We start from the raw sequence: 57,527 nt of genomic DNA on the forward strand, positions 1-57,527 counted from the left end.
TTTTGTTCGTCTTCGCCTTCACCGGCCTGGCGTGGTCGTTTGAGTGGTTCAACAACGGCATCTTCGCCGTCACCAGCTCCGACCCCAAAGGCCCCGAAGCGCCGAAGTCGACGCTGGCCCTCAACGGCGCCAAGCTCGGCTACGACCAAGCCTACACCATTGCCCAACAGCAGGTGCCCGGCGCCCTCTCCTACGCCATTTCGCTGCCCAAGGACTCGGCCGAAGCCGTGCGGGTGAATACCACCTCGGCCAACGCCGCCTACGAAGGTGCCACCGACGAGCTGTACCTCGACCAGTACACCGGCCAGCCGCTGGGCAAGCTCCGCTTCGCCGACCGCAACCTCGGCCAACGCGTGCGCCGCACCTTCAAGCCCGTGCACACCGGCGCCATCTACGGCACGCCTTCCAAAATCGTGGCCCTGATTGTCTGCATGCTCGGCGTTACGTTCCCCGTCACCGGCACCATCATGTGGCTGAACCGGCAGAAAAAGGAACGCAAGAAGCAGCGGAAGCAGGCCGTGGCTAAAGCGGCGTAAGGTTTAGAACCATAAAGCAGTTAGCAAGTCATGCTGAGCTTGTCGAAGCATCTCTACCGCGTCGTCATTCGGTAGAGATGCTTCGACAAGCTCAGCATGACACACAAGCAAAACGCCCGCTGGAATTCCGGCGGGCGTTTTTGTTTACGACAGTACCAAAGTTTAAAACGGCGGGTCTTCGTTGGCGAAGTTGCTGCGGGGGAACGGTTGCGGCGGAGGCGGCGCGTCGTTCATGCGCGAGCCCAGCCGGATGGTGTTCGGCGCGAAGCCGGGGTCGGGCTCGTCGAAGTTGCTGGGCGGCAGCTGGCCGGTGTTGTAGCTCATGCCCGCGTCGTCGAAGCCCCCGCCGCCGTCCAGGTCGCCGAACTTGGTGAAGCGGCCGATGAACTTGAGCTGCACGTTTTCCAAGGAGCCGTTTCGGTGCTTGGCAATGATGACCTCGCCCATGCCCTGGGTGGGGTTGCCCATTTCGTCCTCGGTAATCTTGTAGTACTCGGGGCGGTACAAGAAGATTACCATGTCGGCGTCCTGCTCGATGGAGCCCGATTCGCGCAGGTCACTCAGCTGCGGACGTTTGTCGCCGCCGCGGGTTTCCACCGAGCGCGAGAGCTGCGACAGCGCCAGCACGGGCACGTTCAGTTCCTTGGCAATGCCTTTCAGGGCCCGCGAAATCGAGGCAATTTCTTGTTCGCGGTTGCCGGCGCCCTTGCCCCCGTCCGAGTTACCGGTCATCAACTGCAGGTAGTCGATGATGATCATCTGGATGTCGTGGTGGGCCTTCAGGCGGCGGCATTTGGTGCGCAACTCGCGGATGCTGAGCGCGGGCGTGTCGTCGATGAAAATAGGCGCGGCCGACAAGGAGGCAATCTTGTGGTTGAGCTGCGCCCACTCGTAGTCGGCCAGGTTGCCTTTCTTGATTTTCTCCGAGTCCAGCTCCGCCTCCGCCGAAATCAGGCGGTTGACGAGTTGAATCGAGGACATTTCCAGCGAGAAAATGGCGACCGGTTTCTTGAATTCCACGGCCGCATTGCGCATGGCCGATACCACGAAAGCGGTTTTGCCCATACCGGGACGAGCCGCAATAATGACCAAGTCAGAAGGCTGCCAGCCCGACGTAACGCGGTCCAGCGCCGTGAAGCCGGAGGGCACGCCGGTGAGGCCGTCTTTCTGGTTTTTCTTTTCTTCCAGTTCCTTGATGGCCTTGCCCATCAAGCTGCGCATGTCGTCGAAGTTCTTGCGAATGTTCGACTCCGACACTTCAAACAACGATTGCTCGGTCTGGTCAAGCAGGTTGAACACGTCGGTGGTGTCCTCAAACGCCTCGCGCTGAATGTCCGACGCAATGCGGATCAGCTCACGCTTGATGGCGTTTTCGGTGATGATGCGGGCGTGGTATTCCACGTTGGCCGCCGAGTTTACCTTGAAGGTCAGCTGGGCCACGTAGGGCGGGCCGCCGGCTGCTTCCAGCTCGCCCCGCTCGCGCAGCTCCTGGGTAACCGTCAGAATGTCAATCGGTTCCGACTTATCAAACAAACCCAAGATGGCCTGAAAGATGCGCTGGTGCCGGTCGTCGTAGAAGCTCTGGGGCTTCAGGATGTCGATAACGGTGGTGAGGGCGTCCTTTTCGAGCATGAGCGCGCCCAGCACGGCGGCTTCCAGCTCGCGGGCTTGCGGAGGCAGCTTGCCGGTCGGGCTCGTCGGGAAAACCGGCTTGGATTTCCAAGCGGTTTGGGCCCGCGCGGCCAGTTGTTTTACGCGGCTATTGCTCTCATCCATCATGCGTGCGGCAGGGTCTCTAAGTCCGAAGATACGGCGAAGGGGCTACAAAACTACGGGCCACGGCGCGAATAAGTGCCGTTGATTGCCGACAGAGTTTTCGCTACTTTGCCTCAATTGGCTGAGGGCAAGCAGCCCCGGCTTTGGGAGCGTTCGTTACCTTTGCCGCCCGGCCCCGCCTACATTTCGGGCCGAAATTATTCGCGTAGCGTCTCTTTCTGCCCGCATGGCCCAACCTTCGTACCGGCGCGTCCACCTTATTGCGGTGGGCGGCAGCATTATGCACAACCTGGCCCTGGCCCTGCACCGCCAAGGCGTGCACGTCACCGGCTCCGACGACGAGATATTTGACCCGGCCCGCACCCGCCTGGCGGCCGCCGGCCTGCTGCCTGACGAGGAAGGCTGGAATGCCGAGCGCATTACGTCCGACCTCGACGCGGTGATTGTGGGCATGCACGCCCACCCCGACAACCCCGAGCTGCACCGCGCCCAGGAGCTGGGCGTGCGCATCTTTTCCTTCCCCGAGTTCATTTACGAGGCCTCGAAAGACAAGCAGCGCATCGTCATCGGCGGCTCGCACGGCAAAACCAGCATCACCTCGCTCATTTTGCACGTGCTGCGCCACCACGGCCGCGAGTTCGACTTCGCCGTGGGCGCCCAGCTGGAAGGGTTCGATTTGATGGTGAAGCTGACCGATTCGGCGCCCATCATCATCATCGAAGGCGACGAGTACCTCTCCTCGCCGGTGGACCGGCGGCCCAAGTTTCACCTCTACCAGCACCACATCGGCGTTATTTCGGGCATCAGCTGGGACCACATCAACGTGTTTCCCACGGAGGAAAACTACCGCGAGCAGTTCGCCATTTTCGCCCGCATGACGCCCAAAGCCGGCGCCCTCATCTTCGACCAGGACGACGAGCAGGCCCAGCTGGTGAGCGTGCCCTCGAACCCCGACGTGAAGTACATCGGCTACCGCCCGCACGAGCACGTCATCAAAAACGGCATCACGTCGCTGGTCACGAAGAAGGACGAGCTGGTGCCGATTCAGGTGTTTGGCGAGCATAACCTGCGCAACATCTCGGCCGCCAAGGAGGTCTGCAAGCAGCTCGGCATCAAGGGCAAGGACTTCTACGAAGCCGTGGCCACGTTTAAGGGCGCCGCGCGCCGGCTGGAGCTGGTGAAGCAGAGCAACACGTCGGTGGTATACAAGGACTTTGCCCACGCGCCTTCCAAGCTCAAAGCCACCGCCAACGCCCTGAAGCAGCAGTTTCCGAAGCGCAAGCTGGTGGCCTGCTTGGAGCTACACACGTTCAGCTCGCTCAATCCCGCGTTTCTGCCCCAGTACGAAGGCACCTTTGACGCGCCCGACGTAGCCGTGGTATACTTCAACCCCCACGTGCTGGAGCACAAGCGCCTGCCGCCGCTCAGCCCGGCGCAGGTAGCCGAGGCCTTCCAGCGGCCCGACGTGCAGGTATTTACCGACAGCAAGCAGCTGGCCACGTTTCTGCAGCAGCAGGACTGGCACGACGCGAACCTGCTGATGATGTCGTCGGGCACGTTTGACGGGCTGGATTTGGCGCAGCTGGCCGCACAGGTGACCAACGGCTAGCCCAACCTCAGCAACGACAGCGGGCCGGCAAGCTCTGCTTGCCGGCCCGCTTCGGTTAGTGCCGTTTCGTAAGTGAAGCTTTCAACGACTGTGGTACTTCGACTACGAATTGTAGTACCACTGCTGCCTGTGCTGCCGTGGCTTCTTCTTTTGTGGAGAGAGGCTAAGGCAGGTTTTGCTCATGTGCTACTTTTAGCGCCATGAAACCGAACTTGCTACTTCTCCACGGCGCCTTGGGCTCGGCGCAGCAATTGCAGCCGCTGGCGCAGCTTTTGGCCGCACAGTTCACCGTCCACACGCTCGATTTTGCCGGGCATGGCGGACGGGCATTGGAGCCTGCGGCGTTTACCATGCCCCATTTCGCGCAGGAAATCAGCCGGTTCATAGCAGAAAAAGGCCTGACGGCGGTGCATGTGTTTGGCTACAGCATGGGCGGCTACGCGGCGCTGGTAGCGGCAACCAAGCAACCCCAAATCTTCCGCTCCATCACCACGCTGGGCACCAAGTTCGATTGGTCGCCGGAGGGCGCAGCCGCGGAAACGCAGCTGCTCAACCCCGAGAAAATTGAAGTCAAGGTGCCGCAGTTTGCCGAGCACCTACAGCGCCTGCACGCGCCCACTCCCTGGGCCGAGGTAGTCACGGCCACCGCCGCCATGATGCGGGCCTTGGGCGAAACGCCCGCCCTGCACGAACTGAATATGTCACAGCTCACGGTGCCGGTGCAGGTGCTCGTCGGGGAGCTAGACAAAACGGCGGGCGTGGAGGATTCCCGGCAGTTTGCCACCTACCTCACCAACGGCACGCTCGAAGTACTGCCCGCCACTCCGCACCCGCTCGACCGGGCCGATACGGCGGCGCTGGCGCAGCGGATCGAGCAATTTGCTACGGCCCACGCCTAGTTTGGCACCCACGAAAAAAGCCCGCCGGATTGGCGGGCTTTTTTCATTCAGTCTTTCTGGCTGGGCAAGGGCGGTGCGGGCCGCTTGCGGTCGGATACAACCAGCACGGCTACGGCCGTGAGGGCCAGGCGCCAGAGCCATTTGCGGGAGTTCATCGGCGGGCGGCGGTGGCCGCGAAAAAGGTGTTTTTGCGCTCTACGGTCAGGTCGCAGCTGGCGCCGCCGCCGTTTTCCTCGCAGCTGGTGCCCATAATCTGGTTGTTCTCGAAGTTGAAGAAGCAAAACTGGCAGCCGGAGCTTTCGATGATGTACCGCTCGGCGGCTGAACTTAGATACAGGCTGTTGTCGGTAGACTGCTGCAGCGGCAGGGCCATAGCCCGAAACTGCCCGTTACGGAGGCCCAGCCCCACCAGGAAATACGCGGGCTTGTCCTTCGGCGTCGACTGGACCTTGCGAATCATGGCCTTGTCGATAACGGTGCCGTCGTTGAACTGCCGGATGAAATTCTGCGCCAGTTGTTCTTTGGGAATGGTGTACTGCACCTTGCCTTCGGTAATTTCGGCCACCAGCTTGCTGGGCGAGTCGAGGGTGCCGATGCCAGCGTCGGCGTCTTTGGTGGGGGCGCCCACTTCGGGGAAACCGCGCTTACTGGTTTCGCAGGCGCCCAGGGCAATCAGGAGCAGGAAGAAGGCCAGGCGCCCCAGCAGCGGCGAACCGCGGCGAAACCTGGAGAAGGAATGGTGCATGCGTTAGCGGGCGGTGTAGTATTTGCGCGCCTCGGGCAGCTCGCGCTGGATGTCGGCAATGCGCGTGTCGTTGGAGGGGTGCGTGGAGAGGAATTCGGGCGGCGTACCGGCCGATTCGCGGGCCGCCATGCGCTGCCAGAACGAGACGGCGCCGTCGGGGTTGTAGCCGGCCATGGCCATGAAAATCAGCCCCAGGTGGTCGGCTTCCGATTCTTGGCTGCGGCCGTATTTCAGAATGCCCAGCTGGGAACCCACGCCCACCACCTGCAGAAACACGTTGGACGTAGCCGACGGATTTTGCCCCGCGGCGGCCGAAACGGCCGTGCCCAGGCCCTGCGCAGCCAGCTGCTGGCTCATGCGCTCGGAGCTGTGCTTGGCCACGGCGTGGGCAATTTCGTGGCCCATAACCACGGCAAGGCCCGTTTCGTCCTGCGTGATGGGCAGAATGCCGGTGTACACGGCCACTTTGCCGCCGGGCATGCACCAGGCGTTTTCCTGCTTGTCGTTGATCAGGTTAAACTCCCATTGGTAGCCGGCCAACTGGTCCTGCTGGTTTTGCTGGCGGAAATACTGCTCCACGGCCTGCTGAATGCGCTGGCCCACGCGCTGGACCATGGCGCCCTGGCTGGTGTTGGTGGCCAGACTACTGGAAGCCAGCACCTTTTGGTATTCGGAGGCAGCCATGGTGTTCATTTCCTGGTCGGAAACAACGTTGAACTGGCGCCGGCCGGTTATCGGGACGGTGGAGCAGCTGACGGCCGTGAACAGGGCCGCGGCGAGCATGCATTTCTTGAACATGGACGTAGAGGGCTTCTTGGGAAAACGAACGGCGAAGGGGCCGCGGGCAGCAGCGAAAAACGAGGCCGAAACCGCCCGGCGGCGCTGCCTGCTATACGACGGCGGCCGGGGAAAATGTTATATCTGCTATTAACGGGCTGAGGGCTTTTGCGTAAGCTGCCGCAACCCCGCGCCGGGTTTTTCGCCTATGGTGAATCCTGTACTTTTGTTTAGGCCGCCTCCCGGCTCTTTTTTCGCCTCTCTCCTTCCGATATGAAAATCATCTGCATCGGTCGCAACTACGCCGAGCACATTGCCGAGCTGCACAACGAAACGCCCGACGAGCCCGTCATCTTTCTGAAGCCCGATACGGCCTTGCTGCAACGCAACCAGCCGTTTTTTCACCCCGAGTTTACCCAGGACATTCACCACGAAGTGGAGCTGGTGCTGCGCGTGAGCAAAAACGGCCGCCACATCGAGGAGCCCTTTGCCCACACCTACTTCGACGCCATCGGCCTGGGCCTCGACCTGACGGCCCGCGACCTGCAAAGCAAGCTCAAAAGCAAAGGCCTGCCCTGGGAGCTGGCCAAAGGCTTCGACGGCTCGGCACCGCTGTCGGAAACTTTCAAGCCCGTAGCCGATTTCGCCGACCTGAAAAACATCAGCTTCCACCTCGATGTGAACGGCGAGACGCGCCAAAAAGGCAATTCCTCGCTGATGCTCCACGATTTCAGCCGCATCATCAGCTACGTGTCGCGCTTCATTACCCTGAAAATGGGCGACCTGATTTTCACCGGCACGCCCAGCGGCGTGGGGCCAATCAAAGTCGGCGACCGGCTGGAAGGCTACCTCGAAGACGAGAAGCTGCTCGACCTGAACGTGAAGTAATATTCTGGCAGGCCCCGCGGCGCTACGCTCACCCAGCCGTAGCGCCGCGCGGGCGTGTCGTTCCATTCCACCCCGTTGTTGTCTCTGTGTTGTTGAAACGTCCCCTGAACTCCTGGCTGCTGGCCCCGCCCGCTCTGCTGCTGCTCATATCGGCCTCGCTGCCGCCCGCCTGCTCCACCGACACCGGCAAAACCGACAAGCCCGCGGCCGCCAAGGCCAAACCCGCCCAAACTCCGGCAGACAGCTCCTTGCGCGGCTATTTCCAGTTTCCCATCAAGCCCGGCCAGCCCAACCTGCTGGCCGCCAGCATGGGCGAGTTGCGCCCGAACCACTTCCACGGCGGCCTCGACATCAAGACCGACGGCGGCGTGGACCGGCCCGTGTACGCGGCCGCCGAGGGCTACATCTCGCGACTCAAGCAGTCGTCGTTTGGCTACGGCAACGTGCTTTATATCACTCACCCCAACGGGCTGACGACGGTGTACGGGCACCTGAACCACTTCCGCGGGCCGGTGGCTGCCGAGCTGCTCAAGCGCCAGTACGAAAAGCAAACCTACGAGCTGGAACTGCATTTCCAGCCCGGCCAGTTTCCGGTGCAGAAGGGTGAAGTCGTGGCTTTGTCGGGCAATACCGGGGGCTCGGCGGGCCCGCACCTGCACTGGGAAGTGCGCGACGCCAAAGACAACCAGCTGAACCCCTTGCAGTGGGGCGGGTTCGCCGAAATTCAGGACCACGTGCCGCCCACAGCCCTCATGACGGCGGTGGAGCCGCTGAGCATCGACGCCCGCGTGCAGGGCCGCTTCGAGAAGCGCCTCTTCGCGCCCACCGGCACGCCCGCCACCGGTTTTGTAGTGCCCGACACCATCCCGGCCTACGGCACGGTGGGGCTGCTGCTGCAGGCTTTCGACCGGTTCGACAACGCCTGGAACAAGAACGGGCTGCAGCGCGTGGAGGTGCTGGTGAACGGCAAGCCCTGGCACGAGCACTTTATCAACGGCATCGGCTTTCCCGATGACACCCGGCAGGTGAACCACTTCACCGACTACGATTACACGATGTCGGCGGGCCGCACGCTGCAAAAGCTCTGGATTGACGACGGCAACACCCTGCCCATTTATCGCACCGGCCCCTTGCGCGGCAAGCTGCGCGTGGAGCCCGGCCAGGTATACACCGTCGAGATTCGCATGGCCGACTCCTACGGCAACACCACGCCGCTGCGCATGGTGCTGCGCGGCGAACAGCCGGCCTACTGGCAAACCCGCTCGGCCACGGTGCGCAAGCCCACCTTGCGCTACGACGTGCTGCGCAACATTCTGCGCGTGACCGTGGACGACACCGCCCGCCAAGCGCCCAACCTCACGCTGCTGCGCACCGGCCGCCAACTGCAACTCAAGGCCAGCTACACCGATCAGTCGCGCACCGTGTACCTCTACGACCTGCGCGCCGGCCTGCCCGACTCCCTCCGCTTCCCCGGCATCCGCACTGCCCAGCGCTTCGACCGACAAGCCATGATTCCGGCCGGTACCGAGCAGTTGTTTGCCAATCAGTACCTGAGCTTAGCCTTTGCCCCGCGCAGCATCTACGACACCCTGTATCTGCAAACCAGCTACAAAGACGGCCTCTGGACCATCCAGAACGCCCGCACGCCCGTTCAGGAGGCCTTGCGCGTCACGCTCAAACCGCCCGTGCCGGTGGTCGATAAGGCCCGCTCGGCGGTGTACATGGTGCGCGGCAACGCCAAGATCTGGCAGGGCAATAGATGGGACGGCGAAAACATCACCTTCGCCACCCGCATCTTCGGCCAGTTCCGCATCCTCACCGACACCATTCCGCCCTCGGCCCGCCTCGTCAGCAAAAGCGCGGCTGGGCTGGTGTTCAAAGTCGGCGACGACCTGTCGGGCCTGGCTAGTTACGCCCTTACTGTGGGGGGCCAGTGGCGCCGCCTGCGCTTCGAGCACAAAAACTCCACGCTGTTCACCGAAAACCAGGATACCCTCGGCCCGCGCCTGCGCGGCCCGGCTTCGCTGCGCATCACCGACCAGGCCGGCAACGAGAAGGTCATCAACTTCAATTTGTAGCCGGTTACCGGTATGGTCTTGAAAAGGCGGACTTCGGTTCGCCTTTTTTGCGTTTCGGTTGTCGTAGTAACGCCTGGGTGCGGCTTGCGTAGAACCTTCCGCACACCCACACCTTCGCTCTTTCGATGCCAACGCCGCCCAAAACCCGCCGCCCCGCCCTGCTCGGCGCGGCCCTTGCCGCCGTAGCCACTGGCGCTGCCGTCTACGCCTACGCCCGCCGGCGGCCGCCGCTGGCCACCGTTTCGCACGTGGATTTGCACCGCTACGCTGGCCTCTGGTACGAAATAGCCCGCCTGCCGCAGCGCTTCGAGCGCAGCTGCGCCCACGTTACGGCCGAGTACCGCCCCCTGGCCGACGGCCGTATTGAGGTGCGCAACACCTGCCACAAAGGCGCCGTGGAGGGCCCGACCGAAGTAGCCCGCGGTGTGGCCCGCGTGGTTGATACGGCCACCAACGCCAAGCTCAAAGTGCAGTTTCAGTGGCCTTTCGAGGGCGACTACTGGATTCTGTTTCTCGACGCCGACTACAAATATGCCCTCGTCGGTTCGCCCGACCGCAAAGGCCTCTGGATTTTGAGCCGTGAGCCGCACATGCCGCTGCCCACCCGCCAGAACCTGGTGAAACTGGCCCGCGAGAAAGGCTTCGACGTCGAAAAGCTCATCTACACCTTGCAGCCCGTCACCGACCAACCCTAGCAGCGGCCCGGGCCGTTTCGGCCGCACCCCGTAACTTGCGGCCCATGATTACGCTGCAACCCGGCGACGCCGCCCCCGCCTTCGAAGCCCTCGACCAACACGGTAATGCCATTCGCCTGGCCGATTTGCGCGGCCAGCGCGTGGCCCTGTATTTCTACCCAAAAGACGACACGCCCGGCTGCACCGCCCAGGCCTGCTCCCTGCGCGACAACGAAGCCCAGCTGAAAGCCGCCGGCGTAACGGTGCTCGGCGTGAGCACCGACGACGTGGCCTCGCACCAGCGCTTCGCCCAGAAATACGAACTGCCCTTCTCGCTGCTAGCCGACCCCGACCGCAAACTGGTAGAAGCCTACGACGTGTGGCAGGAAAAGAAAAACTACGGCAAAACCTATTGGGGCACTGTCCGAACTACCTTTCTCATCGACGCCGAAGGGAAAATAGAGCGAATCATTCGCCGCCCCGACACCAAGGAACACGCCGCTCAACTGCTGAAATAGCCCGAGCCGCCGGCGGTCCTGCTTCAGGCCCGCCGGTTTTGTTTTTGGTGGCCCCGCGCCGAATGCCGAATTTTACCCCGCCCCTGCCGGGTGCGTCGCTTTCTCTTTGCAACTCCTTTCCTCTTTATATGCATCATTTTTCCCAACCCGTTGAAGCCAAGGCCGCGCCCCAAGTGGAGTCGGTAGACGAGCTGAAGCAGATTGCCAGCCAAGTACGCCGCGACATCGTGCGCATGGTTCACGCCGTCAATTCGGGTCACCCCGGCGGCTCGCTCGGCTGCACTGACTTGCTGGTGGCCCTGTACTTCAAGGTGATGAAGCACACGCCCGCGCCCTTCGACATGAACGGTACCGGCCAGGACCTGTTTTTCCTCTCCAACGGGCACATTTCGCCGGTGTTCTACTCGGTGCTGGCCCGCTCGGGCTACTTCCCGGTGAGCGAGCTGAGCACCTTCCGCAAACTGAACTCGCGCCTGCAAGGCCACCCCGCCACCCACGAGTACCTGCCCGGTGTGCGCATTGCCTCGGGCTCGTTGGGCCAGGGCCTGAGCGTGGCCGCCGGTGCCGCGCAAGCCAAAAAGCTCAACGGCGACGACCGCACCGTGTTTGTGCTGATGGGGGACGGTGAGCTGGAAGAAGGCCAGGTGTGGGAAGCTGCTCTGTACGCTGCTCACCACAAAATCGACAACCTTATTGCTTTTGTTGACCGCAATGGCCAGCAGATTGATGGCTCGACCGATGAAATCGGCGGCCTCGGCGACCTGCGCGCCAAGTTCGAAGCCTTTGGCTGGAAGGTGCTGGAAGCTGATGGCAACCAGTTCGAAACCCTGCTCCCCGCGTTGGAAGAAGCCCAGTCGCTGACCGGCCAAGGCAAGCCCGTGATGGTGCTGATGGACACGCAGATGGGCTACGGCGTCGACTTCATGATGGGCAGCCACAAGTGGCACGGCGTGGCCCCGAACGACGAGCAGCTGGAAAAAGCCTTGCAGCAGCTGGAGGTCAAGGAAAACTCTGACTACTAAGCGGCGCTGCTGATTTTTCGCGGCGTAAGTTTTGGGACTCTGGCGCGTTAGCAACCGAAGTGTGGTCGGGAGTCGAATAACCGTTTCGGCCCCGGCCCACACGCCTTGCTACGCCCTCAGCCGCTTATGCCACACCCTTTTGCATTCTCCATGATTCCTTTCGGGCGCGTATTGTTTGCTGTGCTGGTTGCCTTTGGGCTACTGGCTGCGCCCGCGCGTGCCCAGCCGAGCACCGCCCCGGAAAAGCCCCGCGTCACGCGCATCCTGTTTCTGCTCGACGCTTCGGGCTCGATGAATGCGCCCTGGGAAGGCAAGCCACGCATGGAGGTGGCCAAGGCGCTGCTAGCTAAGATGGTCGATTCGCTCAACGCCTACCCCAACCTGGAACTGGGCCTGCGCGCCTACGGCCACCTGCACGACAAGGACGAAAACAACTGCGAAGATTCGCGGCTGGAAGTGCCGTTTGCGCGCAAAAACGCCGGCCCTATCAAGGATAAGCTCAAGCAGATTGAGCCCAAAGGCAACACACCCATCACCTACTCCCTGCTGCAATCGGCCGCCGACTTTCCGGCCGACAAAACCGCACGCAACGTGCTCATTCTGATTACCGACGGGCTGGAATCGTGCAAGGGCGACCCGTGCGCTACTTCGGTGGCGCTGCAGCGCAAGCGCGTGTTTCTGAAGCCGTTCGTCATTGGTATCGGGGCTGAGCGGGAGTTTGGCAAGCAGCTCGAATGCCTCGGGCAGTACTACAACGCGGCCGAGGTGAAGACCTTCCGCACCATTCTCAACGACGTCATTGCCCAAACCCTGGCCAAGACGACGGTGTCGGTGAACCTGACCGACGAGAACGGCCGCCCGGTGGAGACGAACGTGAACATGACGTTCATCAACAACGTGACCGAGCAGCCGGAGTACAACTACGTGCACTACCGCGACGCCAAAGGCCAGCCCGACGTGCTCGACGTGGACGCGCTGCAGAGCTACGACCTCGTCATCAACACTGTGCCGCCGGTGCGCCAGCAGAACCTCGCCATCAAGCCCGGTAAGGCCAACGTGCTGACTTACAAAACGCCGCAGGGCACGCTCAACCTGCAGAATCCGCAGCTCACGCCCAACCCCTACGGCACGGTGCAGGCCGTGGTGCGCGCCCAGGCCAGCCCGGCCACGGTGGTGGCTCGCGCTTTTGGGGGCAAGCAAAAGCTGCTGGCCGGCAACTACGAGGTGGAAATCCTGACCCTGCCGCGTATCGTGCGACGCATCAGCATCAAGCAGGGCCAGGAAACGGTGGTGACCTACGACGCGCCCGGCACGCTCAACATTATCAGCGACCTGAAAGGCTACGGCAGCATCTACCGCCTCAATCAGGACGATTCGCAAACCTGGGTGTACAACCTGCCCGACGGCGGCTCGTCGAAAATCAACCTGCCGATGCAGCCGGGCACCTACCGTCTGGTGTTCCGCACCGCCACGGCCACCGGCAGCAAGTTCACCGATGCGCGCACGTTCACCATTCGGAGCGGGCAGACGACGTCAGTTAGCATTTTTGGGAAATGAACATGTATCTAATTCCTCTTCTTATTATGCTTGTTCAGCCTATAAAAGCTGAATGTATCAAAGGGCGAATTAATACAGAAGCAGACCTTGCCTACGGGGTTCTGATTTCCAAATCAGTAAATTCTAACCAAGTAAAATCATTGCTAATCAAAGCTCCTAAGTCATTCGATTTTGAATTGTGTGACCTGACTGCTAGCACTTATAAGTACGAGCTCTACATAAACCGAGGACCCAATACCGATACACTCTACATTGGCTCAAGTCTGGTTGGTGCGTCTAATATTAAAATTACATACCCGCTCAAACTCCGCAAAAATGTGCTAGGCCATTGGATTTGCCCCAAGTGCAATCGGGCTGATCAAACGCTGGAAATGGTATACGGCGACGGTATTCCAGAGAACTTGGCCTCTCGCAAACGCCCGCAGGGGTGCATCAATCATGGCACCAGAGGCTACTGCAACCGCGACCGAATCCACTTCTAACCAGAAAACTCTCCTCCCTTCATACATGAAAGATTTCCCCTACACCGAATCCAAAGACACCCGCTCGGGCTTCGGCGCCGGCCTGCACGAGCTGGGCAAAACCAACCCCAATGTGGTGGCCCTCTGCGCCGACCTCACCGGCTCGCTCAAGATGGACGCCTTCAAGAAGGACTTCCCCGAGCGGTTTTTCCAGGTAGGTATTGCCGAGGCCAACATGATGGGCTTGGCCGCCGGCATGACCATCGGGGGCAAGATTCCCTTCACGGGCACCTTCGCCAACTTCTCGACCGGCCGCGTCTACGACCAGATTCGCCAGAGCATTGCCTACTCGGGCAAAAACGTGAAAATCTGCGCCTCGCACGCCGGCGTGACGCTGGGTGAAGACGGCGCCACGCACCAGATTCTGGAAGACGTGGGCATGATGAAGATGCTGCCGCACATGACGGTCATCAACCCCTGCGACTTCAACCAGACCAAAGCTGCCACCATTGCCATTGCCGACTACGAAGGCCCGGTGTACTTACGCTTCGGTCGCCCGGTGGTGCCCAACTTCACGCCCGCCGACCAAACGTTTGAGATTGGCAAGGCCGTGATGCTGAACGAAGGCACCGACGTGAGCATCTTCGCCACCGGCCACTTGGTGTGGAAGGCCATTCTGGCCGGCAAGCTCCTGGAGGCCAAAGGCATCAACGCCGAAATCATCAACATTCACACCATCAAGCCGCTCGACGCGGAGGCCATCCTCGCCTCGGCCCGCAAAACCGGCTGCGTGGTAACGGCCGAAGAGCACCAGATGAACGGCGGCCTCGGCGACGCCGTGGCTCAGCTGCTGGCCCGCCACGAGCCGCTGCCCCTGGAAATGGTAGCCATCGACGACTCCTTCGGCGAATCGGGCACGCCCGACCAGCTGATGGAGAAATACGGCCTGACCGAGCACGACGTTGTGAAAGCCGTGGAAGCGGTAATAAAGCGTCGGAAATAGTATCTACTCTAAATGTTAAAAGCCCCCGCAGCTTCAAGTTGCGGGGGCTTTTTTATATCGGCATTATTTGGAATCAGCACGGTGGATTTGGCAGGCATTATTTCAACTGCCAATTGCAGCAAGTCATATCACATGTTGTCTATTTCGACAAAGCGTTAATTCATGGTGACTTTATCCACTTATTGTCTTACATGCTTAATTATAGCTGGCAAGTTAGCAATTGGTGAAAACCAGCCGTTCAGCTCATTCATTCTCATGCCATAAACCCCTTTCGTAAACAAGTCCATAACATAATCAATAGCGCCTTCAATACCCATGGATATAACCATTAGATTCCCTTCGGCATCAACAAACCCTCCATCTTTTATGGCTTTTCCGTATTCGTGAGCCTTTTGTCGGTCGGTAAATACAAATACCCATCCTTTATTATCCATGACTCCAACAAATGGCTTCCTATCTTCTAGTCTCTCGGTATGCTTGGTAATAAAATGCCACTGTGGAAGATTAAGTGCCGCCTTCCATAGCTCGGATAAATCTTCCTTGCTTCCGCTTGTCTTGGCTTTTTCCAAGAGCGTGTCGATGTCATTCTGAGCAGGTTGTTGCATATTTTTCTTCACGTTCAAAGTTTATTGATTCTTTTTTTTATTTCGCGCTCAAATCATATAACATTCAAATGCCTTTCACCCGGCGTTAATAACCCGCAGCAGCAATACAACCAGTATGTATTTGATATTTTACAATTATTATGACATTATCTAATAATAGATTAATGTCAGTCATTGGAATACTCCATTAATGGCCGGATTTGTGAACCGGCGTTGTCTGCTCAACTGGGTTTTGGGAAGTACTTACCATTTTCTGATGAACCGCTAGTTCTTCGCACCGCACTCAGCGCAGAACCGCTGCTCGGGCTTCATCGAGGCGCCGCAGTCGCCGCAGAATTTCTCCTTGGCCTGGGCCGCTGCGTTGGGCGTGCCGCACTCGGGGCAGAACTTCTGGCCGGGGTTGAGCTTGGCGTTGCAGCTGGTGCACTGCACAATACCGGCGCGGTTGGTGAAGTCCAGGTCCTTGGTGTAGTTCTGCTCGCGGGTTTTGGTGTAAATCTGCTCGCGGGCGGCCTGCGACTGTTGCGCGGCCAGTTCTTCGTGCTCGTCGGGGGCGCAGTCTTCGCAGAGGCCGGCCTTGCTGTTCCAGCACACATCGGGGCACACCCAGTGGCCGCAGCGGGTGCACTGCTTGAAGTACTGTTTGCCTTCCTGCACGGCCTTTTCCAGGGCTTCGTCGTGGGCTTTGCCGCCGATGGCGCGCTGCACGTGGTAGGCAGCGTTGCCGGCATCGGAGAAGTAGCCGCCGAAGAGGCTGCCAGCGGCACGCATCAGTTCACCGGCAATGCCCACGCTGTTCGGCTGAAACCGGGACATATGGCCGTTGCGGCACTTGTCGCAGTAAAACTTAAACTGGAAGCCTTTGTCGGTGGAAAGGTCGTCTTGGTTGGCGACGAACTGAATCAGGTTGCTCACGGTGCGCGGTATGAAGGTGCGGACGTAAATATCACTACTGCTTGTCGGCGCTGGCAATAGCATGTAGATGTGAGGCCCGCCATTGAGGCCGGCAGGGCGTTATCGGAGGCGAAGTACTTCGATGCACAATGGCACCAGAGCTATTGACACGGCGATAAATATAGCTACTCGCACATAGTTCAGGGTTTGCCAATGCGCGGCGCGGCGCCCCAATTCGCTACGGGCATCCGCTCCTTCGGCGGTGGCAATGCGCTCAAAGGCCATGATGTTCGGCGCGAAATACACAATCGTCCAAACCCTTACGGCGAAGTGCACGGCAAACAACACCAACAGCCAGTTGCGCACGAAATCCAACTGCCAGCAGAACGCAATGGCGAGCATAAACGCCACTTCGTGCAGGGAATGAAATGCAATCCAAAAAGTTTTTAGGCTCACCCCGTTTTTGTCGGCCAGCAGGCCGAGCGTTTCGGGCGGGCTGGCCGCCCATTTTGGCACGAACACAATGGTTTCGAATACCTGGGCGCCGTTCATCAGAAAGTACACCAGCGTAGTGACGCAAAGCCATATTTCGGCCCTGACGAGGTAGTCCGTCGTGACGTTTTCCATCGTGGTTATTGTGCGTTGATGCGTTCGGTGGTTTCGGTCATCAGGGCAATAGCCGCCTGGAAATACCGCTCGATTACCTCGATTTCACGCTCCGAAAAGGAGGCTATCAGCTTGGAGGTTTCTTCCTGCAGGCCGGCGAAAAGAGGCGTCAATAGCCGGAGGGCATTTTCGGTGTTGGGCACAATGATGACCTTGCGGCGGTCGGTGCTATCGAACTGCCGTCTGACCAAGTCTTTTTTCTCCAGCCGGTCGATCAGGCCCGTTACCGCTCCGGTGGTCAACCCCGTGATTTTCGCCAGCTCGCCCGCCGTCAGCTCTCCTCGCTGCATAATCAGCCCCAGGTACTTGTGGTCGGTGCCCGACAGGCCGGCTTTGCGGGCAATGGCTTCGTGCATCAGGATGGAGGCATCCGAATAGCGCCGGCTGATTGCGCGGAAATGCTCGATGTTGCGCATGGTGCTTGTTTCTGAAGTCTATTTATCTTTTTGTGCCAATTATCTTATCAGCAAAGATAAAAGCAAGTTTGAAAATTGCTGCTTGATGCTCAGCAAATAATGCCTTGCACCCGCTAGTTTCGGCGCGGGTATTAAACCCTGCATTGGTGGGGTCATCTAAGCCCTTGCGCTACCCGCCTCCACCCCTACCCACTCCCCTGCTTGGAAGACCAGGAGATACTCGCCAAGTTCGGCGACCCCAGCAGCCGCAACCTCGCTTTCAACCAACTGGTGCGCAAGTACCAGACGAAGGTGTATTGGCACGTGCGCAAGATGGTGGTCGACCACGACGACGCCGACGACCTGGTGCAGGAGGTGTTCATCAAGGTGTGGAAGCATCTGGAGAACTTTCGGCAGGATGCCTCCCTCTACACCTGGATTTACCGCATTGCCACCAACGAATGCCTGAACTTTCTGCAGAGCAAGCGGCGTAAGTTTTTTCTGCCCATCAACGACGTGAGTGCCGAGCTGGCCCAGAAGCTGGAGGCCGACGAAAGCCTGACCGGTGACGCGGTGGAGAAAAAGCTTCAGCAAGCCATTCTGCGCCTGCCCGACAAGCAGCGCCTCGTGTTTAACCTGCGCTACTACGACGAAATGCCCTACGAGCAGATGGCCGAAGTAACCGGCACCAGCGTAGGGGCGCTGAAAGCGTCGTACCACCACGCGGCCAAGAAAATTGAGCAGTACGTAAACGAAGCTCCCGATTAAACTTCGCGGCCCCGGCCGCCTCCAATGCATATGAAAACGCCTTTCCGCTTGGACGAGCACCCGCGGCGCCCCCAGCCGCTGGCCCCGCCGCCCGACGCCTATTTCGATAAACTCCCGCTGCGCATCATGCAGCGCGTGCAGCCGGCCCCGCAGGCCGAAAGCCTGCCGGCATTTGGCTGGCTGCTGGCTTGGCCGGCGCCGCTGCGCACGGCCCTGGCTTCCGTTGTGGTACTGCTGGGCTTTGTGGGGGCGTTTTGGCTCACCAACGACCCGCTGACTTTTTCCCACCCGGTGGCAGTGCAACGTGCCTCGGCCTCCCAGGCCCTGGCCGCCGTGCCCCGCGCCGAACTGGTGCAGTACCTGACTTCCGACGCCGCGCCGCAAGTGGCCCTCACCGACCTGGCCGAAACCGCCGTGGCCGACCAGGATTTGACGCACGTCTTCCTGCCCGGTTCGCCAGCCGACATTCAGGCTGCCCTCGACGAACAGCCCACCGAAGACGTTTACCTATAAGTTTCCCTGCTCCTTCCCATGTCTACTCCACTCTTTTCTATCCGTCGCCCGTTGCCGCACGTGGCATGGGCGTTGCTGCTCGCCTTGCTGAGTTTTGGCGCAGCCCAGGCCCAACAGCACGGCGGCGGCCACCCGCGCTCCGAGCGCCTCGAAGCTGCTCGCGTGGCCTACATCACCGAAAAACTGGCCCTCACCACCGACCAGTCGCAACGGTTCTGGCCGCTCTACAACGAGTTTACCGACAAGCGCCGCAGCCTGCGCAAGCAGGCCCGTGGCGAGATGCGCAACCAAGACGTGGCCACCATGAGCGACAAAGACCTGCGCGAGTCCATCAACAACCAGTTTGCCATGCGCCAGAGCGAGCTGAACTTGGAGAAGGAATACCTCGACAAGTTTCAGAAGGTCATCACGCTGCGCCAGGTGGCCCTGCTCTACCAAGCCGAGCGCGACTTCACCAAAGAGTTGCTGAAGCGCTTGGATGGCCGCCCTGCCATGAGCAAATCGATTGAACAGTAGTCCGACTGCTGTTGCCGGTTTTCGAAAAGCCCGCCGCATTGGCGGGCTTTTTTGTGCCCGATGGCGGTACTTTTGCGCCATGCTTACGCCCCGCCAACTCTTCCTGCGCCACCAAGCTCAAACCTCCGACACGCCCCTTCTGCTCGAAGTAGAGCGGGCCGAGGGCGTGTGGATGTACGGCCCCGCTGGTCAGCGCTACCTCGATTTGATTTCGGGCATTGGCGTAAGCAACGTGGGGCACCGCCACCCGCGCGTGCTGGCCGCCATTCAGCAGCAGCTCGATAAGTACCTGCACCTGATGGTGTACGGCGAACTGGTGCAAACGCCACAAGCCGAACTGGCCCACGCCTTGCACCACACCCTGCCCGCCCACCTCGACAATGTGTACCTCGTCAACTCCGGCACCGAGGCCGTGGAGGGCGCCCTGAAACTGGCCAAGCGCCACACCGGCCGCACCGAGCTGGTGAGCTGCCTGAACGCCTACCACGGCTCCACGCAGGGCGCCCTGTCCGTCAGCGGCTCCGAAAACTTCAAGCGCAGCTTCCGCCCCCTGCTGCCCGACGTGCGCCACATTCGCTACAATGCGACGGAAGACTTGGCGCAGATTACCGAGCGTACGGCAGCCGTCATCGTCGAAACGGTGCAGGGCGAAGCCGGTATTCGCGTGCCCGAAAACGACTACTTGCAGCACCTGCGCCGCCGCTGCACCGAAGTGGGCGCGCTGCTCATTCTGGACGAAATACAGTGCGGCTTTGGGCGCACCGGCACCTTTTGGGCCTTTGAGCAATTCGGCATTGCGCCCGATATCCTGCTCTGTGCCAAGGGTATGGGCGGCGGCATGCCCATCGGCGCTTTCATTGCGCCTCAAGCCATGATGCACGGCTTCAAATCGGACCCTGTGCTGGGCCACCTCACCACGTTTGGCGGGCACCCGGTGTCGTGCGCGGCGGCACTGGCTACGCTGCGCGTCATTCAGGACGAAGGCTTGCTGGCCGATGTGGCCGCCAAAGCGGCCCGGTTCCGCAGCCAACTGGTGCACCCGGCCATTCGGGGTGTGCGCGGCCTGGGCTTGCTGATGGCCGTCGAATTCGACTCCTACGCCGTGCTCAAGCCCATCATCGACCATGCCCTGGCCCACGAAGGCGTGCTCACGGACTGGTTTCTGTTCTGCGACAATTCTCTCCGGCTGGCCCCGCCGCTCACCATTTCGGCAGCGGAAATAGATTGGGCCTGCGCGGCGCTGTTGCGTGCTATTGAACACGTAACCGGCCAACCTATTGCGCAATAGCACCCCACAAAAAATCGTCGTTCCGAGCAATGGCGGGAACGTGGCCGGCCCAAACAGCTAGCGGTGCTACGCTGTCAGCCGGCCCCGGTTTCCCGCTTTGCTCGGAACGACGATGGTACGATGCAGTTGGCCTTACAGCCCGGCCCCGTGCGTGGGGTGGCTGCTGCTGGTGTGGTAATTCAGGAACGACTGCGACTCTTCCTTGATTTGCTCACGGGGCAAACCGTCGCGCACGCCCATTGAAATTTTACGCACGAGCACGCCCACAATGGCCTTGCGAAAGCCCAGCTTCTCGGCCATGTCGATGCAAAAGTCCATTTCGTTGTCGTCCACCACGCCGTCGGCCAGCATCATGTCCACGAGGTCGAAAATCTGGTCGAAGCGCTCCGAGTCGTTGTCGGGCAGGGCGAGCAGAGCTTGGCTGGTGTTGGCTACCACGCCGCGCACGTCGCTGGCGCTCAGGCCGTTTTTCTTGCCTACGGCCACCAGAAAGTTCATTTCCCGTTCGTCGATGTGTCCATCAACGCGAGCCAGAGAAGCCAGGTTTTGGATGTGGCTACGAACCTTTTTGTTTTGCTCGCTTTCGAAAAAACCAAACATAAGTCGGGCAGGGAAAAACGGTGAGGGGTAAGCGGACGTTGAATCGGGGCGGGATGCAACTGCCTACGAAAGCCGTTGGGCGCCGTTGCAGACGCTGTTAAGATATCTTTTCGTCCACAACAATCAATACGCGGGCCGCAAAAAAAATGCCGGCCCATCCTCCATATTTCCCTGAATGGTGCTAACTCGCGGGCTTGTTTGGCACTGCGGCGCGACGTTGCGGCGGCCCCTGTTTCTTTTTCCGACCTTGATTGCATGAAACGAATTGGAGTATTGACGAGTGGTGGCGACGCGCCGGGCATGAACGCCTGCGTGCGGGCGGTGGTGCGCACCGCGCTCTACCACGGCCTGGAGGTGTACGGCATCATGCGCGGCTATTCGGGGCTGATCAAGGGCGAAATCGTGCGCCTCGACACCACGGCCGTGGCCAACGTGGTGCAGCGCGGCGGCACCATTCTCAAGTCGGCCCGGAGCCAGAAATTCATGACCCGCGAAGGGCGCGAAGAGGCGTACAACCAGCTCGTGCACCACGGTATCGAGGGCTTGGTGGCCATCGGCGGCAACGGCACGTTCACGGGCGCGGAGCTGTTCGAGCGGGAGTTTGGCATTCCGACGGTGGGCGCGCCGGGCACCATCGACAACGATTTGTTCGGCACCGACTACACCATCGGCTACGACACGGCCGTGAATACCGCCCTCGAAGCCATCGACAAGATCCGCGACACGGCCGACTCCCACGACCGCGCCTTCTTCATCGAAGTGATGGGCCGCGACTCGGGCTACATTGCCATTCCCTGCGCCATCGGGAGCGGGGCCGAAATTGCCCTGGTGCCCGAGCAGGTGCAAAGCATCGACTCCATCATCGAAACCCTGCAGCGGGCCCGCGGCCGCCAAAAATCTTCCCTGATTGTGATTGTGGCCGAGGGCGAGGAAGAAGGCAACGCTACCCATATTGCCACGCAGGTAAAGGACGCCATTCCCGAACTCGACGCCCGCGTAACGGTTATCGGGCACATCCAGCGCGGCGGGGCGCCCTCGGCGGCCGACCGGCTGCTGGCCTCGCAGATCGGCATAGCGGCGGTGGAGGGCCTCATCAACGGCATGCGCTCGGTCATGGCCGGCATCGTCGACCGGAAGCTCGTCTACACCCCCTTCCACGACTGCATCACCCGCAAAAAGCCGCTCAACCACTCGTTTGTGCGGATGATTGACATTTTGTCGACGTAAGCGCTGGTTCAGCGAAACCGCTGGGGGCGCAGCACGCGGGGCTTTAGGGTTCTGCCGTGCTGCGCCCTCGGTGTTAAGTAGCTGCTTCCGGGCCCTGCACCGAGTCGATAATTCTTTCGAACGCCTCATCGGGGTGCAGCCACTGGTACGCCGGGTCGCGGCGGAGCCAGGTGAGCTGGCGCTTGGCGTAGCGGCGGGTGTTGCGCTTGAGCAGGCGCACGGCTTCGGCGTAGTCGTAGTCGCCGTCGAGGTAGCCGAATATTTCCTGGTAGCCAACCGTTTGCAGGGCCTGCGCGTGGCGGTACGGCAGCAGGCCGCGCACTTCGCCGAGCAGGCCGTGGGCCAGCATCTGGTCCACACGCTGGTCGATGCGCTGGTAGAGTTCGTTCCGCTCGCGGCTCAGGGCAATTTTGCGCACCTGAAACGGCCGCTCGGCTTTGGGGCCGGCGCTGTGAAAACTGCTGAACGGCTGCCCGCTGCTCAAGCACACTTCCAGCGCGCGCAGCACCCGCACGGGGTTTTGCCGGTCGATGCGAGCGTAACACACCGGATCGAGCACGGCCAATTGCGCCAGCAGGGCGGGCAGGCCACCGGCGTCCAACTGCTGTTGCAGCGCCGCCCGCACGGTGGCATCGGCCGGCGGCAACTCGTCGAAGCCATCGGTAACGGCTTGCAGATACAGGCCCGAGCCACCGGTCAGAATCACAACCGAGTGGCGTTGAAACAGGTCGCGTAACAGCGCCAGGCAGTCGGTTTCGTAGCGGCCAGCGCTGTAGTCCTCGGTCACGGAATGCGAATCGACGAAGTGGTGTGGCACGCCTTGCATTTCCTCGGCGGTGGGCTTGGCCGTGCCGATGCTCATCTCGCGGAAAAACTGCCGGGCATCGGCCGACACGACATCGGTGCCGAAGTACTGAGCCAGTTGCACGCACAGCGCGGTTTTGCCCACGGCTGTGGGGCCGGCCACAGTCAGCAGCAGCGGGGTGGTCTTGCTCATGCCGGTACGATTTCGGGAGCCGGCAACAGCGCCGTGTACAACTGCAGCAGGGTTTGCTCCTCGTGTTGCCAGTTGAGCTCCAGGCGGGCTTGTCGGCAGTTGGTGGCTAGTAGCTGGTAGTAAGCCGGTTCGTCGCGCAGCAGGCGGTTGAGGGCAGCGGCCAGCGCGGCCGCCGTCAACTCGGGCACCACCTCGGCCACGTGGTACTGCTCGTTGAGGTGGCGGTATTCGGGCAGGTCGGAAATCAACTGGGGAATACCCGCGTGCAGGTAGTCGAAGAATTTGTTGGCCAGCGAATAGTAGTAGCTCAAGCCCAGATTTTCGAGCACGCTGATGCCTACCGAGGCGCCCTCTGTAACGCGCCGCAGCTCGGCCGGCAGCACGTAGCCGCGAAACTCCACCTGCCCGGTTTGCAGCACGCCCAGTTCCGCGGCGCGGCGGCGCAACTCGGCCGACAAGTCGCCTTCGCCGCAGAGCACCAGGCGGCCTGCCACCAGCGGCATGGCATCGAGCAAGGCTTCGAGGCCCCGCCCGGCGTTCAGGGCGCCTTGGTACAGAATGTAGCCCGCGGCCGGATCGGATGCGCGCGGCGCGCCCTCGGCCTGCAGCACGCTGATGTTGCGCACCGTGCCAAACGGCCGGCCGTAGCGCTGCTCAAACAGCCGCGCCAAGGCTGGCCCCACGGTGTAGGCCAGCGTAGCGCGCGGCACCACAAACCGTTCGATGGCCAGCCACACGCGCCGGATAGCCGGCCGCGCTACTACTTCGGGCACTTCGGTAAACAGCTCGTGGGCGTCGTACACGAAGGGCAGCCCGCCCAGGCGGGCCCGCAGCCACGTGGGCAGGGCCGCGTCGAGGTCGGCGCAGCCGTAGGCGTGCCAGCCGCGCTGCCCGAGCAGGTAGAGCAGCAGCCGCAGGTTGTATTCGAGGTAGAAGAGCTTGCCTTTGCTGAACCAGCAGCGCAGCCGGTGCTGTTCAAAGGCCTGCGGCGTAAGCGGTTGCGACGCCGGCCACTGGCGCCCCACCAGCCGCACGTGGTACCCGTGCCGCGCCAGCGAAGCGCAGATGCGCTGCATGCGCTGGTCGTAATTCAGGTCGGTGGTAACGGCGAAAAGCAGACGGCGCACGTATTTACAAACAGCAAACCCGCCGGCAATAGCCGACCGGCCGGGGTTTCAGGATATTTTTGACAAATTTAGACGTAAAACCTGCCCCTCTTGCAGGGCCGGGACGCTGGCCGGTACGGCACCCCCGCATTTCTATTGCTGCTGCGCATGGCTTCTTCAATTGCACTTGACTCTACGGCCACCGAAGCCGCTGCTTACCGCGCGCTGTTCGACCACGCGTACGACGCCCTCTTTATCTACGACGAGCGCGGCCACCTCATCGACTGCAACCACACGGCCGTGCAGCTGCTGGGCACTACCCGGCCGCTGCTGCTGGCTGCCGGGCTCATGGCCTATGTGCGGCCCGACGCCGAGGCCCGCAAGCAGCCGGCCTGGCTTACCGAATCGGACGAACTGGAGGCGGTGCTGCAAACGGCCCGCACCGGCGAGCAGCAAGCCTGCTGGTGGTACGGGCAGCGCCCCGACCTCACTCCCATCGACGGCTGGCTGACGCTCCACCGCCTGGAAGTAGCCGGCACCTACCGCGTGCAGCTCACCCTGCGCAACGTCACGCAACCCCAGGAGCCCTACAAGGAAGCCGTGCAGCTGCAGGTGCAGACGCAGGCGCACCCCTCCCACCAGTTGCGCGACGTCCTCAGCCGCGCCAACCTCTGTTACCTGCTGCTCGATGCCGAGGCGAAGGTGGTGGACTTCAACGATTACTTTGCCCACCTCACCGGCTACACCCGCGAAGAATTGCTGGGCCGCGACTACTTCGACGTGTTTGCCCCGCCCATGGAGCGGGAGCCGCGCCGCTTTGCGTTCAACAAAGCGTGGCAGGAACACCAGCTGCAGGATTTTTTCGAGCGGGCCCTGCTCACCCGCGACGGTAAGCAGCACACCCTGTACTGGTACTCCGAGTTCGACCGCGACGCTTCCGGGGCTCCCACCGGGGTTTTGTTTGTGGGCCGCGACTTGAGCGAGGGGCAGGTGGTGCAGCGGGTGATGACCGACAACCGCACCCGCCTGCAGGACTTCCTCGACAATGCCCACGACCTGATTCAGAACCTGAGCATCGACAACCACTTCCTGTTTGTGAACAAGGCGTGGAAGGAGAAGCTGGGCTACGACGACGACGACCTGCCCAACCTGACGCTGTCGGACGTGGTGCACCCCTACTACAAGGCCAAGCTGATGTACCAGCTGCGCAACCTGTACAAGGGCGAAAAGGTGAACAAGCTCGAAACGGTGTTCCTCACCAAAACGGGCAAGCCGGTGCACCTCATCGGGTCCATCAACTGCTCCTGGGACGACGGTGAGCCGGTGAGCACCCGCGCCATTCTCCACGACATTACCGACCGCATCAAGGCCGAGCGCCTGCAGAAGGTCTACTACAGCATTGCCAACCTCGCCATCAGCTCCAAGGACCTCCACTCCTTGTACGGGGCCATTCACCGCGAGCTGAGCAAGATTATCGAGACCAACAACTTCTACATTGCCCTGACCGACGAGAACCGGACGCAGCTGCAGTTCGTGTATTTCATCGACCAGAACACGCAATTTGAGAAGGCCGCAACCTCGCGCCCGTTTTCTTCGGGCGTGTCGGAATACATCATTCGCACCGGCAAGCCGCAGTTTCTACTCAAGCCCGATCTGCAGGCCCTCATTGCCGACGGCACCATCACGGCCTACGGGCTGATGCCGGAGGTGATGCTTTGCTCGCCGCTGAGCGTGGGCGACCGGATCATCGGCGTCATTACGGTGCAGGATTACACGCGCCCCGACGTGTACGCCCCCGGCGACCTAGAAATTCTGCACTTCATCTCGAACCAAGTGGCCCTGGCCATCGAGCGGAAGCGCAACGAGGTGCAGATCAACAAGCAGAACGCGCGCCTGAATGCCATCTTCGAAAGCGGCACGCACTTGATGTGGTCGGTGGATATGAAGTCGCGCCTGACCTCGTTCAACCGCAACTACGCGGCCTATTTCCTGCGCCGCAACGGCGTGCACCCGGCCCTGAACGTGAACCTGTGGCAGGCCGACCTGGCCATGATGGAGGAAGACGCCCGGCAGCTGTTTGTGGAGAATTATTCCAAGGCCTTCGAGGGCGTGCCGCAACGCTTCGAGGTGCGCCTGCGCGACGTGCGCGGGCAGGACACCTGGCGTGAAATCTACCTCAACCCCATTTACCTCGACGACGGCACGTTCGAGGAAATTTCGGGCATTGCCCACGACATCACCGACAAAAAACGCGGCCAGTTGGAGCTGGCGGCCCAGGAAGAGAAGTTCCGCGCCATTTTCGAGTCGTTCCAGGACGTGTACTACCGCACCGACGGCAAGGGCGTGCTCACGCTCGTGAGTCCCTCGGTGGAAGACATGCTCGGCTACACGCCCGAGGAAGTAACCGGCACCCCCATTGCCGATTACTACCTGAACCCCGACGAGCGGGAAAGCCTGCTCACGGCGGTGAGGGACCACGGCGAAGCGCGCAACTTCGAGGTGGCCATGCGCCACAAAGACGGCCACGCCGTGAGCGTGCTGGTGAATGCGCGCATGGTGCAAGACGGCCCCGCCGGCACCGAAGGCATTGGGCGCGACATTACGGAGCTCAAGAAAATGCAGGACGATTTGCGCCGCGCCAAAGACGAGGCCGAAGCTGCCCTGCACGCCAAAACCCAGTTTTTGGCCAACATGAGCCACGAGCTGCGCACGCCCATGAACGGCATCATCGGCATGATTGACTTGCTGCACCAAACCGTGGCCTCGGAGGAGCAGGAAGAGTACGTAGATACGCTGCGCAAATCGTCGGATGCGCTGCTGGCCATTCTCAACGACATTCTGGACCTGTCCAAGATTCAGGCGGGCAAGATGGAGCTGAGCGTGGAGGGCATGGACCTGCACTACACGCTGGAGAAGATTCACTCGCTCTTCGCCAACCGCGCTACCCAGAAAAACCTGCGCTTCACTTACCGCGTGGCCGAAAACGTGCCGCGCTTCATTGTGATGGACGAAACGCGCCTGCTGCAGGTGCTTTCCAACCTCACCTCCAACGCCATCAAGTTCACGGCCCAGGGCACGGTCAGCATTGTGGTGTCGGGCGCGCCCGAGCCCGATGGCACCTGGCAGCTGCGCTTTGCGGTGCAGGACTCGGGCATTGGTATTTCGGAGGAAAACGAGAAGCTGCTCTTCACCAACTTCACCCAGCTCGACACCACGCCCACCAAATCCTTCGGCGGCACGGGGCTGGGCCTGGCCATCAGCAAGCAGCTCACCGAGCTGATGGGCGGCACCATTGGGCTCTATTCTAACACCGGCGAAGGCTCCACGTTCTGGTTCACCATCCGCTGCCAGGTGGCCTACAACAAGGAGGAGATTCTGCGCGAGCGGCAACAGTCGCGCGACCGGGCCCCGGAAATCCTGCGCTTCGAAGACGCGCCCAAGGTGCTGCTCGTCGACGACAACCCCATCAACCAGAAAGTGGCCATTCGCTTGCTCGACAAGCTGGGTTGCGACACCGAACTGGCCAGCGACGGGTTTGAGGCCATCGGCAAAGCCACCAGCGGCAAGCGCTACGACCTCATTTTCATGGATATCCAGATGCCCGAAATGGACGGCATCACGGCCATGCGCGAAATCCGGCGCCGGCTGGGCCCCGCGTGCCCGCCCGTGGTGGCCATGACGGCCTATTCCATGAAGGAAGACGCCGAGCGGTTTGTGCAGGAAGGCATGGACGACTACGTGTCGAAACCGGTGAAAAGCCAGGACCTGTTTGCCGTGCTGCGGCGCTGGCGCCCCCTCCCGCACGTTGCCGAGCCGGCCGTAGTTGCCGATGCGCCCGCCGTAGCCGCCCAACCGGCCTTGCCGGCAGTGCCCGAGCCCGAGGCGGAAGTAGATACCCGTCCCATCATCGATGCCGAAACCATGGAGCAGCTGCGCCAGCTGGGTGGTGCCGATTTTGCCGCCGGCCTCTACGCCGACTTCGAAGTGGAAGCCGAACCCTTGCTGGCTGAGGCTGGCAACCTCGTAGAACAAGGAAAATTCGCCGAGATTTTGCCCCATTTGCACCAGTTGAAGGGTACGGGCTTTACCTTAGGCCTCATTCGCCTGGCCGAACAGGCCAAACACCTTGAACACGACCTGAAACAAACGCGTACCGAACATACCAAGCGGGACTTTCAGGCGCTATTGCGTTATTTCGCAGAATTCAAGGCCGAGTACCCGGTTCGGACCAACGCCACCAACTAACTCGCTTCGCCTCACGCTCACCACGCCCCTCCCAACCCTAAAAAACTGGCCGTCAGACATGTCCGATTCCAAAACCATTCTCATTGCGGAGGATAGCTCCGTAATTCTGAACCTGACCAAAAAGATTCTGGAACTCCAGAAATACCGCATCGTGTCGGCCAAAAACGGCGGGGAAGTGGTGAAGCAGCTCGAAGCCCAGCCCATCGACTGCATTCTGCTCGACATCAACATTCCGGTGAAGGACGGCATGACCGTGGCCCGCGAGATTCGCCAGCACAGCGACGACAAGATTCGCAAAGTGCCCATCATTGCCATTACCGGCAACGCCAACAACTACTCGATGGACGATTTCCGCGAGGCCGGCGTAACCGATTACCTGCCCAAGCCGCTCGACTTCGACGCCCTTGTGCGCACCGTTAAGCAGCACATCGGCTAAATGGTCAAATGGCTGAATGGTTAAATGGCTGGTCGTTCTAAACTACAATCGTCAGAACGACCAGCCATTTAATAATCTGACCATTTAACAATGCAAATAACTTTCCTCGGCACGGGCACTTCGCAGGGGGTGCCCGTTATTGGGTGCCACTGCCCGGTGTGCAGTTCGCTCGATTTCCGCGACCAGCGGCTGCGTGTGTCGGTACACGTGCAGGTGCAGGGCCGCAGCATCATCATCGACTCCGGCCCCGATTTCCGCCAGCAGGTGCTGCGCGCCCGCATCGACCGCCTCGATGCCCTCGTGTTCACGCACGAGCACAAGGACCACACCGCGGGCATGGACGACATCCGGGCCTACAATTTCAAGCAGCAGCAGGACATGCCCGTGTACGCCGAGCCGCGGGTGCTGGAGCAGCTGCGGCGCGAGTACGCCTACATTTTCGCCGACAAGAAGTACCCCGGCGTGCCGCAGGTACAAACCCACGCCATTCTGAGCGACACGGCCGCTTTCGAGGTCGAAGGCATCGAGTTTCAGCCCATTCGGGCGCTGCACTACAAGCTGCCGGTGCTGGGTTTCCGCGTCGGCAATTTCAGTTACGTAACCGATGCCAACCACCTTTCGCCCGAGTCGCGGGAGCGGCTGCGCGGCTCCGAGGTGCTGGTGCTGAACGCGCTGCGCCACGAGCCACACCTGTCGCACTTTTCGTTGTCGGAGGCTTTGGAAGTCATCGAAGACGTGCAGCCCCGCTGGGCCTATCTCACCCACATCAGTCACTTGCTGGGCAAGCACCGCGAGGTGGAAGCGACGCTGCCGCCGAACGTGTTTCTGGCCTACGACGGGCTGCGGCTGGAGGTGTAGCGTGGCTGACGGCTAGGGGTTTGTGCGGCTCAGGCGAAACCACAGCACGAAGTCCTTTTTCAGGGGCATTTCCTGCGAGGCCAGCTGCCGCTCTACTTCCCAGCGGGAGTACGTGAGCAGGTAGCGACGGCCATTGGCCTGCACGCTTGCCGTATCGAGCCAGCTTGGGTAGTTGGGGCGGGCCGCATTGCGGGGCAATTGCAGCTGCTGGATGCGGCCCTGAGCATCGGTAATGGCCAGCGTCGGCCACGCCATGCTGGGAGCCACGCAATACACGTCCTTTGGGCAATAGCTGTATCCCAACTCCGTCATCTGCACCGTCACCTCGGGCGTGGCGGCCGTGGGCAATTGTGCCTGCTGGCGGTGGTGCAGCGCAAATTCCTGGTCGAAAGCAGCCGTTATTGCCGGGAAGGTAGTTTCGGGTTCGACGCTGGATTTGTGGCACGCGGCCAACCCCAGGGCGGCTGGCAGAACGAGTAGCAATGCTTTCATAAACGGGAAACGTATTGATTGGCGGAGGCGCTGCCAAGGAGAGCCCGCCGCGCCGCCCAACGTTGCATTGACCACCGATAAAAGCCACCGAGAATTGTTGGCCGCCAGCGTCTACCTATCGGCGGCCCTATCGCACCGCTTGCTTCCATACCCCCGCACTATGCTCGCCCTGCGTCACCTGCACCACGTCGCCATTATTTGTTCCGACTACGCAGCTTCCAAACACTTCTACACCCAAGTACTGGGCCTGTAGGTGCTGCAGGAGGTGTACCGCGCCGAGCGCGACTCCTACAAACTCGATTTAGCGCTTAACGGGCAGTATCTGCTGGAACTGTTCTCGTTTCCGGCGCCCCCGCCGCGCCAGACCCGCCCCGAAGCCGCCGGGCTGCGGCACCTCGCCTTTGCCGTCGATGACCTGGACGCGGCCGTGGCGGAGCTGGCGCAGCAGCACATAGCCTACGAGCCCCTTCGCACCGACGAGTTTACCGGGCGGCGCTTCACGTTCTTGTTCGACCCCGATCTGCTTCCGATTGAGCTGTACGAAACAGCGGCTGCTCTACCTGCATCTTCTCCTGCCGCCACGTAAGCCCAAGCGCAGCGGGTAACTTGCGGCCTGCCTCGCTTCCGATACCATGCACAACAACTACTATTTCCTGCGCCAGCTGGCCCCGGCCCTCACGCGCCAGTTGCAAGGCTACCGCGTAGCCGCGTGCTTTTCGCAGGAAAAAGACGAGTTGGTGGTGGGCCTGACCAACGGCACGGCCGAGTTCTGGCTGAAAGCCCAACTGGCCGGCAGCCAGCCGCTGCTCAGCCTGCCCGAAACCTTCCATCGGGCCCGCCAAAACTCGGTAGACCTGCTGCCCGATTTGCTGGGCCGGCAAGCCGCCACCGTGGGCGTCTTGCCCCACGACCGGGTGCTGCGCTTGTTGTTTCTGGACGGGGCCGCGCTCTGGCTGAAGCTGTTCGGGCCGCGCCCCAACGCCGTGTTTCGTCCGCACCCCGAGGCCGCTGCCCAGCTCTTTCAGCAGCGCGTGACCGAAGACGCCACCCTGGGCCAGGGCCCGCCGGCCGCCGCGCCCACCCGCGAGGAGCTGGCCGCCCACCCCGACCCCGCCCGGCTGTTTCCTACCTTCGGCGACGTGCCGCGCTACTGGCTGCGCCTGCACGGCTACGAGGCTGCCGCGCCGCCCCAACGGCTGCGGCTGGTGCACCAGCTGCTGGCCCTGCTGGAAACTCCCACGGCCTACTACATCGTGCAGCTCGAAGGGCGCACGCGCCTGAGCCTGCTGCCGGTGGGCGACGTGGAGCAGACCCTTGCGCCCGATCCGGTGGCCGCGCTGCGGGCGTTTGTGCCGCTGCTGCTCGGGCGCCGGGCCTACGAAACCGAACACCGCCTGCTGCGCCTGCTGCTGGAAAAGCGGGCCGACGAAGCCACCCAGAGTGCTGCCCTGGCCCGCCAGCGGCTGCATACCCTGGAGCACGGCGCGAGCCACCGCCAAACGGCCGACCTGATTATGGCCAACCTGCACCAGATTCCGGCTGGCGCGGCGCACGCAGAAGTAGTCGATTTCTACAACCACGACCAACTGCGCACCATCAAGCTGAAGCCGACGGAAACGCCGCAGCGCACGGCCCAAAACCTCTACCGCAAGGCCAAGAACCAGCAGCTGGAAATCCAGCAGCTGCAGGAGCGCATTGAGCGGCGCGAAACCGAGGCCTTCTGGTGCCTCGAGCGGCTGGAAGAGCTGGCGGGCCTGACGGAGCTGCGCGCCCTGCGCAACTGGCGCAAAACCCACGGCCTCGACCCCACAGCCCAAACCAAAGAAGCCACCGAGCTGCCCTTCAAGGTGTTTGAGGACAGCGGCTTTACCATTCTGGTGGGCCGCAACGCCCAAAACAACGACCTGCTCACCCAGCGCTACGCCCACAAGGACGACTTGTGGCTGCACGCCAAGGATGTCACCGGCTCGCACGTGGTGATTCGGCAGCGGCCGGGGCAGGCCGTGCCCGAGCCGGTGCTGGAGCGGGCCGCGCAGCTGGCTGCGTGGTATTCGCGCCGCAAAAACGATTCGCTCTGCCCGGTCACCATTACGCCCAAGAAATTTGTGCGCAAGCCCAAGGGCGCGGTGGCCGGCCAGGTGCTGGTGGAGCGGGAGAAAGTAGTGCTGGTGGTGCCTGCCAACCCGTTTGAGCGCAACTAAGGCGAGACAACGCCCGGGTACAACGCAAAACCGGCCGGCTCCTGGGCAGGAACCGGCCGGTTGGCTTGCTGTGCGCACGGGGAGAGTCGAACTCCCACACCCGAAGGCACCACCCCCTCAAGATGGCGTGTCTACCAATTTCACCACGTGCGCAGAATCGTGGAAAGCGACGTCAGGGGACGTCCGCTTCGCCGGTTGAGGGCGGCGAAGTGGCGACAAAAGTAGTGCGAACATTCAGACGGTGCAAGCTGCCCGGCAGCTTTTCGCCCGTTTTGCGCCTAGCCCCAAGGAACTCAGGCATTAAAATTGACTTTGGCGCGGCAATTCACCCGGTATTCACCCAGTTTTTGCGAAGTTGCCGGGAATCCTTTTGCCGCCGCACCTCCCCTTCTATGACTCCCACCCAAGCTTTTCAGGAAATTACCAGCACCCATAAAGGCACGTTCTTTCAGCGCATGGCCCAGGCCATTACCCAGTGGTCGGGGTCGTCGTGGGCGTTTGGGCTGGCCTTGGCTACCGTGCTGGTGTGGGCGGCCACGGGGCCGCTGTTCCACTACTCCGAAACCTGGCAGCTCGTCATCAACACCGGCACCACCATCATCACGTTTCTGATGGTGTTTCTGATTCAGCGGGCCCAGAACAAAGACTCGCTGGTGCTGCACCTCAAGCTGAATGAGCTGATTGCGGCCACCAAGGGCGCCAGCAACCGCCTCATCAACGCGCAGGACTTCACGGAAGAGGAAATTGCCATGCTGCACGAGTTCTACTGCCTGCTCGCCGAAAAAGCCAAGCAAGACAACGACCTCGGCCAAACACACACGGTGGAAGAGGCCGAAGAAAACCATGCCGAAAAGCTGCAAAAGCACCGGGCGTAAGGCCTCGGCACGCTTAAAACACAAGGGCAGCCGACGCATTGCGTCGGCTGCCCTTGTGTTTAGCGCCTGGCTGTGCTTTACGAGTCGGCGCGGGCCAGGGGGGTATCCACCACGTGCTCCGACACGAACCACACCTGCAGCTCGTTGGTGCGCATCACGTTGCTCACCACCAAGTCGTTGGTGCCGTCGTCGCCGGCATCGTCGGCCTTCTTGGCGTAGTCGTGGCAGTTCTTGAGCATGATCTGGTGGGCTTCGAGCAGGCGCGACACTTGCACGGGCGCTTCTTCGCGGTCTTTAGGCGGACGCGGAATGCTGGTCAGCTCGGCCACGTCAGGAGCCATAGCAATGGCCACGCCGCCCAGGATCTGAATGCGCTCGGCAATGAGGTCGACCAACTCGCTTTGCTCTTCGTAGTGCTTGTCGTAGAGCAGGTGCAGCTGGTAGAACGTGGGGCCTACTACCTGCCAGTGGTGCTTTTTGTACAGGTCGCGCAGGGTAATGGTGTCGGCCAGCAGCTGGTTGAGCATGGTCACGCTGCTTTGGCGCACTTGCTCGCTCAGCCCAATGGGCAGCCGCTGGGCCACGGTACCGTATTTCTGCAGCGGCGCCGGCGAGTTGCGCTGCTGGTTGAGAATGGGCTGCACGCTCAGGGCTACCACGGGCGCGGCGGCTTTGGCGGCCGGTGCGGCGGCACGGCCGGCGGCAGACTTCTTGGGAGCAGCGGCGGCCTTGCCGGCCGGCTTGCTGGAGGTGGCTTTCGTTGCCATGCTGGAAAAAAGGGAATCGGGTTGCGGAGGTGAAGCGGCTCGGCCGGCCCGGCGCAGCTGCGCGGAGCGGCATCCGCTGCCCTCCATACGCCAAGCCCGGAAGCGAGGTTGAGCCCCACGCGTATATTTAGCCTCTTTCGCATTCCTATGTCGGCTCGCCACCACCACCCGCACCCCGAAGAACACCTGACCAGCTCGGCCCTGCTGCAGGATATCGTCATTGGCCTGTCCGACGGCCTCACGGTGCCGTTTGCGCTGGCCGCGGGCCTGAGCGGGGCCGTGCAGTCGTCGGGGCTGGTGATTACCGCCGGGCTGGCCGAAATCGTGGCGGGCTCCATTGCCATGGGCCTGGGCGGCTACCTGGCCGGCCGCACCGAGCTCGACCACTACGCCGCCGAGCTGCAGCGCGAGTACCAGGAAGTAGCCGAGGTGCCGCACGTGGAGCGGGCCGAAGTGCAGGAACTGCTGGCCGACATGGGTCTCTCGCCCGCCACCCAGGAGCTGGCCGTGCGCGAGCTGACCGCCGACCCCGACCAGTGGGTGAAGTTCATGATGAAATACGAGCTGGGCCTGGAAGAGCCCGACCCGCGCCGCGCCCGCAACTCGGCCACCACCATTGGGCTGGCCTACGCCGTCGGCGGCCTCATCCCGCTCAGCGCCTACTTCTTCACGCCCACCCCCGCTGAAGGCCTGCTGTGGTCGGCCGTCATCACGCTGGTGTGCCTGCTGGTGTTCGGCTACTTCAAAAGCCGCATGACGGGCCAGCCGCCGGTACTGGGTGCCCTCAAAATGGCCGCCATCGGTGCCCTGGCTGCTGCCGCCGCCTTTGGTGTGGCCAGGCTGGTAGAAGGCCGGTAACGCGTCCCGCAGCTTACCGCGCATGCCAGCAAGCCCGTCCTTCCTGATTCATCCTTCTGCATTATCCACCACGCATGCCTTTTCCTTTCTTCGGCGACGATAAATCGACCATTGCGCGCTTGCTGGCGACGCTGCCCCAAACCGGCCGCGTGGAGTGGATTGGCCTGCGCCCCAAACGCCGCGAACCGCTGCTGAGCGTGCCCGAAGCCACCGCCGAAACCGACCGACGCCTCGTCGGCGACCACGCCGCCATCAAGGCGGGCGGCAAACGGCAGATAACCCTTTTTCAGCACGAGCATCTGGCCACCGTGGCCGGGTTCCTGGGCCTGCCCGCGCCCATCGACCCGGCCCGCCTGCGCCGCAACCTCGCCATCAGCGGCCTGAACCTGCTGGCCCTGAAAAACCGCCGCGTGCGCATCGGCAACGAGGTAATTCTGGAAATAACCGGCGAGTGCCACCCCTGCTCGCGCATGGAAGAAGAGCTGGGCCCCGGCGGCTACAACGCCATGCGCGGGCACGGCGGCCTCACGGCCCGCATCGTGCAGGGCGGCCTCATACGGGTGGGCGACGCGGTGCGGGTGGCGGAAGCCGAAGCCTAGCCCACGCTGCTGCTAATCCTGCTGCGAGGGCAGCCGCTCGGGCGCCGGCGCGGTGGCCTTGCGAGCAAGGCGGTAGGTCAGGGCCAGCACCACGTTGTTTTTGGCCGAGGTGTTCTGCGGAATAAACTGCCCCTGCTTGAACGCGGGCAGGTTGTAGTTGGCCTGGTGCACCCAGCCCACCTGCAGGGCAACGTGAGTGGTAGCCTGGTAGCCCACGCCGCCGTACACCCGGTTGCGCTCGAACACCGGTCCGTTCGGGTTCAGAAACAGCTCGTCGTACACCGACAGAAACACCGTTTTCGGGCCGATGGTCTTGTGGTTGAGCGGCAGGAAGGCGTTGAGGCGGTAGCGCAGCCGCAGGCGGGTGCTGCTGGTGTCGGCGCGGTAACGGAACCAGCGCTGCTCTACCCGGTAGCGGTGTTCCAGCTTCAGGCGGCTGGTTTGCTGGGAGAGAACCACCTGCCCCCACAGCCGCTTTTCCACGTTCAGCGGGCCGGCGCCCCAGTCCTGGTAGTCGCGGGTGGCATAGCGGCCGCCGCCCAGCAGCGCCGTAAAGTTGCGGTCGATGTCGAAGCTCACGCCCCCCTTCAGCTCGTTGTAGAAGTACTGGCGAAACACGGCGTTGGTGCGGGCCTGCGCCTCGAAAAAGCCGCCCCAGCGGTGCTCGGCGGTGCCCGGCAGCTGCAGCGTGCCAATAAACCAGCTGCCCCACGGCTGCGCCGGGTTGATGGGCGTTTGGGCCCGAGCAGGCGAAGCAAAAACCGTCAGCAGCCCCAGCAGGGTGCCCGTAGTGAAATCGAGTCGAAGGCGCATGTCGGGAGCCAAAGGTAGGGGGCTTGCGCCCACCGCGCTGCACGGGCCTGCCCCGCCGGGGCTGCAGCTCCAGCAGCACTACCGTGTCGAAGGCCTGCACGGCCTTGCCACGAAACGATTGGGCGTTTTCCCGAGGCGCTGGCCGCGCATGGTTACATCGGGCAATACAATGTGCCGGGTAGACGTGTTGGGTGGGGGGTTAAGGGGTGTACCAGCCCACAACTGGCGGCTCTTACCCGTGAAACGCGGGTTTTTCTTACTGCACCTCCAAGCGCCCCAAGGCTGTCCCGCAACGCACCAGGTACAAGCCGGGTGCCAATCCACGCAGGTCGACCACGGCCATAGTTGCATGAGGGAGCACAGCCTGGCGCCGCAGTTCGCGGCCGGTGCCATCGAGCACCTGCAGAGTGCGGTGAGCAGCTTCCGGCGCCACGGCGAAACGTGACGTGCCGTGAGCGGGGTTGGGATGCAAGGTCAGCGAGGGCTGCGCAGCCTGCCGCACCGCCGAGGGCATGGGGTCGCGCAGGGCCGCCAGAAAGGCGGTAGGCCGAGCAGTGGCGGCCGCCGTGAGGGTAATGTTGTCGAACCGTGCCGTGGGGTTAGCCGCGTCGGTGCCGAACACTCCGCTGGTGAATACCGTCGCCCCTACCGGAGTCAGGGCCCGTGGTTCAATGTTTCCCTGCGTGCCGGCATAGGCCCATTGAAACCCGCCGCTGCTTCCTCCGTCGAGGATTTTGGTTACGAATTGATTGGGAGCATTGCCGGGGCTGGGCTGCAGCGTAATGCTGCCGAAGCTGGGCGTAGTTGCATTAGCGTAGATGCCCGCCACGTACACGCTGCTGCCCTGCACGGCCAAGCGGCGGGACTGCACGCTGGTGGTGCCCCCGGCTGGTAACGCCCACACATATGCGCCGGTAGGCCCCGCATCGGCCAGCTTGGTCAGATACATGTTACGGCCGCCGTCGGTAGCGGTACGGGCTAGGTTAATGGTGCCGAAGCCGGCCGTGGGCGAATCATATCCCCCCAGCAGGTAAATACCGGAGCCGCTTGCTTTCAGACCGTCCACGTGTTCGTAGCCGGTGCCGCCCGCCCGCAGGGCCCATACAAAGCTGCTGCTCGCGCCGGCGTCGGTCAGTTTGGCCACGTACACGTCCGAGCCGCTCAGGCTGGCATTGGTGAGCACCGTGGCCCCCACCTGCAAGCTGGCCGGACGAAACGCGCCGGCCATGTACACGCTCGTGCCGCTGACGGCCAGAAACCCGGCCTCCTGTTCGTCGGGGCCACCCAATTGCTGGGCCCAGGTGAAGCTACCGGTCGCCCCGGCGTCGGTGAATTTGGCTATAAACCCATCGTAGGAGTTGATGGCCCCCTGGTTGGGCATGGTGTAGGTGCCGATGGTGAGGACGCTGCCGCTGAAATTGCCGCTTAAGTACACGGCATTGCCTTCAACGGCCAAGTCGGCATAGGCCACGTTGTTGACGTTGGTCAGCATCGTTTGGCCCCACACCGCCGCCGCGCCGGTGCCCGTGTCGGTGAGCTTGAGCAGAAACAGCGCGGGCGTAGAGGTACTATTGGTCAGGGTAACGGCCCCAAAGCTGGCGTTCGGGCCCACAAACGTCCCAGCTACGTAGAGGCTGGTGCCGTTCACGGCCAGTCGTCCGGCATTGGCAAACCCCGGTCCTCCGCCCCGGATGGCCCACAAGAACCGGTTGGCCGACGGGCTCCATTTGGCCAGAAACATGGACACGGCGCCGGGGTTGGTGCTTGAGTAGCCGGGACTGGTCAGCGTGGTGGTGCCCAGTGTAAGGGTGCCGTTGAATTCGCCAGCCAGATACACATTGCCACTGGCATCGGCAGCCGACGAATTTACCCAGGCGCTACCGTTGGTGCTTTGGCTGGTGGACAAGGCAGCCTGCCACGCCGGTGTTTGGGCTTGGGCGCTACCTGCCAGCAACAAGGCTAGCAGCCAGAACCCGCAGAAACGAGTGAGCAACGACCGAAAAATGAGCAGCATTTGAGTGCGCAGGAAGAGTACGAAAATAGGGTGAAAAGACAGCCCCCGGTTGAGATTAGGGCCGCCCGAAACATGGTCAGATGCTGGCGGGGCCGGGCACAGCGGAAGTTCCGCTGCGCCCGGCCCCGCCCCGCCGCCTGCCTTACTTGGTGTAAGTGACCAGGAGGCGGGAGCTGAAATAGGTGTTGTAACCGTAGAGCGAGGCGTACCAGGTGCCCGAGCTGGGGTTGGTGAACGAGCACACTTCGTCTTCCCGGTTGGGCTTGATGCCGGCGCAGTCGGCCGTCCAGGAATACGCCGGGGTATAGGTCGGCGGCTTGGGGCCCACCACCACCGGGGCCGAGCCGCGGCGCACAAACAAATCGGCGGTGTTGCGGTACGCCGCGCTGCTTTCCAGCGTCGTCACGGTCAGGGTTTTGGCACCCGTGGGCACGGTAAACGAGTAGCCTTTCAACTCGTAGTCGTTGCCCGAAACCACCACGTCGAGCAGGGTGAGTGAGGTGGTGCCGCTGGTGGTGCTGCCCGAGGTCGTGCCCGAAGTTGTTGAGCCCGAGGTCGTGCCACTAGTCGTAGAGCCCGAGGTGGTCGAGCCGCTGGTTGTGCTGCTCGTCGTCGAGCCGGAGGTAGTGGTGCCGCCGGGCCAATTGGACGAAGGCGGGGCGAAAAACCGCTCTGATAGCCCCTCCGGATTAATGTACATGGCTGTAGCTGATACCCGAATAGTGGCCGGCACCAGCGTGTTGCTGGTGAAGTCCTTGTGCACTTTCCCTGACCAAGCACTTTCGTTGACGCGCTTGATATCAGTGATGTACGGCTCGCCCACCTTGCACCACGTGCAGGGTACTTTCGAGAGCTTTGTGATTTTAGCGCTAGGCCAGCCCTTCGGCCCGTCCTCTTCCTTGAGTTCGACGGTCAGACCATCGTAATCGGAAAAGATACCCTCGAAGATGTAGTCGTCGAAGCTTTTTTTGCAGCCGTTGGCAAACAGCAGCAGCAGCAGGGCGCCGGTGCTCAGCACCGTGACTTGCAGGCGGGTAAAGTAGGCGTGTTTCATGCAGGAAGAGTGGAAAAGGGAAAGGTCTGAAGCATGGCAGCCAAGGCGCCCCGTGACGGGAGAAACGGCCGGCTGAAACAAAAGTAAACCCTGAGCTTGCGGGCTGTCCGACAAACCAGTACGGGTTTCCCAGCCTACAAATATCCGCCACCTTGCCGCAACAACGCAATACCTGTTTCTAGGTATTTTCCCGTGTTCGTCAGAGCCTACGCTACTACCTCGCGGCGCATGGGCAGACTACGCCGCAGGCCTCAAAAACCGCCAACGCCTACCCGCAAGCCCTCAATTCTAAATTTCCCATCCTCCCCTTCTATCTTCGCACCCCACGTCATAATTTCTGGTTCATAATTCCCAATTCCATCGTGACCTACCCCGAATTTGAAGCCCACTGGCGCCCAGTGGGCTCGAATTCATCAAGCTTGGGTCTTAGCCACAGGGGCAATTTTAGGTGTTGGAGGAACTCCCCGCTACAACAAATCCCGCTGCTTCGACCCCTTCCCCTTCCCCTTCCCCGACGCCACCCCCGCCCAGCAAACCCGCATCCGGGAGCTGGCCGAACAGCTCGACGCCCACCGCAAGCGCCAGCAGGCCCAGCACCCCACGCTCACCCTCACCGACCTCTACAACGTGGTGGAAAAGCTGCGCGCCCAGCAGCCCCTCTCACCCAAAGACCAGCAGGTCAACCAGCAGGGCCTGGCCTCCGTGGTGCTCAGCCTCCACCAGCAGCTCGATGCCGCCGTAGCCGAGGCCTACGGCTGGCCCCACGACCTGCCCGAAGCCGAGCTGCTCCAGCGCCTGGTGCGCCTCAATCACGAGCGCGCCCGCGAAGAGCAAGCCGGCCTCGTCCGCTACCTGCGCCCCGCCTACCAGGCCCCCGAGCAGCAGCAAGCCGCCCTGTCCCTGCCCACGCCGGAGGCCGCCGCCAAAGCTCCCAAAACCAAATCGTCCGGCTCCCCCTCTCCTCTTTCGGAGAGGGGGCCGGGGGGTGAGGCGCCCTTCCCCGCCGAGCTGGCCCAGCAGATGCAGGCCCTGCGCGACGCCCTCCAGCAAGCCGCCCAGCCCCTCACCGCCGCCCAGGTAGCCGCCAAGTTCAAGCGCCTCAAGCCCGAGAAAGTGGAGCCCCTGCTGGCCACCCTGGCCGCCCTTTCGCTCATCCGCCACACGCCCGAGGGCTACGCCGCCTAAGAGCGTGAGGACTTCAGAACGTCATGCAGAGCGCCGCGAAGCATCTCGCGTGCTGAGGTCAGGAAGCACTTTTACAACCTCAGCACGCGAGATGCTTCGCGGCGCTCTGCATGACGGGCTTTGTAGCCGACTGTGCACAGCTCCCAACACCCAAACCCGCTCCCAAGCGACAACGGGGGTGGTTGACTGCCGCCCGCCACCTTTCCTTTTTCACCCTTCCCCCTATTTCCCGTTTCGATGCGTCGTTTTTACCGCCTCTCCCGCCGTTCCGTCCGGCTTCGCCCCGTGCAGCTCCTAGGGCTGCTGCTACTACTGGCCTGGCCCACCAGCCACGCCTTTGCGCAGGCCCCCACCTGGCAGCGGGCCGTGCCCGTGGCCCAGGCCAGCGGCGGCTACACCCAGGTGCTGGCCACCACCACCGACGCGGCCGGCAACGTGTACCTGACCGGCATTTTCTACGGCACCGTCGTGCTGGGCAGCGCCACGCTCGTCAGCAACGGCCAGGCCGATGTGTTTGTGGCCAAGTGGAGCAGCGCCACCGGCACCTACGCCTGGGCCGCCGGTGCCGGCGGCAGCCGCATCGACCTGGCCACGGGCATTGCCGTCAGCGGCTCCAGCGTGTACATCACCGGCGACTTCGTCGGCACCATCACCTTCGGCGCCACCACCCTCTCCAACGCCGCCGCGCTCAACACCGATGTGTTTGTGGCCAAGCTCACCGACGCCGGCACCAGCGCGAGCTTCACCTGGGCCCAGCAGGCCGGCGGCGCCCTCGACGACTACCCCGGCGCCCTCGTCGTGAGCGGCTCCACCGTCTACCTTTCCGGCGTTAGCCAGCGCCAGGCCACCTTCGGCAGCATCAGCGTCAACACCCCCGGCCCCAATACCTTCGTGGCCAAGCTCACCGACGCGGGCGCTACCGCCGCCTGGGTATGGGTGCAAAGCAGCGGCGGCGCCAGCCTCGAAAGCGCCCCGGCCCTGGCCCAGAGCGGCAGCAGCCTGTACGTGGCCGGCTCCTTCCACGGCAGCAGCACCACCTTCGGCAGCACCACCCTCACCAACGCCAACGCCGTGCTCGGCAACCCCGACGTGTTTGTGGCCAAGCTCACCGACGCCGGCGCCTCGGCCGCCTGGGTGTGGGCCCGCAGCGCCGGCGGCCCCGAGTACGACGAGGCCAAGGCCTTGGCCGTGAGCGGCCCCAGCGTCTACCTCACCGGGTATTTCCGCAGCGCCACCATCGGCTTCGGCAGCACCACCCTCGCCAACGCCAACCCCACCCTGTTGACTCCCGATGTGTTTGTGGCCAAGCTCACCGATGCCGGCCCCAGCGCCAGCTTCACCTGGGCCCAGCAGGCCGGCGGCCCCGACATCGAGGAAGTCCGGGCGCTGGCCGTGAGCGGCGCGCAGGTGTACATTACGGGCAGCTTCAACAGCCCCACCGCCAGCTTCGGCGCTACCACCCTCACCAACAGCGTCGGCGACGGCACCGCCGATGTGTACGTGGCCCGCCTCACCGATGCCGGCCCCACCGCCAGCATCAGCTGGGCCCAGCAGGCCGGCAGCCCCAACGGCGACATCGGCCGGGCCTTGGCCATCCGCGGCAATGCCGTGTACGTGGCCGGCGAGTCCGGCGGCGCGGCGCGCTTCGGCAGCCAAACCCTCCCCAGCCCGGCCAGCACCTTCGGCGGCTTCTGGGCCTCCTTCACCGACCCCCTCTTGCTGGCCAGCACGGCCCCCGCTGGCCCCGCCCCTTTGGCCCTCTTCCCCACCCCCGCCACCGCGTACGTTCGCGTGCCCGCCTTGCCCGCCGGCACCGCCGTGCAGCTCGTCGACGCCCTGGGCCGCGTGGCCCGCACCACCACCGTCTCGGCCGCCGCGCAGGTATCGGTGCGGGGCCTGCCCGCCGGCCTCTACACCTTGCGCGCCCCCGGTGCCCACGGCCGCACCCACACCGCCCGCCTGCTGGTGGAGTAAGCGTATCGCCCAGGCGCGCATCAGGTCCCCAGCACGCAAAGGGCCACCCGGCAATGCCGGGTGGCCCTTTGGCTTCTGATACAGGTGGTGCGGGTGTTGCCGAAATGCCCGGGCGCCTCCGCGCAGACGGGCTGGCTCCGGCCGCCCTACTTGGTGTACGTCACCAGCAGGCGGGAGCTGAAGTACGTGTTGTAGCCGTAGAGCGAGGCGTACCAGGTGCCCGAGCTGGGGTTGGTAAACGAGCACACCTCGCTTTCCCGGTTGGGCTTGATACTGGCGCAGTCGGCCGTCCAGGAATAGGCGGGCTGGTTGGTCGGGGGCTTGGGGCCCGCCACCACCGGGGCCGAGCCGCGGCGCACAAACAAATCGGCAGTGTTGCGGTACGCCGCGCTGCTTTCCAGAGTGGTAACCGTCAGCGTTTTGGCACCCGTAGGCACGGTAAACGAGTAGCCTTTCAGCTCGTAGTCGTTGCCCGAAACCACCACGTCCAGAATGGTCAGGGAAGCCGTGCCGCCGGTGGTGCTGCCCGAGGTAGTGCCGCTTGTCGTGCCCGAGGTCGTGCCCGAGGTGGTACCGCTGGTGGTGCCCGAGGAGTTGGTTCGCGTGAGCTGATACGTCGTTTTCAGTCGGTACATCTCTATCGCGTCCGGGTCGGGCTTAAAGGTTAGGGTATTGCCCGAGGCATCGGCCTCCACGATGCTGCCGTAGACGTGAGGCGCAAACAAGTCCTGGTCGGAGGCCCCTTCTACCCGCCAGGTTCTTTCTCCCGTGCGCTTGACGCCCTTAATCACTTTATCGCCTACGTTGAAAAAGAGGCCGGGTGTAGCCCCGGTACCGTGCTTGGTGAGGTATCCGTCAATCATGCCATCGTCCCCCCGGCGCTTTAGCTCCACTACGGTGCCCGCCGAGTTGGTGAAGAAGCCTTCCAGCTTGAAGTTTTCGTCCCACAGGTCTTCCGCCTTTTTGCAGGCGTTGTTGACAAAAACCAGCAGCCCCAGAATCAGGCAGCTCAGGAGCGTTGGCAGCAGTTTCGAGTTGTAAATGTGTTTCATGCGGTGAAAATGGAAAAGGCAGGAATTACCAGCATCAAAGGTCCCGCCCATTGCGGCGCCCCACAATACCTACTTCCAGGTATATTGTGCCGCCCGGCCCACCCGGCCCCAAGCCAAACGGCCGCCCGGCAATGCCGGGCGGCCGTTTGCATTTTTCCGCAGTAGCGGGTTCGGGGTGCCTTCGGAGTGGGTTCATTGTGAGTATATCCAAAACGCCCCCATTGCCTAAAAAAGAGGGGCACGCGTTTTGGTACAAAACCACGAAACCCGGCCGCTAGAGCGTCCTTGTTTCGGTGGTCGTGTTGTGGGGTTTGTCCGTCGCCCGCACGGTAATCTTGTCGCCCACCAGCGTGGCGTTGGCCTGCGTGGCCGTAAACACCCAGTCGGGGCCGTTCTGCTGCTGCACGGCCGCGCCGTCCTCCACCACCGAGCCGTCGCTGTTTTCGATGCGCACCGTCACGCCCACCACCTTAAAGTCGTCCGTCACCCGCACCCGGATGGTGTCGCCCACGCGCCCCTGGTAGTTGCTCAGGTCGATGGTGTGGATGTCGGGCGCCTGAATGAAGTCGGCCACCGCAATGGCATAGGCACTGGCCGACCCGTCTTCCGGCCGGCCCGCCTCGTACTCGGCCTTGCCGGCCGGGTCGCTCAGCTCGGCCTTGGCATACAGCGCCGCCTGTTGAAACCGCTCCCGCTGCGCCAGCTGCCCCGCCGTCGGCGCCTTCTCCGACTCGCGCGGCGCCGCCGAGACAATCGTGCGGCCGCCTACCTGCCGGAACACCAGCGTCCCGCCGATGGTCCCGCTCAGGCCCTGGGTAATAATGTTGTTGGATACTCTGGCCATGTTGTGTGGCTGTTAAAGGGTTAAAGGGTTAATACCGGTCGTAAACTACCGTTTTCTTCCAGTTCCGCCATACCTCCCCGCCCCGTTTTGCGCCCTGCGCGCCTTGGGTTCCGCCTTTTCGCGGCTGGGGCTCCGCCAGTACCCCGGCCGCGGGCCTATTGCGCTGGCCCGGTCTTGTCTGCGCGCTGCATTAACATCAAATTAATCCAACCGCGGCAAATCTATATTCCCCTTGTGCGCGTACCTTCCCCGGCGCTGCCGAGGTAGTCGGCAGCTGGTTCTGTTTGTTCACATACCCTTTACCCCTAGTCCAGTATGAGCACAGTAGTACCCACGTTCTTTACATCCGGGTTTTGGCGGCGCACCTGCGGGGTGCTGGCCCTCGGCGTACTCGGGTTGGCGGCCGCACCCGCCGCCCAGGCCCAGGTGGTGTACGGCCTCTCCGGCACCGACCTCACCTCCGTAAATCTGGCCTCGCCGCTCACCTCCCAAACGCGCCAGCCCATCACGGGCATCCTGCCCGGCCAAACCCTGGTGGGCCTCGATTTCCGCCCCGCCACCGGCGAATTGTACGCCCTGGGCTACAACGCCGCCCCGGCCGACACGGCAGCCAACACGGCCAACCTCTACGTCATTACCCAGAACACCGCTACCCCCGTCGCCACGGCCACCGTGGTGGGCAGCGGCAGCAAGCTGCGCCTGGGCTCAGCCACCGACCGCATCGGGTTCGACTTCAACCCCACCGTCGACCGCATCCGCGTCGTCAGCACCAACGACAACAACTACCGCCTCAACCCCAACGACGGCGCCATCGTCGACAGCAACCCCAGCGTGGGCGGCGTGCAGCGCGACGGCAACCTGGCCTACGCCGCCGGCGACCCGAACGCGGGCCAGAACCCCTTTGTGGGGGCGGCAGCCTACACCAACTCCTTCATCGGGGCTGCCTCCACCACCCTCTACTACATCGACGAGCAACGCTCCCTGCTGTTGCGCTCCGATGCGCCCAATGCCGGTACGCTGGCCACCGTGGCCTTATTGACCCCCTCGGCCGGCGGTAACCCCACGCCCATCAACGCTCCTGGCGCCAGCACCGACCTCGATATCTTCACCTTCGGCCCCGGCGACCAGCAGGCGTACCTGAACGTGAACCAGGTGAGCGGCGGCTCCTTCATTTCGCTCTTGTACCGGGTTAACCTGGCCGACGGCACAACCACATTCGCCGGGGCCGTCAACGGCTCGGGCGTGGGCATCACCGACATTGCCGTGCGCATCAACCGCACCGCGCCGGCCGCCAACGGTCAGCTGCTCTACGCCGTCAGCACCAACAACAACCTGCTCAGCTTCTACTCGGGCACGCCGAACTTCATCAACTCGGCCGTGCCCATCACCGGCATTGCGGCCGGCCAAACGCTGGTGGGCACCGATTTCCGCCCCGCCACCGGGCAGCTCTACGGCTTCGGCTACGACGCTACCACCACCGGCAATAACGCCCAGTTGTACGTCATCAACCCGGCCACTGGCGCCGCTACCTCGGTAGCCGCCGCCATCCGCCTGGAGTTGGGCGGCCTCACCGCCAACATCGGGTTCGACTTCAACCCCACCGTCGACCTCATTCGGGTGGTGAGTACCAACCGCCGCAACTACCGCCTGAACCCCACCACCGGTGCCCTGGCCTTCACCGACGGCCTGCTCACGTACGCAGCCGGTGACACCACCACGCCGCGCATCGGCTCGGTGGCCTACACCAACAGCTTCGCCGGTAGCACCACCACCACGCTCTACGACATCGACGAGCTGCGCAGCATCCTGGCCATTCAGGCCCCGCCCAACAACGGCACGCTCACGCCCGTGGGCAGCATTACCGGCCTGTCGCTGAACAACACCCCGGCGCTGGTTGATCTGGATATTTACTCCGTAGCCGGCAGCTCCACCAACACCGCGTTTCTGGTTGCCAACCCCAACGGCTTTACCACCAGCAACCTCTACACGCTCGACCTCACTACGGGCAACCCCTCGCTGATGGGCCCCATCGGCCTGGGCATTCCGGTGCGGGATGTCTCGGCCTTTATTGCGCCGGTCGTCACCGGCTTCACCTGGACGGGCGCCGTGAGCACCGACTGGGGCACGGCCGGCAACTGGAGCACCAACCAAGTGCCCACCGCCACCGATGACGTGACCATTCCGAACGTGGCCAACGACCCCGTGGTGAGCAACGCCCAGCAGGCCCGCAGCGTCACGCTCGGCAGCGGCGCCACCCTCACCACGACCAACGGCGGCACGCTGACCGTCAACGGCACCTTCACCAACAACGGCGGCACCACGCTGGGCAGCGGCTCGGGCACCGTGGCTTTCAACGGACCAGCGGCCCAAACCATCAGCGGCACCACCACCTTCTTCCAGAACCTCACGGCCGGCCCGGCCGGGGTAACGGCCGCGGCCCCGGTGCAGGTGCAGCGGGTGCTGCTGCTCAACGGCAACCTGGCTTCCAACGGCAACCTGACGCTGCTCTCCAACGCCACCGGCACGGCCCACGTCATCAACGCCGCCGGCGCCGTGACGGGCAACGCCACCGTGCAACGCTCCATCAATAATGCCACGGCCCCCGTCGGCTACCGGCATTATTCGAGTCCGGTGTTGAATACCACCGTGGCCGACCTGGCCACGCCCGGCTACACGCCCGTGGTGAACCCCGACTACAACTCCCAGGGCAACACCGTCACGCCGTTCCCCACGGTGTTCGGCTACGACCAAAGCCGCGTGACGACCAGCGGCAGCCCGCGCCCCGTCGATTTCGACAAGGGCTTCTTCTCGCCTGCGTCCTTGGCCGACCCGCTGGTGCCCGGCCGCGGCTACACGGTCAACATCCCGGCTTCCGAGACGGTCGACTTTGTGGGCGTACCCAACAACGGCTCGGTTGTTCAGGGCGCCTTGGCCCGCGGTAGCCAAACCGAGTCGGGCTGGCACCTGCTGGGCAACCCCTACCCCTCCCCCCTCAATTGGGACTTCGTGGGCCGCAGCAATATCGACGCCGCCGTGTACGTGTACCAGCCCACGGGCCAATACGCCGGCACCTACCGCAGCTACGTCGCCAATTCCGACACCACCGGCCAGCGCGGGCTGCTGGCCGTGGCGCAGGGCTTCTTTGTGCGCGTGAGCACGCCCAACAGCAACAACGGCCAAGTGAGCTTCACCAACGCCGCGCGGCCGGGCTTCTACGCCAATCCGTCGTTCTCGCGCGGGGCGGGCACCAGCCCCCTGGTGCGCCTGAACCTGCGCAGCGCCAGCGGCTTGCTCGACGAAACCATGGTGTACTTCGACCCGCAGGCCACCGCCGGTTTCGACTCGGAATACGACGCCTACAAGCTGCAGGGCGGCAGTTCCCTGCTGCTGGCAACTGAGGCCCTCGGCAACCTGCAGCTGTCCGTCAACGGCCTGCCCGCCCTGGGCACCACCGACGCGGAAGTGAACCTGGTGGTGCAAGCCCCCGTGGGTGCCAACACCCTGGAAGTAGCGAACCTGCTCCGTCTGCCGGCCGGCACGCATGCCTACCTGCGCGACGCCCAAACCAGCGCCCTCATCGACCTGGCCGCCCAGCCCAGCTACAGCTTCACGCGGGTGGCGGGTGCGCCGGCCACGGGCCGCTTCTCGCTGCTGATTACCTCCCGCCAGGTGCTGGCCACCGCGCCGGCCGCGTTGGCGCAGCAAGTGGCGGTGTACCCCAACCCGGCCCGCAACCTGGTATCGGTGGCTTTGCCCGCCGCCCTGCGCGGCCAGGCAGTAGCGCTGACGCTGGTGAATACCCTCGGCCAAGTAGTGACGCAACGCACCGTGCCCGCCACCCGCCCGACCGACACGGCCACGGTGCCGCTGACGGGCGTGGCCGCGGGCGTGTACACGCTGCGCCTGCAAACGGGCCAAGGCGTGGTCAACAAGCGCCTGGTAATCGAGTAATGGGATAGAGTTTCGGCCCGCGCTGCGCAGGCGGCGCGGGCCGGCAACTTGGTTATGTCTTTGCCTTCTTTTCTATGACCCAGCTTTTCGCCTCGTTTCGACTTCTTGCCGCCGGAGCAGTATTCCTCTTGCTGCTCAGCCCCCACGTCATTCAGGCCCAGGACCCCGGCTCGGGCGGCCCCCTGCCCGGCTCGCCCACGGCCGTGCCCATCGACGGTGGCGCCTCGCTGCTGCTGGCCGGCGGCGCGGCCTACGCCCTCAAACGCCTGCGCCAGCGCCGGCAGCGCGCCTAACCGCCCGGCCACCGCGGCCACCGCTGCCGAAAACAACCCCGCCCGACTTGCTTCTTGCAGGTCGGGCGGGGTTGTTTTCGGCCGCAGTGAAACACCATGCTACGGCAACACCGGCAGCGTGAGGCCCGAGGGATGCTTGGCGTCGTGGTAGAGCCGGATGGTGGCTTTCTGGAAGTCTTTGGCGTCGGCCTTTGGTATATCAACGAACTGCTGCGGGTTGCGGTCGACGAGCGGAAACCAGGAGCTTTGCACCTGCACCATCAGGCGGTGGCCTTTCCGGAAGGTGTGCAGCACATCGGGCAGCTCGTACTTGATTTCGGCCACCTGCCCCGGCTGAAACGGCTCGGGTTTCTCGAAGGAGTTGCGGAATTTGCCCCGGATGGGCTCGGCACGCACCAGCCGCTGGTAGCCCGCCCGCGGCGCCGGGGCCGCGCCCGGCGCCGTGCCCACGGCCGAGTCGGGCAGAACGTCAATCAGCTTCACCACGAAGTCGGCATCGGTACCCGTGGTCGAGACGAACAAATCGGCGGTGAGCGGGCCGGCCAGCGTGAGGTCTTGGGTGAGCGGTGCGGTCTGGAACGTGAGTACGTCGGGTCGTTTGGCGGCGAAGCGCTGGTCTTCCACCATGTACTCGTTGTTGCGCTCGGCGTGCGTGCCGCTGGTGTAGGGCACCGGGTTGGCCGGGTCGCTCACGTATTCGTCGTGGCTGGCGGCGGCCTTAGGCGCATCGAAGGTCAGCTGATGAGCAGCCTGCAAATAAAGCAAACGAGGCTGTGCGGCGCGGGGCGGCCAGGCGTCGTAGGTGCGCCATTGGTTGGTACCGGCGTCGAACACGGTGGCCTCGGCAGCCGCGAAGTCGCCTTTGCCCTTGAGGTAATGGTTGAAGAACTTCAGCTCCAGGTTGTCGCGGTAGTACTGGGCGGTGTTCTGGCCGAAGCGGAGCGGGCCGAAGGCGCGCCATTCCTGCCGGGCCCAGGCACCGTGCGTCCAGGGGCCCATCACGAGGCGGTTGTTGGCACCGGGGCTTTGCTGCTCGATGGCCTTGTAGGTTGCCAGCGCGCCGAAAAGGTCTTCGGCGTCGTACCAGCCGCCGACCACCAGCACGGCGGGCTGCACGTTTTTCAGCGCCGTGCGAATGTTGCGGGCCTGCCAGTAGGCGTCGTAGGTGGGGTGCGCGAGGTACTCGTTCCAGGTCTTGGCGCGGCCGTTGAAGTACTTCGGGCCGTTGGCGTTTTTGAGGGGGCCAAGCTGCAGAAAGAACGGGTAGGCGTCCTTGAAGTCGACTTGAAACAGCGGGTCGTACTTCGCCGTGGGCCCTTTGCGGGGCGCGTCGAAGTAATTCATGAAGCCGAAGTTGTCGAGCAGGTAGAAAGCGCCCTTGTGGTTGGCGTCGTCGCCGATGAACTCGTCCGTCACCGGGGCCTGCGGCGACACGGCTTTCAGGGCCGGGTGGGCGTTGGGCAAGGCAGCGGTGGCGTAGAAGCCGGGGTAGCTGATGCCCATCAGGCCCACGCGGCCGTTGTGGTTTGGCACGTTCTTAAGCAGCCACTCAATGGTGTCGTAGGTGTCGGTGCTTTCGTCGTGGGGCGCGGATTGGTTGCCGGTGGCCTTGGCTCCCGCGGGCAGGGCCGGCGTCATTTCCTCGAACTGCCCTTCGCTCATGTAGCGCCCGCGCACGTCCTGATCAACGAAAATGTACTGCTCGCGGCTCAGCTCCTGACTCCGGCCGGGCCCGCCTTTGGTGTAGTTCTTCTCGCCATACGGCCCCGCCGAATACGGTGTGCGGTGCAGCAGAAACGGGTACGGGTTGGTTTTCGACGCGTCTTTGGGCACGTAAATCGTGGTGTAGAGCTTCACCCCGTCGCGCATCGGAATCTGACGGTCGAGCTTGGTGTAATGCTCCTGCACGAAGCGCGCATCGGCGGCGGTGGGGCCCTGGGCCTGCACCACGGTAGAGCTGCCGGCGGCCATCAGCGCCAGCGCAACTAGTAAGAAACGAGACATAACGCGGGGAAACGCTAAAGGGAAAGCCGCACAAGAAAGCGCGGCTTCAAACCTAGCGAAGAGTTGCCAGTTGCCAGTAAAGGAACGTCATCCTGAGCCGAGCGAAGGACCTTCTCTTGCGTGTACGATAATCGAAGAAACGACCCGTTCCAGCGTAAGTAGGTCCTTCGCTCACGCTCAGGATGACATATTCGACTTCATTACCCCCTACTCCCCGCCGTACCTGCTTTTGCCCGAGCCGCCCGCGTCCATGCGCACGATGCGCGGCGTGAACGAGCCCAGCACATCCACCAAATCGCGCTGGTGCGCCATTACCTGGTGAATGTCCTTGTAGGCCATCGGGGCCTCGTCCAGCCCGCCACCAATCAGCTCCACGCCCTGGTCGCGCAAGAGCCGCCGCAGCTCGCCTTCGGTTACCTGCTGCTTGGCCTGGGTGCGCGAGAGGCGCCGCCCCGCCCCGTGCGAAGCCGACTGAATGGAATCCCGCTCGCCGCGCCCGCGCACGATGAAACCCGGTGCGGTCATGGAGCCGGGAATCACGCCCAGCACGCCCGCGCCGGCCGGCGTGGCGCCCTTGCGGTGCACCACGGCCTGGCGGCCGTCGGGCAGCTCTTCTTTCCAGGCGAAGTTGTGGTGGTTTTCTACCTTGGCCAGCACGTCCTGCCCCAGGGCTTTGGCGAGGCGGCGGTGAATGTCGCGGTGGCAGGCCGAGGCGTAGTCGCCGGCTAGGTTCATGGCCGCCCAATACTCCTGGCCTTCCTGGGTGTCGAGCCCAAGCCAAGCGAGGTAGCGGGCTTCGGGCGGCAGCGGGCACTTGTTCATGGCCACCTTGGTGTAGTGCTGGGCAATGGCCGCCCCCAACCCGCGCGAGCCAGAGTGCGAGAGCAGCCCCAGGTACTGGCCCAGCGGCAAATTCAGCTCGTTGTCCTCGGCCGTGATGTCGACGATGCCCCACTCCACAAAGTGGTTGCCGGAGCCCGACGAGCCGAGCTGGCTGATGGCCGCCTCGCGCTTGCCGCGCACCACCCCGATTTCCCGGAACTCGGGCCGCTCCAGCACCGGGTCGTCGGCGGGGTTCTTAAACACTTCCTTGTTGCCGAAGCGGGTGTGGTTGTGCAGCAGTTTCTTGAGCTCGTCGCGGCGCTGCTCCAGGTAGCGCGGCGGCACATCGAACACCGACAGGGCCATGCGGCAGCCGATGTCCATGCCCACGCCGTAGGGAATTACCGCGTTGTCGACGGCCAGCACCCCGCCGATGGGCAGGCCGTAGCCTTGGTGCGCGTCGGGCATCAAGGCCCCGTCGATGGTGACGGGCAACTGCATGGCGGTGTCCATTTGCTTGCGCGCCCCGTCCTCAATGAAGGCGTCGCCGTAGCGGCGGTAGTCCTTGATGCTGGGGTTCAGGGCCACGTCGCGGCTCGGTTGGGGCACCAGCTCCTGGGCCAGGGGGCGCCAAACTTGGTCGCGCACGTACTTGAAGGGGTCGGCTTTTATGTCGCGCAGCAACGCTAGGGCGCTGCCTTTATCGAGTTTGCGCAGCTCGCGCTGGTCGAGAATGTCGAGGGCTAGGCTGATCTGTTTGTCGTCGGTGAAGCCGAGCTGGCGCAGGTCCTTGCCGTGGAGCTTTTGGGTGTTTTTGGCCATGACGCGGGGAAAGGATGGTAATGGGTTTACCGCAGCCGCTTTCCGATAGGTTACGCCAGAACGAAACTCCCCTCTTTTTTGAAGGAGGGGACCCGGCCACGCAGTGGACGCTGGGGTGGTTGCGTCGTTGCTGAGGTTGAACGACAACCAACAGCCCGTCATGCAGAGCGTAAGCGAAGCATCTCGCGTGCTGATGGCAGGTAGTGATGTTACTATCGAGGTAAACACGCGAGATGCTTCGCTTACGCTCTGCATGACGGGCTTTATAAAGAACGACAAACCACCCCAGCGGCAGCTTCGCTACCGCGTCCCCTCCTTCAAAAAAGAGGGGAGCTTGTCGTTCCATCAAGCAAAAACGCCCGCCGGGAATCCCGGCGGACGTTTTCACACTTCAATCAGACAGCTACACCCCGCCTTCCATGCGCACGATTTTCGGCGTGAAGGTGCCGAGCACGTCCACCAGCTCTTGCTGGCTTTGCATCACGGCGAAGATGTCCTTGTAGGTCATCGGCGCTTCGTCCAGCCCGCCGCCGATGAGCTCCACGCCGTGCGCCTGCAGGTGCCGGCGCACGTCGGCTTCGCCCAACTCGGCTTTGGCACGGGTGCGCGACATCAAACGGCCCGCCCCGTGCGAGGCCGACGACAACGACTCAGCCGCGCCGCGCCCGCGCACGATGAAGCCGGGGGCCGTCATCGAGCCGGGAATGACACCCAGCACGCCCGCGCCGGCCGGCGTGGCGCCCTTGCGGTGCACGATGACCTCGCGGCCGTCGGCCAGGCGTTCTTTCCAGGCGAAGTTGTGGTGGTTTTCCACTTTTGCCAGGGGCCGCTCGCCCAGGGCTTTGGCTACGCGCTGGTGAATCTGGTGGTGGCAGGCCGAGGCGTAGTCGCCGGCCAGGTTCATGGCCGCCCAGTATTCCTGGCCGCCTTCCGAGTCGAGCGTCAGCCAGGCGAGGTGCTTGGCTTCGGCGGGCAGCTGGCAGGTGTCCATGGCGAGCTTGGTGTAGTGGTTGGCCACGCTGGCGCCCAGGCCGCGGGAGCCGGAGTGCGAGAGCAGCCCCACGTACTGCCCCACGGGCAGCCCCATTTCGTTGGTCGGGTCGAGGATTTCGACGATGCCGAACTCCACGAAGTGGTTGCCGCCGCCGGAGGTACCAATTTGCGCCGCTGCTGTTTCCTGCTTGTTGCGCAGGAAGGGAATCGTGGCAAATTCGTCGCGCTCCAGCACCGCGTGACCCAGCTTCTGCCCGTGCCGAAACACGTCGCGGTTGCCGAACTTGGTGGTAGCTAGCAGCACCGCTTTCAGCTCCTGCACGCGCTGGGCGAGGTACTGGGGCGGTAGCGGGAAGATGGACAAGGCCATCCGGCACCCGATGTCGACACCCACGGCGTAGGGAATCACGGCGTTGTCGGTAGCCAGCACCCCACCGATGGGCAGGCCGTAGCCGAAGTGGGCGTCGGGCATGAGCGCACCGCCCACGGTAACGGGCAGTTTCATGGCCGTTTCCATCTGGTGCACCGCGCCCGGCTCGATGTACTCGCTGCCGAAGGTGACGTAGTCTTTGCGTGCCGTCAGCTCGATGTGGCGGTTGGGCGGGGGCAGCAAAGCCGCCGCGGTGTGGCTCCAGTCGAGGTCGGTGAGGAAATTGGTGGGGGTTTGCAGAATCAGTTTGAGCAAGGCCAGCTGGTCCGTCTGCGAAAGACGCTTCAGGTGCTTGCGCTGCAATTGCGCTAAAGCCAGCCCAATGGCGCGGCCTTCCGGGAAACCCAGTTCCCGCAAGTCGTTGCCGCGTAGTTGTTGTGCCATAATGGGGGTTGGTCAAAGCGGAAACGCATGGTGGCTTCCGGGTCGCACGGCTCCTGTACCCAAAATGCCGGTGCAGGAGCCGGCCGCAAATGATTGAAAAACAAGCCCGACCGGGCCGGAGCAACGGGCGCGGCGCGTACTGGGTGGGTACCGGCAAGGGCACTTCCCGACGTGGCAGATCGAAGCAACGCGCTGCTACGGCCAGTGGGCTGGGGCACAGCGAAGGGTAACCGGCGGGTGCCTGCTATGCCGAGAGGGAAGGTTTTTCCCCAACGGCCCGAAGTATGGCAGCCCTACGACACCTTCGCTTCCCCGAGAAAATGTGATTGGGCGACAAGCCGCGCAGCCCTTTCTCTTCCTGCTTTACCACATCAGCCACGGTTGGTCTACAACACAACCGGCGGGAGTCGAACCCGCATCCAGAAGTTAACGCGAAGGATGGCTGCGCTACGGCACCAATCAGAAAAAAAGCTGCTTGCCGGGGCAACACGCGGCGGGCGTTGCCGACGCTCCGCAACCGGGGCGTCGCTTGCCACCGCTGCGGCGGCAAGCTGCGGGACTTGAACCCGCTCGTTCCGAAGAACTCACCGAAGTAACGCCGACCTACGGCACCCGGCAAGCAGCAACAATTATTCGTTGGGGCAACTGGGCGCCCAGCCTACGTGTCCTGCTCTAACCAACTGAGCTACCGCTGAATCGAAGTTCAACGAGCGGGACTCGAACCCGCGACCTGGGCGGTGACAGCGCGAAGTAAGGCTGGGCTACGGCACCCAACGAAACGCAACAAGGCAACAACGGTCTAGCCACGGCGCTGCCCTACCAATGCGCAGTTGCAATGCGTCCAGAGAAGCATCACTTCGGGAGTCGAACCCGCGACAGAACCTATGTGGAGCGAAGAATGGCTAAGCAACGGCACTTGCTGCGGGTAATAACTCTACGTCGGGGCAACAAGGCGCCTGCGACATCTGCTCTACCAGCTGAGCTACAGACCCGAACCTCGGACGCCCGAAAGTCTGACACGAATCGAACGTATGACCCGAAGTAACGCGTGGCTACGGCACCCGACGAGGTATCCTGATTTTCTCCCGCCAACCCCATCATCTTACCGGGGCTACTGGCAACAAGCGAAACGTTTTCGTTGGCCGGCACTGCGCCAGCCGCGGGATTCGAACCCGCGCGATACAGCAACCGTTGCACTGCACCCGAAAACCAGACCGCGAAGTAACGCCCGTCTACGGCACCCGGAAAGGGCGTTGGGGGCAGAGGATGGAAACGAACGGCTGGCCGTAAGCACCGCGCCGCTTCCTGGAGTAATTAATCCGATTTCATGGCAGCAAAAAGTGAATGGCGAGGGAGCGGCAACCCGCTTGACAATGTTGCCGCCCCCGGCCGCGGGTGTTAGAGTTCAATTTTTTCGATTTCGGTCAGGGCCGAGCCGCCGTTTTCCAGCGCCTGCAGCACGTCGAATACTTTGTCGGACCAGCCGGCAATCAGGGCCACGCCGTTTTCGGGCTTCACCTGCACCGGCACGTTGCCGTGGCCGGCCAGGTCGAAGAGGTAGAGGCGGGCCTGCGGGGCCACTGTGCGGCGGTATTCGCGCCACTCCTGGGCTAGCGTGGTGCCCTGGCCGGTGCTGTCCCAGAGTTGGCAGTCGGTGAAAATCATCACCTTGTCGGCCACCTCGCGACGCTGGCGCAGGTCCTGCACCACCAGGTAGCCGTTGGTGCTGTAGCCCACCTCGCCTTCGCGCCGGTAGAACTCCTGCACGTTGCGCAGCACCTGGCCTTTTGGCAGGGCTACGCGCTTCCAGGTGTCGCCGAACATGCCGGTTACCACGTGCCCGCAGCGGCTTTGCAGCAGCATGCCCAGCACCAGGCCCACGTCGTAGAGCAGCACTTTGCTGCGCTGAGACACCGGCTGCTGCATGGAGCCCGATACGTCGCAGGCTACCACCACGCGGGTTTCAGCCCCGAAACCGCGCAGGTTCTGGATGGAATGCCCGATGGCCGTTTCCAGCGCCTGGAGCACCAGCGCCGTGTACCCCGAGCGCAGCGGCAGCAGTTCGCGGTAGGCCGCCAGGTAGCGGAACGGCAGCTGCTTGCTGCGCGCCACCGCGCCGGCATCGGTCAGCGCGGCCACCACTTGCTCCACCGCCGCCGCCGACACGTCGGCTTCGAGGATGTTGCGCAGGTTGCGCAGCAGGGCCATGTAGCCCAGCTTGTCGCTGCCGATCAGCGTTTCCCACTTCCGGCGGAAGGCCGTCTGCCGTTCTGCCGCCGAAGCGAACTGCTGCTGTCCCAGGGCCGACAGCTCGGTTTCCCAGGTGTAAGGCGTTGGCAATTCGCCGCGCACAAGCTGGTCGAACAAGGCTTGCTGCGCGGCGCTTTTGGCTTGCGGGTGCACCAAGAACAGCGCATCGCGCAGGCGCACCTGCCCAGCGCGGTCGTACTTGGCCAGCTGGTAGCCATCGAAGCGATTGAAAGCCAAGGCCAACCCTTTCTGCAGCTGCTTCGAGAGGCGGTTGAGGGTTTTGGGGCCCTGCCGCTGGTTGGCCACAGCATAGAAGGCGAGCAGCTCGGTAATCTCGTCGGCCCGCTGCACCACGCGGGCCACGAGGCGGCTCACCAGGACGTCGCCGCGGTGCACCTGGGCCAGCTCCACGGCCAGCACCAGGGGTACCGAACGCAGGTAGAGCTGCTCGCGGGCGTACACGGCCAACTGAGCCACAAAGCGCGGGTCGTTTTGCCGCACCAGCTCGCGCAGGCGCTGCAGGCGGGTACCAGCCGTTTCGTAGAACTGGTCGCTGAGCGCGGCGGTGGCCACGGCGGCGTAGAGTTCCAGCGCCGGCGTCAGCTGGTAGGCCAGCGCGCCTTCGTGGTTGAGCACCGGGGCGGGCTTGTTTTTGCGGAAGCTGAAGTTGAAGCGCATAGCAGTGGGCAATAGGCAGTGGGGAAAGGCGACGCCGTTGGCGCGTTAAAACAGGTGTTTCGGAATCAGAAGCTTGGCTTCGAGGGCCCAGCGGCTCACCCACACCATTTCCGTGTCGGTGAGGCGGCGGTTGTACTTGCCCCGGGCCTGCACCACGGTGCGGTTGGCCAGCACCTCCAGGGTAATGGCGCGCACGCCGTCGAGCGTGAGGGAAAAGATGCCGCAGCGCCCCCGGCTGCAGGAGTTGAAGTACGACGACACGCAGTGGCTCAGCGCGTAGCCTTCGGCCAGTAGCTCGCCGTAGCTGCGCAGCTGGGTAATGCGCACCTTGCACTTGTCGCCGCCGGCAAAATCGGGCACCGGCAGCAGCGGCCAGGTCGTGGCACGCGAAACCTCGGCGTCGTAGCCGCGGCGGCGGGCCTGCACCAGCTGACGGTGCCACTGGGCAGTTTGGTCCAGCACGCTGTGCATGGAGCGGCCTTTCAGCGAGAAGCCCGGCTGGGCTGGCTCGCCGC

At 63.0% G+C, this 57,527-nt stretch carries 48 protein-coding genes, 1 tRNA gene and 1 pseudogene (2 of these 50 cut by a window edge); 27 read left to right on the forward strand and 23 right to left on the reverse strand.

Annotated features, from left to right (window positions below):
• Window positions 1–536 carry the final stretch of a PepSY-associated TM helix domain-containing protein gene (locus tag F0P96_RS16530; protein ID WP_151080032.1) on the forward strand. 709 nt of this gene lie to the left of the window's left edge, so only the last 536 of its 1,245 coding nucleotides appear in the window; its start codon lies beyond the left edge, outside the window; its stop codon occupies window positions 534–536.
• Window positions 537–698: 162 nt separating this feature from the next.
• Here F0P96_RS16530 and dnaB read toward each other — a convergent pair whose 3' ends face one another.
• A complete protein-coding gene (gene dnaB / locus F0P96_RS16535; protein ID WP_420840976.1) occupies window positions 699–2,312 on the reverse strand; it encodes a replicative DNA helicase in 1,614 nt (537 codons plus the stop codon).
• A 226-nt stretch (window positions 2,313–2,538) separates the two neighbouring features.
• On the opposite strand from dnaB, the gene F0P96_RS16540 reads away from it, so the two are divergent.
• Both F0P96_RS16540 and F0P96_RS16545 read left to right on the forward strand, forming a co-directional pair.
• Window positions 2,539–3,921, forward strand: coding sequence for a UDP-N-acetylmuramate--L-alanine ligase (locus tag F0P96_RS16540; protein ID WP_151080034.1), 1,383 nt, complete (start codon window positions 2,539–2,541; stop codon window positions 3,919–3,921).
• A gap of 200 nt (window positions 3,922–4,121) precedes the next feature.
• On the forward strand, window positions 4,122–4,820 hold the full coding sequence (locus F0P96_RS16545) for an alpha/beta fold hydrolase (protein WP_151080035.1): 699 nt from the start codon (window positions 4,122–4,124) through the stop codon (window positions 4,818–4,820).
• Between the two features lie 151 nt (window positions 4,821–4,971).
• Here the strand turns inward: F0P96_RS16545 and F0P96_RS16550 are convergent, their stop codons facing one another.
• Entirely contained in the window at window positions 4,972–5,565 is a 594-nt protein-coding gene (locus tag F0P96_RS16550; RefSeq protein ID WP_151080036.1) for a hypothetical protein, read from the reverse strand.
• Window positions 5,566–5,568: 3 nt separating this feature from the next.
• The gene (locus F0P96_RS16555) at window positions 5,569–6,363 is read right to left on the reverse strand and encodes a M48 family metallopeptidase (RefSeq protein ID WP_151080037.1); all 795 of its coding nucleotides are present in this window, start codon (window positions 6,361–6,363) and stop codon (window positions 5,569–5,571) included.
• Between the two features lie 252 nt (window positions 6,364–6,615).
• Between F0P96_RS16555 and F0P96_RS16560 the strand changes: the two genes are divergently transcribed.
• From F0P96_RS16560 to F0P96_RS16590, 7 genes are all read left to right on the forward strand, one after another.
• Window positions 6,616–7,230, forward strand: coding sequence for a fumarylacetoacetate hydrolase family protein (locus tag F0P96_RS16560; RefSeq protein ID WP_151080038.1), 615 nt, complete (start codon window positions 6,616–6,618; stop codon window positions 7,228–7,230).
• A 92-nt stretch (window positions 7,231–7,322) separates the two neighbouring features.
• Complete coding sequence (locus tag F0P96_RS16565; RefSeq protein ID WP_160619901.1) at window positions 7,323–9,308, forward strand: M23 family metallopeptidase; 1,986 nt, start codon at window positions 7,323–7,325, stop codon at window positions 9,306–9,308.
• Window positions 9,309–9,433: 125 nt separating this feature from the next.
• Complete coding sequence (locus F0P96_RS16570) at window positions 9,434–10,003, forward strand: lipocalin family protein (protein WP_151080040.1); 570 nt, start codon at window positions 9,434–9,436, stop codon at window positions 10,001–10,003.
• A gap of 47 nt (window positions 10,004–10,050) precedes the next feature.
• Window positions 10,051–10,500 (forward strand): thioredoxin-dependent thiol peroxidase, encoded by a 450-nt coding sequence (gene bcp, locus F0P96_RS16575; RefSeq protein WP_151080182.1) that lies wholly within the window; start codon window positions 10,051–10,053, stop codon window positions 10,498–10,500.
• Window positions 10,501–10,628: 128 nt separating this feature from the next.
• Complete coding sequence (locus tag F0P96_RS16580) at window positions 10,629–11,522, forward strand: transketolase (protein WP_151080041.1); 894 nt, start codon at window positions 10,629–10,631, stop codon at window positions 11,520–11,522.
• A gap of 150 nt (window positions 11,523–11,672) precedes the next feature.
• The gene (locus F0P96_RS16585; protein ID WP_151080042.1) at window positions 11,673–13,079 is read left to right on the forward strand and encodes a vWA domain-containing protein; all 1,407 of its coding nucleotides are present in this window, start codon (window positions 11,673–11,675) and stop codon (window positions 13,077–13,079) included.
• Between the two features lie 507 nt (window positions 13,080–13,586).
• Complete coding sequence (locus tag F0P96_RS16590) at window positions 13,587–14,543, forward strand: transketolase family protein (RefSeq protein ID WP_151080043.1); 957 nt, start codon at window positions 13,587–13,589, stop codon at window positions 14,541–14,543.
• A 179-nt stretch (window positions 14,544–14,722) separates the two neighbouring features.
• Here F0P96_RS16590 and F0P96_RS16595 read toward each other — a convergent pair whose 3' ends face one another.
• From F0P96_RS16595 to F0P96_RS16610, 4 genes are all read right to left on the reverse strand, one after another.
• On the reverse strand, window positions 14,723–15,148 hold the full coding sequence (locus F0P96_RS16595) for a hypothetical protein (RefSeq protein WP_167291231.1): 426 nt from the start codon (window positions 15,146–15,148) through the stop codon (window positions 14,723–14,725).
• Between the two features lie 264 nt (window positions 15,149–15,412).
• On the reverse strand, window positions 15,413–16,063 hold the full coding sequence (locus tag F0P96_RS16600; protein ID WP_201743872.1) for a zinc ribbon domain-containing protein: 651 nt from the start codon (window positions 16,061–16,063) through the stop codon (window positions 15,413–15,415).
• A 99-nt stretch (window positions 16,064–16,162) separates the two neighbouring features.
• Window positions 16,163–16,594, reverse strand: coding sequence for a transposase (locus F0P96_RS16605; RefSeq protein ID WP_235917503.1), 432 nt, complete (start codon window positions 16,592–16,594; stop codon window positions 16,163–16,165).
• Between the two features lie 80 nt (window positions 16,595–16,674).
• A complete protein-coding gene (locus tag F0P96_RS16610) occupies window positions 16,675–17,124 on the reverse strand; it encodes a MarR family winged helix-turn-helix transcriptional regulator (RefSeq protein ID WP_151080047.1) in 450 nt (149 codons plus the stop codon).
• 201 nt (window positions 17,125–17,325) lie between these two features.
• Here F0P96_RS16610 and F0P96_RS16615 point away from each other — a divergent pair, with 201 nt between their 5' ends.
• The 4 genes from F0P96_RS16615 (at window position 17,326) to F0P96_RS16630 (ending at window position 20,188) form a co-directional block, all read left to right on the forward strand.
• Window positions 17,326–17,871, forward strand: coding sequence for an RNA polymerase sigma factor (locus F0P96_RS16615; RefSeq protein WP_151080048.1), 546 nt, complete (start codon window positions 17,326–17,328; stop codon window positions 17,869–17,871).
• A gap of 30 nt (window positions 17,872–17,901) precedes the next feature.
• The gene (locus F0P96_RS16620; protein WP_151080049.1) at window positions 17,902–18,384 is read left to right on the forward strand and encodes a hypothetical protein; all 483 of its coding nucleotides are present in this window, start codon (window positions 17,902–17,904) and stop codon (window positions 18,382–18,384) included.
• 18 nt (window positions 18,385–18,402) lie between these two features.
• On the forward strand, window positions 18,403–18,900 hold the full coding sequence (locus tag F0P96_RS16625; protein WP_151080050.1) for a hypothetical protein: 498 nt from the start codon (window positions 18,403–18,405) through the stop codon (window positions 18,898–18,900).
• A 79-nt stretch (window positions 18,901–18,979) separates the two neighbouring features.
• Window positions 18,980–20,188, forward strand: coding sequence for an aspartate aminotransferase family protein (locus F0P96_RS16630; RefSeq protein WP_151080051.1), 1,209 nt, complete (start codon window positions 18,980–18,982; stop codon window positions 20,186–20,188).
• Between the two features lie 132 nt (window positions 20,189–20,320).
• On the opposite strand, the gene F0P96_RS16635 is transcribed toward F0P96_RS16630, so the two are convergent.
• Entirely contained in the window at window positions 20,321–20,788 is a 468-nt protein-coding gene (locus F0P96_RS16635) for a tellurite resistance TerB family protein (protein WP_151080052.1), read from the reverse strand.
• Window positions 20,789–21,043: 255 nt separating this feature from the next.
• Between F0P96_RS16635 and pfkA the strand changes: the two genes are divergently transcribed.
• Window positions 21,044–22,015, forward strand: coding sequence for a 6-phosphofructokinase (pfkA, locus tag F0P96_RS16640; RefSeq protein ID WP_151080053.1), 972 nt, complete (start codon window positions 21,044–21,046; stop codon window positions 22,013–22,015).
• Window positions 22,016–22,088: 73 nt separating this feature from the next.
• Here pfkA and miaA read toward each other — a convergent pair whose 3' ends face one another.
• Both miaA and F0P96_RS16650 read right to left on the reverse strand, forming a co-directional pair.
• Window positions 22,089–23,012 (reverse strand): tRNA (adenosine(37)-N6)-dimethylallyltransferase MiaA, encoded by a 924-nt coding sequence (miaA, locus tag F0P96_RS16645; RefSeq protein WP_151080054.1) that lies wholly within the window; start codon window positions 23,010–23,012, stop codon window positions 22,089–22,091.
• Window positions 23,009–24,139: a glycosyltransferase gene (locus tag F0P96_RS16650; protein WP_151080055.1), complete on the reverse strand. Its 1,131-nt coding sequence runs from the start codon at window positions 24,137–24,139 to the stop codon at window positions 23,009–23,011. The genes miaA and F0P96_RS16650 overlap by 4 nt, the downstream gene beginning before the upstream one ends.
• A 147-nt stretch (window positions 24,140–24,286) precedes the next feature.
• On the opposite strand from F0P96_RS16650, the gene F0P96_RS16655 reads away from it, so the two are divergent.
• The 3 genes from F0P96_RS16655 to F0P96_RS16665 all read left to right on the forward strand — a co-directional run bounded on the left by F0P96_RS16655 (window position 24,287) and on the right by F0P96_RS16665 (window position 29,657).
• The gene (locus tag F0P96_RS16655) at window positions 24,287–28,363 is read left to right on the forward strand and encodes a PAS domain S-box protein (RefSeq protein ID WP_151080056.1); all 4,077 of its coding nucleotides are present in this window, start codon (window positions 24,287–24,289) and stop codon (window positions 28,361–28,363) included.
• Between the two features lie 58 nt (window positions 28,364–28,421).
• Window positions 28,422–28,799, forward strand: coding sequence for a response regulator (locus F0P96_RS16660; RefSeq protein WP_151080057.1), 378 nt, complete (start codon window positions 28,422–28,424; stop codon window positions 28,797–28,799).
• Window positions 28,800–28,889: 90 nt separating this feature from the next.
• The gene (locus F0P96_RS16665; protein ID WP_151080058.1) at window positions 28,890–29,657 is read left to right on the forward strand and encodes an MBL fold metallo-hydrolase; all 768 of its coding nucleotides are present in this window, start codon (window positions 28,890–28,892) and stop codon (window positions 29,655–29,657) included.
• Between the two features lie 12 nt (window positions 29,658–29,669).
• On the opposite strand, the gene F0P96_RS16670 is transcribed toward F0P96_RS16665, so the two are convergent.
• Window positions 29,670–30,149, reverse strand: coding sequence for a hypothetical protein (locus F0P96_RS16670; RefSeq protein WP_151080059.1), 480 nt, complete (start codon window positions 30,147–30,149; stop codon window positions 29,670–29,672).
• A gap of 160 nt (window positions 30,150–30,309) precedes the next feature.
• Here F0P96_RS16670 and gloA2 point away from each other — a divergent pair.
• Window positions 30,310–30,735 (forward strand): annotated as a pseudogene (gloA2, locus tag F0P96_RS16675) (SMU1112c/YaeR family gloxylase I-like metalloprotein).
• A gap of 46 nt (window positions 30,736–30,781) precedes the next feature.
• Complete coding sequence (locus F0P96_RS16680; protein ID WP_151080060.1) at window positions 30,782–32,350, forward strand: NFACT RNA binding domain-containing protein; 1,569 nt, start codon at window positions 30,782–30,784, stop codon at window positions 32,348–32,350.
• A gap of 71 nt (window positions 32,351–32,421) precedes the next feature.
• Here the strand turns inward: F0P96_RS16680 and F0P96_RS16685 are convergent.
• Window positions 32,422–32,503: transfer RNA gene (locus tag F0P96_RS16685), tRNA-Leu, on the reverse strand.
• A 239-nt stretch (window positions 32,504–32,742) separates the two neighbouring features.
• Between F0P96_RS16685 and F0P96_RS16690 the strand changes: the two genes are divergently transcribed.
• Window positions 32,743–33,225, forward strand: coding sequence for a low affinity iron permease family protein (locus F0P96_RS16690; RefSeq protein WP_151080061.1), 483 nt, complete (start codon window positions 32,743–32,745; stop codon window positions 33,223–33,225).
• A 77-nt stretch (window positions 33,226–33,302) separates the two neighbouring features.
• Here F0P96_RS16690 and F0P96_RS16695 read toward each other — a convergent pair whose 3' ends face one another.
• Window positions 33,303–33,992, reverse strand: a complete 690-nt coding sequence (locus F0P96_RS16695) for a Dps family protein (RefSeq protein WP_151080062.1) — start codon at window positions 33,990–33,992, stop codon at window positions 33,303–33,305.
• A 147-nt stretch (window positions 33,993–34,139) separates the two neighbouring features.
• Between F0P96_RS16695 and F0P96_RS16700 the strand changes: the two genes are divergently transcribed.
• Both F0P96_RS16700 and F0P96_RS16705 read left to right on the forward strand, forming a co-directional pair.
• Complete coding sequence (locus F0P96_RS16700) at window positions 34,140–34,850, forward strand: VIT1/CCC1 transporter family protein (RefSeq protein ID WP_151080063.1); 711 nt, start codon at window positions 34,140–34,142, stop codon at window positions 34,848–34,850.
• Between the two features lie 74 nt (window positions 34,851–34,924).
• The gene (locus F0P96_RS16705; protein WP_151080064.1) at window positions 34,925–35,449 is read left to right on the forward strand and encodes an MOSC domain-containing protein; all 525 of its coding nucleotides are present in this window, start codon (window positions 34,925–34,927) and stop codon (window positions 35,447–35,449) included.
• A 12-nt stretch (window positions 35,450–35,461) separates the two neighbouring features.
• Here the strand turns inward: F0P96_RS16705 and F0P96_RS16710 are convergent, their stop codons facing one another.
• The 3 genes from F0P96_RS16710 to F0P96_RS16720 all read right to left on the reverse strand — a co-directional run bounded on the left by F0P96_RS16710 (window position 35,462) and on the right by F0P96_RS16720 (window position 39,330).
• On the reverse strand, window positions 35,462–36,262 hold the full coding sequence (locus F0P96_RS16710; RefSeq protein WP_151080065.1) for a DUF2490 domain-containing protein: 801 nt from the start codon (window positions 36,260–36,262) through the stop codon (window positions 35,462–35,464).
• Between the two features lie 256 nt (window positions 36,263–36,518).
• Window positions 36,519–38,276, reverse strand: a complete 1,758-nt coding sequence (locus F0P96_RS16715; protein ID WP_151080066.1) for a T9SS type A sorting domain-containing protein — start codon at window positions 38,274–38,276, stop codon at window positions 36,519–36,521.
• Between the two features lie 142 nt (window positions 38,277–38,418).
• Window positions 38,419–39,330: a PPC domain-containing protein gene (locus F0P96_RS16720; RefSeq protein WP_151080067.1), complete on the reverse strand. Its 912-nt coding sequence runs from the start codon at window positions 39,328–39,330 to the stop codon at window positions 38,419–38,421.
• A 378-nt stretch (window positions 39,331–39,708) separates the two neighbouring features.
• Between F0P96_RS16720 and F0P96_RS16725 the strand changes: the two genes are divergently transcribed.
• Both F0P96_RS16725 and F0P96_RS21330 read left to right on the forward strand, forming a co-directional pair.
• Window positions 39,709–40,515, forward strand: coding sequence for a hypothetical protein (locus tag F0P96_RS16725; protein ID WP_151080068.1), 807 nt, complete (start codon window positions 39,709–39,711; stop codon window positions 40,513–40,515).
• Window positions 40,516–40,752: 237 nt separating this feature from the next.
• Window positions 40,753–42,489 (forward strand): T9SS type A sorting domain-containing protein, encoded by a 1,737-nt coding sequence (locus F0P96_RS21330; RefSeq protein WP_151080069.1) that lies wholly within the window; start codon window positions 40,753–40,755, stop codon window positions 42,487–42,489.
• Between the two features lie 146 nt (window positions 42,490–42,635).
• Here the strand turns inward: F0P96_RS21330 and F0P96_RS16735 are convergent, their stop codons facing one another.
• Together F0P96_RS16735 and F0P96_RS16740 are read right to left on the reverse strand one after the other, a co-directional pair.
• Window positions 42,636–43,541 (reverse strand): PPC domain-containing protein, encoded by a 906-nt coding sequence (locus F0P96_RS16735; RefSeq protein WP_160619893.1) that lies wholly within the window; start codon window positions 43,539–43,541, stop codon window positions 42,636–42,638.
• Window positions 43,542–43,815: 274 nt separating this feature from the next.
• Entirely contained in the window at window positions 43,816–44,385 is a 570-nt protein-coding gene (locus tag F0P96_RS16740; protein ID WP_151080071.1) for a hypothetical protein, read from the reverse strand.
• Between the two features lie 315 nt (window positions 44,386–44,700).
• Here F0P96_RS16740 and F0P96_RS16745 point away from each other — a divergent pair, with 315 nt between their 5' ends.
• Window positions 44,701–48,336, forward strand: a complete 3,636-nt coding sequence (locus tag F0P96_RS16745; protein ID WP_151080072.1) for a DUF4394 domain-containing protein — start codon at window positions 44,701–44,703, stop codon at window positions 48,334–48,336.
• Window positions 48,337–48,410: 74 nt separating this feature from the next.
• Window positions 48,411–48,629, forward strand: a complete 219-nt coding sequence (locus F0P96_RS16750) for a PID-CTERM protein-sorting domain-containing protein (protein WP_151080073.1) — start codon at window positions 48,411–48,413, stop codon at window positions 48,627–48,629.
• Window positions 48,630–48,728: 99 nt separating this feature from the next.
• Here F0P96_RS16750 and F0P96_RS16755 read toward each other — a convergent pair whose 3' ends face one another.
• From F0P96_RS16755 to F0P96_RS16775, 5 genes are all read right to left on the reverse strand, one after another.
• Window positions 48,729–50,633, reverse strand: a complete 1,905-nt coding sequence (locus F0P96_RS16755; protein WP_151080074.1) for a CocE/NonD family hydrolase — start codon at window positions 50,631–50,633, stop codon at window positions 48,729–48,731.
• Window positions 50,634–50,840: 207 nt separating this feature from the next.
• A complete protein-coding gene (locus F0P96_RS16760) occupies window positions 50,841–52,277 on the reverse strand; it encodes an RtcB family protein (protein ID WP_151080075.1) in 1,437 nt (478 codons plus the stop codon).
• Between the two features lie 403 nt (window positions 52,278–52,680).
• Window positions 52,681–54,084 carry an RtcB family protein gene (locus F0P96_RS16765; RefSeq protein ID WP_151080076.1) on the reverse strand — a complete coding sequence of 468 codons (1,404 nt, stop codon included), beginning with the start codon at window positions 54,082–54,084 and terminating at the stop codon, window positions 52,681–52,683.
• A 1,398-nt stretch (window positions 54,085–55,482) separates the two neighbouring features.
• Window positions 55,483–57,012, reverse strand: a complete 1,530-nt coding sequence (locus F0P96_RS16770) for a TROVE domain-containing protein (protein ID WP_151080077.1) — start codon at window positions 57,010–57,012, stop codon at window positions 55,483–55,485.
• A 45-nt stretch (window positions 57,013–57,057) separates the two neighbouring features.
• Window positions 57,058–57,527 carry the 3' end of a PcfJ domain-containing protein gene (locus tag F0P96_RS16775; protein ID WP_151080078.1) on the reverse strand. 829 nt of this gene lie beyond the right edge of the window, so 470 of the gene's 1,299 nt are visible here — the last part of the coding sequence; the start codon falls outside the window, past its right edge — the gene reads right to left on this strand; the stop codon is at window positions 57,058–57,060.

Source organism: Hymenobacter busanensis, assembly GCF_008727865.1.
Lineage (GTDB): Bacteria > Bacteroidota > Bacteroidia > Cytophagales > Hymenobacteraceae > Solirubrum > Solirubrum busanense.

Bases quoted from the DNA above. Each gene is read 5' to 3' on its own strand.
- dnaB (WP_420840976.1), bottom strand. From the start codon at position 2,312: ATGGATGAGAGCAATAGCCGCGTAAAACAACTGGCCGCGCGGGCCCAA.
- F0P96_RS16540 (WP_151080034.1), top strand. From the start codon at position 2,539: ATGGCCCAACCTTCGTACCGGCGCGTCCACCTTATTGCGGTGGGCGGC.
- F0P96_RS16545 (WP_151080035.1), top strand. From the start codon at position 4,122: ATGAAACCGAACTTGCTACTTCTCCACGGCGCCTTGGGCTCGGCGCAG.
- F0P96_RS16550 (WP_151080036.1), bottom strand. From the start codon at position 5,565: ATGCACCATTCCTTCTCCAGGTTTCGCCGCGGTTCGCCGCTGCTGGGG.
- F0P96_RS16555 (WP_151080037.1), bottom strand. From the start codon at position 6,363: ATGTTCAAGAAATGCATGCTCGCCGCGGCCCTGTTCACGGCCGTCAGC.
- F0P96_RS16560 (WP_151080038.1), top strand. From the start codon at position 6,616: ATGAAAATCATCTGCATCGGTCGCAACTACGCCGAGCACATTGCCGAG.
- F0P96_RS16570 (WP_151080040.1), top strand. From the start codon at position 9,434: ATGCCAACGCCGCCCAAAACCCGCCGCCCCGCCCTGCTCGGCGCGGCC.
- F0P96_RS16580 (WP_151080041.1), top strand. From the start codon at position 10,629: ATGCATCATTTTTCCCAACCCGTTGAAGCCAAGGCCGCGCCCCAAGTG.
- F0P96_RS16585 (WP_151080042.1), top strand. From the start codon at position 11,673: ATGATTCCTTTCGGGCGCGTATTGTTTGCTGTGCTGGTTGCCTTTGGG.
- F0P96_RS16590 (WP_151080043.1), top strand. From the start codon at position 13,587: ATGAAAGATTTCCCCTACACCGAATCCAAAGACACCCGCTCGGGCTTC.
- F0P96_RS16595 (WP_167291231.1), bottom strand. From the start codon at position 15,148: ATGCAACAACCTGCTCAGAATGACATCGACACGCTCTTGGAAAAAGCC.
- F0P96_RS16605 (WP_235917503.1), bottom strand. From the start codon at position 16,594: ATGAACGGCGCCCAGGTATTCGAAACCATTGTGTTCGTGCCAAAATGG.
- F0P96_RS16610 (WP_151080047.1), bottom strand. From the start codon at position 17,124: ATGCGCAACATCGAGCATTTCCGCGCAATCAGCCGGCGCTATTCGGAT.
- F0P96_RS16620 (WP_151080049.1), top strand. From the start codon at position 17,902: ATGAAAACGCCTTTCCGCTTGGACGAGCACCCGCGGCGCCCCCAGCCG.
- F0P96_RS16625 (WP_151080050.1), top strand. From the start codon at position 18,403: ATGTCTACTCCACTCTTTTCTATCCGTCGCCCGTTGCCGCACGTGGCA.
- F0P96_RS16630 (WP_151080051.1), top strand. From the start codon at position 18,980: ATGCTTACGCCCCGCCAACTCTTCCTGCGCCACCAAGCTCAAACCTCC.
- F0P96_RS16635 (WP_151080052.1), bottom strand. From the start codon at position 20,788: ATGTTTGGTTTTTTCGAAAGCGAGCAAAACAAAAAGGTTCGTAGCCAC.
- pfkA (WP_151080053.1), top strand. From the start codon at position 21,044: ATGAAACGAATTGGAGTATTGACGAGTGGTGGCGACGCGCCGGGCATG.
- miaA (WP_151080054.1), bottom strand. From the start codon at position 23,012: ATGAGCAAGACCACCCCGCTGCTGCTGACTGTGGCCGGCCCCACAGCC.
- F0P96_RS16655 (WP_151080056.1), top strand. From the start codon at position 24,287: ATGGCTTCTTCAATTGCACTTGACTCTACGGCCACCGAAGCCGCTGCT.
- F0P96_RS16660 (WP_151080057.1), top strand. From the start codon at position 28,422: ATGTCCGATTCCAAAACCATTCTCATTGCGGAGGATAGCTCCGTAATT.
- F0P96_RS16665 (WP_151080058.1), top strand. From the start codon at position 28,890: ATGCAAATAACTTTCCTCGGCACGGGCACTTCGCAGGGGGTGCCCGTT.
- F0P96_RS16670 (WP_151080059.1), bottom strand. From the start codon at position 30,149: ATGAAAGCATTGCTACTCGTTCTGCCAGCCGCCCTGGGGTTGGCCGCG.
- F0P96_RS16680 (WP_151080060.1), top strand. From the start codon at position 30,782: ATGCACAACAACTACTATTTCCTGCGCCAGCTGGCCCCGGCCCTCACG.
- F0P96_RS16690 (WP_151080061.1), top strand. From the start codon at position 32,743: ATGACTCCCACCCAAGCTTTTCAGGAAATTACCAGCACCCATAAAGGC.
- F0P96_RS16695 (WP_151080062.1), bottom strand. From the start codon at position 33,992: ATGGCAACGAAAGCCACCTCCAGCAAGCCGGCCGGCAAGGCCGCCGCT.
- F0P96_RS16700 (WP_151080063.1), top strand. From the start codon at position 34,140: ATGTCGGCTCGCCACCACCACCCGCACCCCGAAGAACACCTGACCAGC.
- F0P96_RS16705 (WP_151080064.1), top strand. From the start codon at position 34,925: ATGCCTTTTCCTTTCTTCGGCGACGATAAATCGACCATTGCGCGCTTG.
- F0P96_RS16710 (WP_151080065.1), bottom strand. From the start codon at position 36,262: ATGCGCCTTCGACTCGATTTCACTACGGGCACCCTGCTGGGGCTGCTG.
- F0P96_RS16715 (WP_151080066.1), bottom strand. From the start codon at position 38,276: ATGCTGCTCATTTTTCGGTCGTTGCTCACTCGTTTCTGCGGGTTCTGG.
- F0P96_RS16720 (WP_151080067.1), bottom strand. From the start codon at position 39,330: ATGAAACACGCCTACTTTACCCGCCTGCAAGTCACGGTGCTGAGCACC.
- F0P96_RS21330 (WP_151080069.1), top strand. From the start codon at position 40,753: ATGCGTCGTTTTTACCGCCTCTCCCGCCGTTCCGTCCGGCTTCGCCCC.
- F0P96_RS16735 (WP_160619893.1), bottom strand. From the start codon at position 43,541: ATGAAACACATTTACAACTCGAAACTGCTGCCAACGCTCCTGAGCTGC.
- F0P96_RS16740 (WP_151080071.1), bottom strand. From the start codon at position 44,385: ATGGCCAGAGTATCCAACAACATTATTACCCAGGGCCTGAGCGGGACC.
- F0P96_RS16745 (WP_151080072.1), top strand. From the start codon at position 44,701: ATGAGCACAGTAGTACCCACGTTCTTTACATCCGGGTTTTGGCGGCGC.
- F0P96_RS16750 (WP_151080073.1), top strand. From the start codon at position 48,411: ATGACCCAGCTTTTCGCCTCGTTTCGACTTCTTGCCGCCGGAGCAGTA.
- F0P96_RS16755 (WP_151080074.1), bottom strand. From the start codon at position 50,633: ATGTCTCGTTTCTTACTAGTTGCGCTGGCGCTGATGGCCGCCGGCAGC.
- F0P96_RS16760 (WP_151080075.1), bottom strand. From the start codon at position 52,277: ATGGCCAAAAACACCCAAAAGCTCCACGGCAAGGACCTGCGCCAGCTC.
- F0P96_RS16765 (WP_151080076.1), bottom strand. From the start codon at position 54,084: ATGGCACAACAACTACGCGGCAACGACTTGCGGGAACTGGGTTTCCCG.
- F0P96_RS16770 (WP_151080077.1), bottom strand. From the start codon at position 57,012: ATGCGCTTCAACTTCAGCTTCCGCAAAAACAAGCCCGCCCCGGTGCTC.